Source organism: Clostridium puniceum (assembly GCF_002006345.1).
Taxonomy (GTDB): domain Bacteria; phylum Bacillota; class Clostridia; order Clostridiales; family Clostridiaceae; genus Clostridium; species Clostridium puniceum.
Window position 1 is genome coordinate 1 of record NZ_LZZM01000212.1, and the last position, 57,671, is coordinate 57,671.

Annotated in this window: 29 protein-coding genes and 1 riboswitch (1 of these 30 running past the window's edge); of the genes, 6 read left to right on the plus strand and 23 right to left on the minus strand. The window is 28.3% G+C overall.

Annotated elements, in window-relative coordinates; translation table 11 throughout:
* Positions 1-73 precede the first annotated feature (73 nt).
* A complete protein-coding gene (locus tag CLPUN_RS21725) occupies positions 74-832 on the minus strand; it encodes a hypothetical protein (protein ID WP_143329101.1) in 759 nt (252 codons plus the stop codon).
* Between the two features lie 18 nt (positions 833-850).
* Positions 851-1,600, minus strand: coding sequence for an alpha/beta fold hydrolase (locus CLPUN_RS21730; RefSeq protein ID WP_242954223.1), 750 nt, complete (start codon positions 1,598-1,600; stop codon positions 851-853).
* 695 nt (positions 1,601-2,295) lie between these two features.
* Positions 2,296-2,379: riboswitch (cyclic di-GMP riboswitch) on the plus strand.
* A 246-nt stretch (positions 2,380-2,625) separates the two neighbouring features.
* Between CLPUN_RS21730 and CLPUN_RS21735 the strand changes: the two genes are divergently transcribed.
* Both CLPUN_RS21735 and CLPUN_RS21740 read left to right on the plus strand, forming a co-directional pair.
* Positions 2,626-3,009 carry a response regulator gene (locus tag CLPUN_RS21735; RefSeq protein WP_077849318.1) on the plus strand — a complete coding sequence of 128 codons (384 nt, stop codon included), beginning with the start codon at positions 2,626-2,628 and terminating at the stop codon, positions 3,007-3,009.
* A 352-nt stretch (positions 3,010-3,361) separates the two neighbouring features.
* Positions 3,362-3,808, plus strand: a complete 447-nt coding sequence (locus CLPUN_RS21740) for a hypothetical protein (RefSeq protein WP_077849319.1) — start codon at positions 3,362-3,364, stop codon at positions 3,806-3,808.
* A gap of 173 nt (positions 3,809-3,981) precedes the next feature.
* On the opposite strand, the gene CLPUN_RS21745 is transcribed toward CLPUN_RS21740, so the two are convergent.
* Positions 3,982-6,723: a cellulase family glycosylhydrolase gene (locus CLPUN_RS21745; RefSeq protein WP_242954224.1), complete on the minus strand. Its 2,742-nt coding sequence runs from the start codon at positions 6,721-6,723 to the stop codon at positions 3,982-3,984.
* A gap of 430 nt (positions 6,724-7,153) precedes the next feature.
* Here CLPUN_RS21745 and CLPUN_RS28925 point away from each other — a divergent pair, with 430 nt between their 5' ends.
* Positions 7,154-8,107 (plus strand): hypothetical protein, encoded by a 954-nt coding sequence (locus CLPUN_RS28925; protein ID WP_077849321.1) that lies wholly within the window; start codon positions 7,154-7,156, stop codon positions 8,105-8,107.
* Positions 8,108-8,293: 186 nt separating this feature from the next.
* Here the strand turns inward: CLPUN_RS28925 and CLPUN_RS21755 are convergent, their stop codons facing one another.
* Positions 8,294-9,550: a hypothetical protein gene (locus CLPUN_RS21755; protein WP_077849322.1), complete on the minus strand. Its 1,257-nt coding sequence runs from the start codon at positions 9,548-9,550 to the stop codon at positions 8,294-8,296.
* A 47-nt stretch (positions 9,551-9,597) separates the two neighbouring features.
* The gene (locus CLPUN_RS21760; RefSeq protein WP_158078817.1) at positions 9,598-14,187 is read right to left on the minus strand and encodes a non-ribosomal peptide synthetase; all 4,590 of its coding nucleotides are present in this window, start codon (positions 14,185-14,187) and stop codon (positions 9,598-9,600) included.
* A 356-nt stretch (positions 14,188-14,543) separates the two neighbouring features.
* Here CLPUN_RS21760 and CLPUN_RS21765 point away from each other — a divergent pair, with 356 nt between their 5' ends.
* Together CLPUN_RS21765 and aroF are read left to right on the plus strand one after the other, a co-directional pair.
* Positions 14,544-15,518, plus strand: a complete 975-nt coding sequence (locus CLPUN_RS21765) for a 2-hydroxyacid dehydrogenase (RefSeq protein ID WP_077849324.1) — start codon at positions 14,544-14,546, stop codon at positions 15,516-15,518.
* A 751-nt stretch (positions 15,519-16,269) separates the two neighbouring features.
* Positions 16,270-17,343, plus strand: coding sequence for a 3-deoxy-7-phosphoheptulonate synthase (gene aroF / locus CLPUN_RS21770; RefSeq protein WP_077849325.1), 1,074 nt, complete (start codon positions 16,270-16,272; stop codon positions 17,341-17,343).
* A 310-nt stretch (positions 17,344-17,653) separates the two neighbouring features.
* On the opposite strand, the gene CLPUN_RS21775 is transcribed toward aroF, so the two are convergent.
* From CLPUN_RS21775 to CLPUN_RS21845, 16 genes are all read right to left on the minus strand, one after another.
* Positions 17,654-18,454 carry a DUF4097 family beta strand repeat-containing protein gene (locus CLPUN_RS21775; RefSeq protein WP_077849326.1) on the minus strand — a complete coding sequence of 267 codons (801 nt, stop codon included), beginning with the start codon at positions 18,452-18,454 and terminating at the stop codon, positions 17,654-17,656.
* 27 nt (positions 18,455-18,481) lie between these two features.
* A complete protein-coding gene (locus CLPUN_RS21780) occupies positions 18,482-19,174 on the minus strand; it encodes an ABC-2 transporter permease (RefSeq protein WP_077849399.1) in 693 nt (230 codons plus the stop codon).
* Positions 19,175-19,205: 31 nt separating this feature from the next.
* Positions 19,206-20,108 carry an ABC transporter ATP-binding protein gene (locus CLPUN_RS21785; protein ID WP_077849327.1) on the minus strand — a complete coding sequence of 301 codons (903 nt, stop codon included), beginning with the start codon at positions 20,106-20,108 and terminating at the stop codon, positions 19,206-19,208.
* Between the two features lie 370 nt (positions 20,109-20,478).
* On the minus strand, positions 20,479-20,646 hold the full coding sequence (locus CLPUN_RS27810; protein ID WP_158078818.1) for a hypothetical protein: 168 nt from the start codon (positions 20,644-20,646) through the stop codon (positions 20,479-20,481).
* Positions 20,634-21,230: a DUF1700 domain-containing protein gene (locus CLPUN_RS21790; protein ID WP_077849328.1), complete on the minus strand. Its 597-nt coding sequence runs from the start codon at positions 21,228-21,230 to the stop codon at positions 20,634-20,636. Before CLPUN_RS21790 ends, CLPUN_RS27810 begins: the two co-directional genes overlap by 13 nt.
* On the minus strand, positions 21,223-21,537 hold the full coding sequence (locus tag CLPUN_RS21795; RefSeq protein WP_077849329.1) for a PadR family transcriptional regulator: 315 nt from the start codon (positions 21,535-21,537) through the stop codon (positions 21,223-21,225). The genes CLPUN_RS21790 and CLPUN_RS21795 overlap by 8 nt, the downstream gene beginning before the upstream one ends.
* Positions 21,538-21,586: 49 nt before the next feature.
* Positions 21,587-21,925, minus strand: a complete 339-nt coding sequence (locus tag CLPUN_RS21800; RefSeq protein ID WP_077849330.1) for an acyl carrier protein — start codon at positions 21,923-21,925, stop codon at positions 21,587-21,589.
* Positions 21,926-22,292: 367 nt separating this feature from the next.
* The gene (locus CLPUN_RS21805; RefSeq protein ID WP_158078819.1) at positions 22,293-23,945 is read right to left on the minus strand and encodes an ABC transporter ATP-binding protein; all 1,653 of its coding nucleotides are present in this window, start codon (positions 23,943-23,945) and stop codon (positions 22,293-22,295) included.
* A 20-nt stretch (positions 23,946-23,965) separates the two neighbouring features.
* Positions 23,966-30,799, minus strand: coding sequence for a non-ribosomal peptide synthetase (locus CLPUN_RS21810; protein ID WP_077849332.1), 6,834 nt, complete (start codon positions 30,797-30,799; stop codon positions 23,966-23,968).
* A 39-nt stretch (positions 30,800-30,838) separates the two neighbouring features.
* Entirely contained in the window at positions 30,839-39,751 is an 8,913-nt protein-coding gene (locus tag CLPUN_RS21815) for a non-ribosomal peptide synthetase (RefSeq protein WP_158078820.1), read from the minus strand.
* A gap of 37 nt (positions 39,752-39,788) precedes the next feature.
* Complete coding sequence (locus tag CLPUN_RS21820; RefSeq protein ID WP_077849334.1) at positions 39,789-47,360, minus strand: non-ribosomal peptide synthetase; 7,572 nt, start codon at positions 47,358-47,360, stop codon at positions 39,789-39,791.
* Between the two features lie 103 nt (positions 47,361-47,463).
* The gene (locus CLPUN_RS21825; RefSeq protein WP_077849335.1) at positions 47,464-49,971 is read right to left on the minus strand and encodes a non-ribosomal peptide synthetase; all 2,508 of its coding nucleotides are present in this window, start codon (positions 49,969-49,971) and stop codon (positions 47,464-47,466) included.
* A 36-nt stretch (positions 49,972-50,007) separates the two neighbouring features.
* On the minus strand, positions 50,008-51,165 hold the full coding sequence (locus tag CLPUN_RS21830) for a U32 family peptidase (protein ID WP_077849336.1): 1,158 nt from the start codon (positions 51,163-51,165) through the stop codon (positions 50,008-50,010).
* Positions 51,166-51,946: 781 nt separating this feature from the next.
* Positions 51,947-52,678 carry a thioesterase II family protein gene (locus CLPUN_RS21835; RefSeq protein WP_077849337.1) on the minus strand — a complete coding sequence of 244 codons (732 nt, stop codon included), beginning with the start codon at positions 52,676-52,678 and terminating at the stop codon, positions 51,947-51,949.
* A 24-nt stretch (positions 52,679-52,702) separates the two neighbouring features.
* Positions 52,703-53,386, minus strand: coding sequence for a 4'-phosphopantetheinyl transferase family protein (locus tag CLPUN_RS21840; protein ID WP_242954225.1), 684 nt, complete (start codon positions 53,384-53,386; stop codon positions 52,703-52,705).
* 525 nt (positions 53,387-53,911) lie between these two features.
* Entirely contained in the window at positions 53,912-55,108 is a 1,197-nt protein-coding gene (locus CLPUN_RS21845) for an SAM-dependent methyltransferase (RefSeq protein WP_077849339.1), read from the minus strand.
* A gap of 414 nt (positions 55,109-55,522) precedes the next feature.
* Between CLPUN_RS21845 and CLPUN_RS21850 the strand changes: the two genes are divergently transcribed.
* Entirely contained in the window at positions 55,523-56,536 is a 1,014-nt protein-coding gene (locus CLPUN_RS21850; RefSeq protein WP_077849340.1) for a choloylglycine hydrolase family protein, read from the plus strand.
* A gap of 473 nt (positions 56,537-57,009) precedes the next feature.
* Here the strand turns inward: CLPUN_RS21850 and ribH are convergent, their stop codons facing one another.
* Together ribH and CLPUN_RS21860 are read right to left on the minus strand one after the other, a co-directional pair.
* Positions 57,010-57,474: a 6,7-dimethyl-8-ribityllumazine synthase gene (gene ribH / locus CLPUN_RS21855; protein ID WP_077849341.1), complete on the minus strand. Its 465-nt coding sequence runs from the start codon at positions 57,472-57,474 to the stop codon at positions 57,010-57,012.
* Positions 57,475-57,516: 42 nt separating this feature from the next.
* Positions 57,517-57,671, minus strand: partial view of a bifunctional 3,4-dihydroxy-2-butanone-4-phosphate synthase/GTP cyclohydrolase II gene (locus CLPUN_RS21860; RefSeq protein WP_077849342.1) — the end only. The gene runs 1,039 nt beyond the window's last position; only the last 155 of its 1,194 coding nucleotides appear in the window; its start codon lies off the right edge, out of view; the stop codon is at positions 57,517-57,519.

A 57,671-nucleotide genomic window follows, 5' to 3' on the forward strand; every position in this document is an offset into this window, starting at 1 on the left:
GCTAAAACTATAGAAATTAATATAATCCGCTTACGCGAAAGCGGCTATGATGTTAGCATAATAAATTAAACTGTTAGTGGGTCAATTTTAGTTGCAAAAGTGGGTCAAAAGTACTTGACAATCTACAAATATAGTCAATAATGTTTTCAAAAGCAAACTTATATTTATCAAATTTCATAGTATCACCAAATACTGCAAATTTATTTGCAAAGTAAATAAATATCACAAAATGTATTGGTATTAAAATAGAAAATAATTCCCACGAATTCTCCATTCCAAGAGCTCTTAGAATAAAATTGAATGGGGTTACGTAAATAAGACCTGATACTATAATAACTATATTAACGAACTTGTATTTTTTTATTAAATAATATTTTTCCTTTACAAAGGAATATATTAACAAAACAATAGCACTAAATAGATAAGGTACCTCAACAATACATAATATTCCTATATATTGCAAAAGTTCTGTTGTTGTTTTTAAATCGTTATTCTTTATTGGTAACAATATATAACATAAAATTTCAGGAATAAACAGTAGAAGGTATACTATTTTATTATTTATTAAATTTGAATAAAGCATTGCGTAAATCAGTATACAAACTGGCGCTAAATAATGAGCTGAAACTGATAGCCGTGCACTAATATAATATACTAAGTCCATATATTTAGGGTCTATTATATTATTAAATATACTTGCAGTCACTGATGAAAATGCACCTAAACCACATAAAAATAAAAATCCTGCTAACCACCATGTAGATTCTGTTTCATAATCTTTTATTAATATTATAGTTGCAGTTACAAATAATCCGAGAATAGTACCAACCATATACATATAGTATCACCTTTATAATTCTTTATTTATAAAATCTATAACTTTATTTCTAATTTCCTTCTTATTAATGACAATTCCTGAATGTCCACATTTTAACACTTCATTTCCTACTCCCCAATTTTGAGAAACCTTTTTAGTATCTTCATATAAAACATATTTATCATATCTACCATGAATCAATAATATTTTATTCAAATCAATTATAGGTTTGTTTAAACTTGGATTTATGATTGTCCAAATTTCATTTAATTTATTAAAATCAAACGATTTTTCTAAGAAATCCTTTTTTACATATTTACCTGCTTCTGTCTCAAAAGTTGTAAACGCTAAATTATTGGCTGGGAATATAGATATTAATAAATTAATATTTTCTTCATATTCTGCTATTAGATTTGATATAAGTCCACCCAAAGACAATCCAATAATAACAACCTTACCATTATTTTGCTTAAGATATGCAATCAAAGCTCTTATATCATTAACAGACTGCATAATTGATTTTAATGTTCTATTAATATTAGCACTATAAAAATATTCTCCACCGTAATTTGATTTATCGCATCGATCCATATGATAAGGTAAAATATATCTGTATATATTATATTGATTTTTTTTAAAGTCATTTAAGAATACAGGTTCTAATCTATTTAATTCTTCAGATCTCCAACCATGAATCATTATAACGCTCACATTTTCTTTAGTTTTGTTCGAATTTAAATTAGTATAAAATATAGCATCCTTATTACAATCTTCATTCTTCACTTGACTTTTAAAAATTAATTTACCATTCTTAACCTTGATTTTAGGTAAAACCGGTTTAAAATAAAATTTTTCATAATCGTCTATTAATTCAGAAACTTCATTTTCATCATAATAAAACTGATTAACTTTACTATGTATTTTATTTAAGTCGTATAATCCATAACTATCTGCTATGGATTATATAATTTTTTTCAATTAACATTCCCACATTTCATAACTATTTTATCACATTATAAGTAATTTTTTTATTATTTAAACAAATTTGTAAAATATAGATTTGTTTATAGCTTCTCTAATTGCTTGTTTTTTATATAAATAGATTTTATTATTTACCATATAATACTAATCAGTATATCATAAAACCATTTGTTTCCAAAGAGTTCGAAGTGATTTATATTCTTAAATATAAAGTTTTTAGGATAGCTTTTAGCAGTAATCTTTCTCAGTAATTGATTTAAATTTAGAAGTGGTTCTTAATCATATTTAATATCTTTAACTAAACTTTTCTATTCTTGCTGAAACTTTATTATATATGTAAATATACTGAACATTGTAAATAAATAAGAAATACAAGTTTAGTAACGAAATAACAGATTATTTGTTGATTTAATCATAATAATAATATAATATGTAAATTATAGTGAACGAATTTACTATATATATATGTAGTTTTACTTATAATATTAAAAATATAGGGAAAAAGTGGGAACAATGAAAAATTCTCTTTATTTGGGCACTTTGAGAATTTGGAGTTAATAGTGCAACCGACCAATAATTAGCGTGCAAGCTGACTATTGGTCTTTATTTTTTTAAATAGAAAGGAGTGATACTTTATTATAAATTATATTTCAAAAGATATTTAATGATATTACGAAAATATCTTCACTAATATGAATATTTGTATTCAATACGAAAAAGATGCTGAATTTATTAATAGTATTTGAAATTTTGATAAATTATTTTAATACAAATTTTACAATATATTATGTTTATATTATAAGCTGAAAAAGAAAGGTTGAAAAATAATGAATGATACACAAAAAAATATATTAGTAGTTGATGATTCTGCAAGTATTAGAACTTTTATAAGACTTATTTTAGAAGATGCAAATTATAATGTATGTGAAGCATCTAATGGCGAAGAAGGAATTGAGGTATATAAAAAATCAGGTAATATTGATTTGATAATTACGGATATATTTATGCCTAGAAAAAGTGGATTAGAACTTGTAGTAGAACTAAGAGAAGAATATAAAGACATAAATATAATTGTTTTTTCAGATGGTGGTAAGAATAATTTTTCTAATGAATTAGGTATTTGCGAGGCATTGGGTGCTACTTACTTTATAAAAAAAGAATTAATTAATGATGAACTGATTAAATTAGTAAATAAAGTATTTGTGAAATAAATTATAACTTTTAAATATAAATTTTATATTTGTATCATCATTATAAAATATTTAGTAAATATAATGATGTTAAGTATTTGAAAATATATGGAAATTTCAATATACGTATAACGAATTAATATTAAAAAACTTTGAACCCCCGCTGATGAAATTCAGAAAAAATTGTTCAACATAATTTAATACTTTCTTCCTAGAAATTCATAAACGAGCAATACACGAATATATATAATAAATATGAAGTATTTCATAAATGTTTCACATATTAATATAATGTAGTATTTATAAGGACTTGTGAACGATTTAAAGAACTTTGATATTTTTATATAATTGCTTGTATAAAAGGAGGAAGAGCATGATAGATTGGATAGAAAAATCCTGGCAACTATTATTTGTTGGTACAATAAGTTTTATAGGTGGGTTAGCTTCACCTATTATAGTTAAAATAATGGATGAAACTTTGACAAAAATTTTTAGAATAATATCTGAAAAAATTTTTAAGAGAATAGTAAGTTTTTTAAAAAAATTCAAGGTATGGATAAAATTTAAATTAAAAATAATAAAATATAATCTATCAAATAATCATAGCTTTACAGATGACGAATATTATATTTATAAAAAATTAAAGTATAAAAAAACTTTAACAAAAAAAGAAAAAAATATACTTAATTACATGGAATCTAATGATGAGATTTCTATTAACATAATTGTACGTGAAATTAATAATAAGCCAATAACGTATGATTATTTAAATTATGATATGTCTGTCAAATGTGACGAAAATGAAAGCTTCCATATATAAATAATAAATATGAGGCCCTATCAATAAGATCCCTTTTATGTAATAGACGTAAATTTTTTATCGGTTAGTAATTCCATTCTTAAGACCACAACGGACTTTCATCACCAATATGCTTGTACACGTAAAAAAATCCACTTAGATACTTTATCTAAGTGGATTTTTTATATTGTCCTTTACATAGGTATTATACTATTCAATTTATTTCTTAACAATATAAAGTCTTTAAAGTTAATTTTTCCATCACTATTCATATCTGCATTAGTTTTGTTTATTGCTATAGAATTATCTAAAAAATATTGTTTCATTAATGCTTCATCAAGTGAATTAACTAATCCATTACTATCTAAATCTCCTAAAAGAGGTTCACCAAAATTATATATTTTATAAACCTTTGTTACTGTCAGATTTGCACCTTGATCCCCCACTAAAATAGTCTGAAGTCCTGGTAAAACTTTGCCATAACTGTCATAGTTTGAAAGAGCCTTTTTGTATGCACTTACCATATCATTAAGAGTAAAATATGCAATATTTGTAGTTTCGTTTGATTTAGTTATTTCAGGATTTACTGTTACCCAATTTACACTAGCTAAGTTTCCTGACAAAATTAATTGAGGTGCTTTTTCACTTGTGTACTCTACAGCTATAGCTAATTTATTAGAAAAATCAGCATCCACAAAATCTGAACCATAATAAAGTGAAAGTGCTTGTCCCCAATTTGAAGAAGTTGCTGTGCCACTAAACATCATATTTTCATCATAATTAGTAACATCTTTTGGATCATTCCAGCCATCAAACATTGCTTTCACGATTTCTGGATATACAAATTTAAGAGTTTTTCTGTTGAACAGCGCCATAGCATTACTTTTACTAGTCATAGCAGAATTACTATTATCCCACCAGAAACATGGCATTTCATAGCTAGTTGCTAATTGTGCATAGTATCTTGTAAAGTTAATTCTATCTTGTAAATTATTTTTATCTGTAGCTGCAAATTCACCGATAACAACAGGAATTCCTTTTTGTTTAAAAGTTTTGTCTAATAATCTGAAAACTTTATCAAGCTGCAACTTATCAGCATCTCCAAAGGTAGATTGAGTACCAGGAGCTTCGTTCAAGGCAAAATTATATGGTAAATAAGCATGTATAGATACTGCTACATTATCATCCTTTGGCACTACCATAGCAGAAATCTTATCATAATCTGATGCTGCACAATAAGTAGGTATCATTACAAGTCTCTTATCGTTGTTCCCACCAGTTGAACGCATTACAGAAAGTACTTTTGCATTATATTCATTTACGACATTATAATACGATGCATTACCTATCCAGTCTTCCTCATTTCTTGGTTCGTTTATTGTTTCGAAGATTAATTTATCACTATAATCTTTAAAATGCTCTGAAATCTGCTTCCATACAGCACTTCCTTCATTAAGAACGCTAGCTTTGCTTGCTTCATTCATTTCACTCTGTATTTTATTATGGTGAATATTAACAATTGCATACATATCATTAGCAAGTGCATAGTTTACAACTGTTTCAACACGTGCCATATATGTTGGATCAATAGTATAGTTAGTATCAGTATAACGTTCATCCCATCTTACTGGAATACGAACAGTATTAAACCCAGCCTTCTTTATCTCATCAATCATCTTTCTTGTTGTTACAGGATTACCCCATCCAGTTTCCCCGCCAGCTGATTCTAAAGTATTTCCTAAGTTCCAGCCAACCTTCATATCTTTTACTAAATCCATAGCAGAAAGACCACGCATTGTAGTTGGATGAGTATAGTCATCAGGAAACTCTGGTTCTGGTGCTACTGCTTTAATGTACTGATATTCTGATAATGTAATATCTGCTGTAACAGTTGTAATCTTGTGTAAATAGTTTGCTTTCTCTGTTGCATCTTTTGGTAAATAATCGTTTAATAAAATTTGTGTATTGTTTCCAGTAATTCCCCAACTAACCTTTGATGCTAAATATGATTCTGAGTAATCTTTATTTAAATTAACTACAAGATCATTGTAACCATCAGCTTTAATTATAATGGTACCAACATGGAATTTTAATATGTTTGAATCTCCCTCCGCAAGGTTTCCGTCAACAATATTTATACCAAAGTTTGCAGTACTATTCGACTTTGCAAATGCATTAGCAGTATCGATAGCTTTGAAATTTGTCACATCTTGATATATCAAACTAGCAGTATCTCCCATACTCATCCAAGCCCAATCATCAGTATTTTGTGCAAAGGTACTAGCATAAATCTTTGTTGTTTGCCCTTTTGTTGTATATATAGCTTCACCTGTTGTTGGTGTTGTTGGTGTTGCTTTAGTATAGCTATATTCTGATAAAGTTATATCTGCTGTAATACTAGTAATCTTGTGTAGATAGTTTACTTTCTCAGTTGCATCTTTTGGAAGATAATCATTCAGTAAAATTTGAGTACTATTTCCAGTAAGACCCCAGGTAGCAGCTTCTGCTAAATAAACTTCCGAATAATCTTTATTTAGATTAATTATAACATCCTCATAACCTTCAGCTTTAATTTTAACTGTACCAACCTTGAATTTTAATGTGCTTGAATCCCCTGCTGCAAGGTTTCCATCAGCAATCTGTATACCAAAGTTTGCAGTATTATTTGCATTTACTAATGCATTGGTAGTGTTGTTCGCATTGAAATTTGTCACATCCTGATATACTAAACTAGCAGTATCTCCTATGCTCATCCAAGTCCAGTCATCAGTATTCTGTGCAAAGGCACTTGCATAAATCTTTGTTGATTCTCCTTTTGTTGTATTACCATTCTCTGCCGCAGCAAATACTTTAAACGAAGCATTTCCAATGGTACAAGTGAATAACATCCCTAAAAACATCAATAATGATATTATTCGTTTTTTCTTTCTCATCATAAATCATTCCTTTCATTTATTTTACGATAAATTTCCAAATATACATGCATAAATATGTTTATATTCTTAATAAGTCGACAATATAACCATATTACACTATACAATATATATACTAATCTACCATAACATTACTTTTATGTTAACCTATTCATCGTAATCGTTAACTTCTTCATCGTAAATGTTCATTATACTTACTTAATTCGATATTTAAGAAATTTCACGAATCAACAAAATTCATTTTCAATTGAATAAAATACCGATTGTTTAAAGCTATATTTTAATAACTACTTTACACTTAGCAACAATAACGATGATATTTCTTGATTTTAAGATAAAACACTTCTACGAATTATCAAATTATCGTAAGATAATAACAATAAGTATAAATTTATCCAAAAATCTAAATAATAAATTTGAATGGGGGATAAAAATGTTAAAAAGAAAAGGAATTATTACTGCTTTAGCAGCAATAGTCATGACTAGTTCTTTATTGATGACTGGAAATACTGCTTTTGCAGCAACAACTTTAAACTCAACAGAAGACACTTTTAATGTATCAACTTCAAGTACAACAAAAGCTTCTTCTAAAGCATCAAATAATACTTCCATTAATCCAGATGATTACATCAACAAAACTACTGTTAAAGTACTACCTGCTAGTAAGGTTAATATTAGCAAAAGAACTCAAGAATTCAAAGGCTTGGTTCAGAATTGCACCAAAGTTGCATATGCATATGCTGACCCAACAGAAAACGCTAACACTGCATACAATACCAACCCAAGTGGAGCAAAAAGCCTAGCAGTTTATATTTTTGGTTATGATAATTCTACAACAGCTGAATTTTTGAACACAAAAAAATACATACCATATGTATTAAATAAACTTTATTTTGACTCAAAGTTAAAGAATACATGGTACAAAACACTAACCAACAATGGTAATGGTATTTATATCATCTTGGAGAAACCAGGAGCTCTTGATGCCAATGAAAAATTTGGTAACCCAAATGATGGATTTGGAATGCGTATAATTGCTGGTACTATGGCAAATTCAGACGGAGCAATAGATATCATGTTTCATGAAATGGCACATTGCATCGAGGATTCAACCTCAACAACTAATGATTTTTACTTTGGAGTAGATCCTAGAACTAAGATCAATTATGGAACTGGCAACTTAGTCACACTATGGAATAAACTTTATGATGATTCTATTAAAAATAATGATTTCTACGCTGGTTCTTATGGTTGGGACTACTCACATGAAAACTTTGCTGAAACCTCTAGTAGATTCTTCAGAGCTGACTTCCGAAGTCAGCTAAAAGCAAAGGATCCAATAGTTTATAATATTATGAACCAAATCTATAACCAATTCAACTTTTAAGAGGTTTAAGATTAAATTCGTAAATCTATAAATAACTGTATCTAAATAGGTCTTTTAGCTAACTTAGATACAGTTGTGTTGTTTCAAAACAAATTTTCACACGACTAAGTGTTGGCTTGCAATGAAGTTTGATTAATTTATTAATCAAATCTGAAATATGTATATCTGTTCAGATAATTAAATTTATTATGCAGGAAGTTCCCTATCCATCAACTTAAAAAAATTTTCTATATTTTCTTTATCCTTTAAAGTTCCATATAAACTTACATTCAAATTTATAGTATTATTATAACTGCTCAATACTAATTGAAAATATGGAGGATATTTTATTGATCCAAATATAGATATATCATTTATTGATATGCCTTTAAATGAAAATTTTTCTGAATCAAGAACACCTGTATTACTCATGCAAATGAAAGGATTTTCAATTTTTTTCATTAATTTTTTGTTTTTTTCATAACTAAATAATTTGGAAATTAGCGACACTTTAAAAAATAATTCTATACCCATGAATTTATTTTTTCTCAAAGTCATATATTCATTAACTTTTTTAACCGTATCATCAAAACTATCACTAAGTTTATAATCAATTCTTGTAACAATTGAAGATGTACAATTACATATTGAGTCAATTTTTTCTTTTTTTAAATGTTTTCTCATATCTACCATTATAGGAATAGTAAGAGGCTTTTCAAGATTTATATCCAAAATTCCATAAAGTACTCTATAATATGCTGCAAGAAATATATCATTTATTGTAACATTATATTTTTTGCAGTAATCTTTGATTTTAAAATATCTTTCTTTACTTATTTTATGTTTTAGAACAAATGGACTAATTTCCTTTTCTTCAGTCATAGGAAATTTATAAAAATTATTATTTTTCATTCCCTTATTTAGTGATTTAATAATCTTTATTTTCTCTATTAAACTAAACTCTTGATTAATCTTTATTGTGCTTCTATTTGTATTTATTTTATAATTAGGTAAATACTCAGCATTATCTATAAGCTTTGAATACAAATCGCTTAGTAAATATAAACATTGTTTAAGTCCTCCGCCATCACATACCATATGATTAATAATTATAGCTAATGAATCTTCATCTGAATCTAGCAAACAAATTTTAATCTGAGGCCCCTTAAATTCATTTGTTTTCGATGTTATAAAATTATTGAATTCCTCCCTATTATCTACATATCTTATTACGTCCTTCCATTTAAAATTATCAACTCTTTCCCAATAAGCCGATTTTTTATTTTCTACATAAGCACATCCCAAAATAGGTACTATGTCTAGCATTAAAATAACTGATTTTTTTAAAATTTCTTTATTCATCTTATTATCAAAATCAATAATGCAGTGAGTCTGGTGATCATTGTACTTATAAACTCCAGATAAAAATTGAAATTGATCAGAAATCTCAGCCTTAAATCTCATACTTTCACCCCTTAATATCTTAATTTAACTATTATCATCTATAAAAATTAATAAAGATCTGTGGTTATACTTATAACTTCTTTTAGAATATCTATAGTTCTATTTGCTAAAGTTTCAATTGATTCTCTCTTTAATAATTTATTACTATACTTCCAAGAAAGGACCAAATGTTTACTAGACACCGCTCCATCTATCATAATAAGCATACGATTAGGTCTAAATATTTTACTTTCAGGATTAAATGAAAGATGTGGAAACTCATTTGTTATTTTGAATACACTTTTTTCATTAGATATCTCATTAAATTCTCCTCTGTAATTTAACATAATTCCAGACATTACAAAAGGAATCTTTTTAATTTTATCCTTATGGGCAAAAGTACTTAAAATATTATACCCATAACCATTATTAGGTACATTATTAATTTGTTCATTAAACAGTTTTAATTCATGCAATAAATCGTTATGGCTAGTTTGCTTTAAAACTAAACTTCTTGCATACGCAAAAAATCCTATAGTATTTGCTAAATTCAACTGTTGTTCACTTTGTACAATATCACGCCCATGACTTACAACATTTAGTTCCACCCACCTTTTTTTTGTAGCTTCTGAAATAGCTTTGGTTAAAGCAAAAATTAAAACATTTGTAGCTTCAATATTTAATTTTATTTGAATCTGTCTACTTAATATCTTTGTTTCTTCAATATCCAATCCCACAACTACCTCTTCCATTGACCGTATTGATCCTTCATTTTCATTTTCTGGATAATCAGCTGAAAGTTTAGCCACCTGATCCCATGGTAGTGATGACCAGTATTCAATTTCATTCAACTGTTTTTTAGAGGAACTATATTCATCTAATATTTCACACCATTCTCTTAGGGTTGTTCTTTCTTTAATTAGATTAATTTGTTTACCCTCAGCTAACTGTTTATACCCTCTCTCAAGATTTTTCATAAAAATAACCATTGAATATCCATCCGATATTAAGTGATGTAAAATAATCAAGACTCTACCAGGTCTATTGGATCCAAAATTTAAATAAGCAACAAGTCCTAAGGGTCCTTTTGAAATATCAAAACAATGCTGAAGTTTCTCATTGTATTCTTTGATTATGTCTCTTTCCTCATTTATAGAAATATTTTCAAACTTAAATTCTTTAAATGGTATCTGGTCATTTGGTTCATCAATAATTTGATGCCATACATCTGTCTGCTTTATAAATCTTGCCCTAAGTGAATCATGCATTTTCCATAAATATCTCAAAACCTGTTTAAGTTTATTTGAGTCAAAATCGCCTCCCACTTCACATACTCTAACAATATTAAAATATTCTGGCTCTACCATATGCTCTCCAAGGCTGAAGCATAAATATTGCCCTAAAGTTAAAGAGGTATCTCTTTGAATTATTTTTTTCTTGATATTTTCCTTATTTTCTAATGACTTGCCGCTTACCAACACTTCTAAATCCTTTGATAACATTGAAATTGTAGAATGTTCAAATATTTTAGATACAGAAATTTCCACATTAAATCTATTATATATTCCGGATGCAAGCTCCATTGCTATAAGAGAATGTCCACCTAATTCAAAAAAATCATCTTGAATTCCAACCTTTTGTCTTCCTAACAATTCACTCCAAATATTGGCCAGAAATTTCTCTATTACAGTATTGGGAGGAACAAAGTCATTATATACTGCTACTTCATCAATTATAGGTTCTTTTAAATTTTTTCTGTTAACTTTTCCTGTAGGAGTTAACGGCATTTTATCCAAAAAAACATACCCTACTGGAAGCATATAATCCGGTAAATACTTTAATAAGAATTGCCTTACCTTTGATACAGGTATAACATCTTTACTCTCAATATATGCAATCATGGATTTATCTCCATTCTCATTTTCAAATACTTTAACGGCACATCTACCTATTCCTTCATATCTTTGAAGTGTCAATTCGATATTTTCAATTTCTATCTTAAATCCTCTTATTTTTACCTGATTATCCTTCCTACCTATTAGTTCTACATTACCATCTTCCATATATCTAGCTAGATCTCCAGTTTTATAAAGTACTTCATTATCAATTCCTAAAGAAGGCTTTTTAATAAATTTTTCCCTGTTTAGTTCATCTAAATTTAAATATCCTTGTGCAACGCAATCTCCTGAAATACACAGCTCCCCAACAGCTCCATATGGCACTAATTTTTCATCCTTGTTAAGAATAAAAATCTTTGTATTAGATAATCCTCTTCCAATAGGTACCCTATTATGATCACTACTCATAAATCGTGTATCATATACTAAGGCGTTGGAAGAACACTCACTTGCTCCATATAAATTTAATAGTGGAACATTTGTAAAAACCTCATACCACTCTTCAATCAAATTAACAGATATAGGCTCTGCACTTGTTGTTGCAATTTTTAAGGAATTCCATTCGCCAGGATGTAATTTTCCTTGTTTCAAAATTCCTCGAATCAATGCAGGATTAGAAAGAAAATATGAAACCTTATTTTCTACTAGTTTTCTCCATAAGATTACAGGATTTAATACATCCTTTCGTTCTAACAGTAAAGTGGGAGTTCCTTTCAATAAGCCTCCAAAACATTCCCATATGGCAGCCACAAGACAATATGACTTATGAAAAGATACTACATCATTATGTGAAAAAGGATATTCTTGCCACATCCAATTTAATCTATTAAGCACAGCTCTGTTGCCTATTTTAACACCTTTAGCCTTTCCTGTTGAGGATGAAGTATAAATAATATTTATAGTATTATCTTTCTCAAATTTAAGATTAACATTATCTTCACTTTCATGACTAATTAAATTTTTTTCCTTATCAATAAGTACTTTAACTCCATTAAACGTCTCAAATTTATCAGTATCTGATTTTACCAAAAGATGTTTCACATTAGTGTCCTTTATTATTTCTTCTAACCTTGATATTGGATGTTCTGGGTCTAAAGGAACATATGCAGCTCCAAGCTTTATAATAGCTAAAATGCTAACAACCATTTCAAAAGATTTATCTACACAAATTGCTACATAATCATCCTGTTTAACATCTTTCTTTTTTAAATAATTGGCTAACTTATTAGCACGCGCATTTAGCTCTATGTAGTTAATTGTATTGTTTTTGTAGATATACGCAACTTTTTTTGGGAATTCTTCTACAATTTTTTCAAATAACTGAGATACACTCAAATCATAATTATAATTTCTATATGTATTATTTAAAGAATTTACTAACATGTCCTTTTCTTCAAAAGACAAATAATCAAGTTCTGAAATTTTCATATTTGAATCTTTTAAAATACTATTAATCAGTATCTCATAGTTTTTAATTAATCTTTGAATGAAGCTCTTATCAAACAAATCTACTAAATATGAAAGTTCTAAATATATTTGCTCATCCTCTTCTTTGGCATAAAGTGTCAATGGATATTTTGTAAATCCTGTTTTTAGTATTGTACACGATATATGTATATCATCGTCTTTATTAGTATCATATAACCTGTCTGCATGTTTGAAATCTGTTTTTAATATAACTTGAAAAATATTATCATTACAATTCTCTTTTATTCCTTTTTGTATATGAAAAAGTGGATAACTAGAATTTGAATAGCTTTCATCCCACACTTTTTTTGTATAATTCAAAAGCTCTGAAAATGTATAATCTTTTGAATTTCTTATCCTTAATGGCAAAATATTTGTTAAACATCCAATGAAATCTTTTGTTGTAGTTGTATTTTGATTTATATATGATAATCCTATAATAATATCTTCTTGCTCTGTATAATCGTATAATAAAATTCTAAATGCAGTTAAAAGAATCATAGATAAAGAAGTTTTATTCTCTATCGCCAGCTTTTTTAATTTATTTGATACTTCACAATCTAATAACACAGATTGAAAATCACCTTTATATGCGATGCTCATTTCCCTTTTCTTGTCAGTGCAAATATCAAAAACTGGCAAATCCTCCGAAAGCATATTTTCCCAATACTTTTTTTGTATATTTAAATTACCAGATGCTATACTATTATTTTGACATATAGAATGTTCTCGAAAACTATATTGACAGTTAAAGTTCATATTTTTATTTTTACTCAAAGTAAGATAATATTTCTTTAATTCATTGGCAATTACATATAAAGAATGTTCATCAATAATAATTTCATTTGCAGTAAAAATAAATTTATACTCTTTTTCTAATACCTTAAGTGCTTTAATTCTAAATAATAAATCTTCATCTAATTTAAATGATTTATTTATTTCTTGAGAAACCTCATTTTTTATATATTCTTCTTGCTGCAATTTTTCTAATTTTGTTAAATCAATTACTTCAAAATCAATACCCTCTATTTCAACAAATTCTTGATAAATTTTTCCGTTATTTTTAATAAAATTTATTCTAAAGCTATCATGAGTTTTTACTATATAAGTCCATGACTTTTTTATCAAATCTATATTTACATTTCCTTCTATAGAAATAATAGCTTGTACTATATGGCATGGATTATCAATTTCTCCTTTCCCTAAATTTAATAATTGATTCTGTTCAAATGACAATGGATATAACATATCTTCTTCCATTTGATCACCTGGTTTTTGATAACTATTTTTCATAATAATATTCCCCCCATATTTATTCTGAGCAATCTCGAAAACTCTACAACCGCCCATTTTGCTCATTTTTTATTTCTAATGCCCCTTTAATTTTGTTCTAAATCATGCCTACTTTTATCTTCATTTGTATTTTTACTTATTTTTATGTATTTTTTTCCTTTAATGTTATATAATATACATATTATTACACTTATTGTAAAATTGCAATTAAATTCTTACATTTTATTTATTTTTTTCCATATTTATATTTTTTTTTAATATTAGCTACAATTTTTGCATTGATATAGGTTTACACAAACCATAAATTTACACATTTCTATTTACTCATTAAATATATTAAAAATGGAGGTATAATAATGAATAGACCAAAAGTATATATTGCAAGAAAAATTCCTTATGAAGTGGAGGAATACATCGGCAAATTCTGCGACTACGAAAAATGGGGTAAAAACACAGAAATCCCTCAAGATGAATTATTTAATAGGATTAGCGACAAAGATGGTGTAATGTTATATGGAATAAAAATTGACGAAGCTTTATTAGATCATGCTCCTAAATTAAAAATTGTTAGCAACATTTCTGCTGGTTATAATAATTTTAATTTAGAAGTAATGAAAAGAAGAAATATTATGGGAACTAATACACCTGGTATATTAAACGATACCGTAGCAGATTTAGTATTTGGATTAATCTTATGTTCAGCACGTAAAATTGTTCAAGCAGATAGCTACGTCAAAAATTGTAACTGGACTCATGAATATAATCTAAATCTTTTGGGAAAAGATGTTCATCACTCTACCCTAGGAATAATAGGTATGGGCAATATAGGTACTGCTGTAGCTAAAAGAGCGAAATTAGGCTTTGATATGAATGTGATTTACTATAATAGAAACAGAAAACCTGAAGTTGAAAAAAATCTAGGTATACAATATTGTGAATTTGAGTCTCTTATAAAAACATCTGACTTTATTGTACTATTGACTCCACTCACCAAAGACACTTACCATCTTATAGATTTCAAAGAATTTGCTATGATGAAAAAAAGCGCCATCCTTATTAACGCTTCTCGCGGGCAAATTGTAAATGAAGAGGCCTTAGTTGATGCACTTCAAAATCAAAAAATTCTTGGAGCTGGTTTAGATGTTTACGAAACAGAGCCTATTGGCACGGATAATCCTCTTATTAAAATACCAAACGTAATTACCCTTCCCCATATAGGTTCTGGTACAAGTAGCACTCTTTATAATATGGTTAAGACAGCTGCTTTAAATCTTGTTAAAGGCTCTTATGGAGAAATTCCACCTAACCTTGTTCCTGAATTAATCAAATAAGTTATTCAAGTTAATCATAAATAAACCACCTTTTGTATGTAGATTGACTCCGCAAATCAATTTTACACTATAAATATGGTGGTTTTTTATTATTGTCAAATTAAATTTTCTCTTAAAATCTAATTATTAATTAGTTATTAACTTCCCGTAGGTCAGGTTTAAACATATATTAATAATTGTAAAAATTATAATCCATAAGCATTCTTACATTTTTTATAAAAATATTGTAATTTACAACAATATTTTTATAAACATTGAAAAAAATACATATAAGTGATAAAATAGTAAAAAATGAGAGTAATAGACTAATTACTTATTACTAACGAATTCATTATTGCTCCGCGTTAATCGTTCCCAGCAATATAAACTGTTGAAACTTGAGACATATTAGTACTGATTTCGGAGATGATAATAATTGGAAAGTGTCTGTTAACTCTAGAAATGGTGCAGAGAAGTTCAATTGTACTTTTATAGGACTTTGTCATTTTATCAGTACAAATTCTACTTTAGCAGTTAATTACATAATCAAGATGTGAACGGGTCACTACTATTCACTCTTTTTGTGTTTGAAAGATAATTTTTACATTAATTAAAATAATGCTTTAAACTGAGATGTAATCTATGACTCACCTACTTATGTTTCGTAGTATATCTTCCTCTCAGTTTTATTATTGCTAAGTGGTGAAACCGCAACGCCAAATTTTTCGTTACTATTTGTGTCGCTAGCGGTAGCAGCGAAATGGAGGTTAAAATGATAATTATAATGAACCCAAAAGCAAGTAAAGAAAATATAGAAAAAGTGAAAACAATTATTCGAGAAAAAGGATTGGATACTAATGTTTTTAAAGGGCATATATACTATATTATAGGTATTATAGGTGACACCTCTATAATAGATTCTAAGAAAATAGAAGTTCTTGAAGGTGTTGATAGAGTGATGAAAGTACGGGAACCTTTTAAAAAGGCAAATCGAATGTTTAAACCAGAAGATACAATAATTGAAGTTAATGGTTCAATTATAGGTGGAAAACATTTAGGGATAATAGCGGGATCATGTTCAATTGAAAGCGAAGAGCAAATAGTTAAAATTGCCAAAAGAGTGAAAACAGCAGGTGCAAACTTTTTAAGGGGAGGCGCATTTAAACCGAGAACTTCTCCATATAGTTTTCAAGGACTAGAACTTGAAGGTTTAAAATTTTTAAAGACTGCAAAGCACGAAACAGGGCTTCCGATAGTCACCGAACTTATGTCAACTGATTATATAGATACATTTGTTGAAGAAGTCGATATTATCCAAATCGGTGCCAGAAATATGCAAAACTTTGATCTTTTAAAACAAATTGGGAAAACTAATAAGCCTATTTTATTAAAGAGAGGTTTATCAGCAACTATAGAAGAATGGTTAATGTCAGCAGAATATATTATGGCAGGTGGAAATGAAAATGTAATTCTTTGTGAAAGAGGAGTTAGAACTTTTGAAACAATTACTAGAAACACTTTAGATTTACAAGCTATCCCAGTAATTAAAAAATTATCACATTTACCGATAATTATTGATCCAAGCCATGCAGGTGGATATGCTTACTTAGTAGAACCTATGGCAAAAGCAGCAATTACCGCTGGCAGTGACGGGCTTATGATAGAAGTTCATAATGATCCAGAAAATGCGCTTAGTGATGGACAACAATCACTTACTCCAGATGAGTTTGATGGATTAATGGATAAAATTAAAATTATAACAAGTTTGGAGTCTAAAGAAATTCAGATTTATAATAACACTAATAGAATGTCTTCAATAACTTCTTTAAAATATAATTTTGTATAATCCAATCCTTCCAATACATGCTTAGCAATCAGACAAAATCATTAATGAGCTGCTACAAAACTAACTATGCTAGTTTTGTAGCAGCTCATTATTATATAACTTTAATTTTAGTAATTATAACCATCAAATCTTTGATGCTTACGAAAGACTGCACTCTGCTATTAATTATATAACTCCAAAAGAAGCTGAGTTACTAGCTAGAAGTGCAACATTAAAAGTTATACTTTTTATGTCTACTATATTTACATAAATCTATCGTAAAATTAACGCAGTATTTATAGTAAAACTTATACGTCTAAAATTATTCTTTCTACCGGATACTAATAGTCCCAGTATCACTATTAGCCTTTAAGCTATTATTCCCGACACCAATCGTTCCTTCTTTTTTCCCTTTTGTATCTACCTCTAATTTTAAATCATCCAAACGTACTGAGATATCTTTAGAATTACTTGTAACTCCTAATTTTAATGATGTTGGTTTAATTTTATATGAAACACTAATATCACCCGAACCGGTTTTTATATCAGAAGTTTGACGTTCGGTAAAATCTTTGAAAACTATATCACCAGAGCCTGTACTTACGTATATCTCATTATCTAATACATTGGTAAAATATAGACCTCCAGATTTCGATTCAGCTTGCAATTTCTTTATTGAACTATCTTTTATTGTTATATCATCGGATGAATTGGTAAGTTTCAGATCACTAATCGACACATTTTCTATCATTATATCACCGTTTTTATTTTCTACATTTACAGGACTACTCAAATCCTTTGGCAAATATACTATAACCTTGTTTCGACTTCCAAAGGTAAATCCATCTTCAAAACTACTAGAATCATCATTTTGAGTAATATTTAGTACTCCACTTTCCAAATCGATATCAATTGGATTTTCTGACTTATCATCTTTACTACTTGTTTCCACATGAATTTCATCATCCTGAGAACTTTTAAATAATAAATCCCATGAATTATTGTTTATATTTATTTTTTTAACTTTTTCCAGTGAAAAGTCATGCGTAAGATTTTTTTCTTGTTTACTACAGCTTGTTAGCCCAAATAAAGCTATACTAATAACAAATATAAAAAAAATAAATTTCTTCATTGAGCACACCCTTTCTTTTAAAAATTTTCAACCCAAATCCTTATTATCTATATTCCAATAAGATAGATATCCGATTAACATTCCCACAATGCAAAGAATTAATGGCACAGCTGTTATCTGTCCTAAACTAACTGAAGAATTTCCATTTGAAACCATTGAATTTAAAAGAAAGCCTATAATTACAGAGGACGTAATAGTAGTAGATGTTGATTTACGTCTCATACCAAAATACATAGGAATTAAACTAAAACCTGCACACATTATAGAAAGTGAAATCACCGATGGTATCGTATTTAATATCTCTGATAGCTTAACAGGGGTTTCAAAAAAATGTAAGATAGGATTCAAATAAAATATAAGTACATTAATAATGAAAGTTGTAATCATAATATTACAAAAACAAAAAATCATTATAATGAGTAGTTTAGCCTTAATTATTTTTTTCTTTGAAATAGGATATGAGAAAGCAATAGATATTGTATTATATTTAAACTCATCTATCACAATACTGGCTATCATCGTTCCACTAAATATAAAAAAAGTAATTTTTATTAATATATTGGTTAACGACATAAATGACAGATAATCTTCAAACATAGGATCTCCCATATTGTTTGATGATAAAGACATAAATGCCATTGCAACAAATATGCAAATCATACAAATAATAGCGTAAAAAATATATCCATCAACTTTATTCTTTTTCCATTCTAATTTCATAAGATTAATCAATTTTATTACCTTCTTCCTATTATTTAATATTATTTATAAAATATTCTTCTAATGTAATGTGCTTTCTTGCAGTTCCTATTACATCCAGTCCATTATTAATTAATTCTTTATTCACTTCCTTTTGTGAAATATTCTTATCATATATTTTCAAAGTATTATTTTTAATCTCATATTTTTTTATTTTCAAAGCTTTTTCAAGGACTGAAATAGCTTTATTTCCATTATCAACTTCTAATTCTATATACTCCAAATTCCCTTTTATAATATCATCCATTTTTACTTCCTTAATTAAATTTCCGTTGTTTATAATTCCGATAGTATCTGCTATTGATTCTATCTCTGAAATGATATGACTGGATATTAATATTGTGATATTAAATTTTTTCTTTAGTTTTAATAATAATTCTCTAACATCTTTAATTCCCACAGGATCCATTCCATTGATTGGCTCATCTAATATAAGTAGTTTAGGTTTTGAGATTATAGCTCTTGCAATGCCAAGCCTTTGTTTCATCCCCAAAGAAAGATCACTGACTTTCTTTTGTTCAATTTCTTTTAACCCTACAGTATCTAACGCCCAATCAATTGATGAATAATTGGCGATTGCTAAATATTCGCAATGCAATTTTAGATTTTCCAAAACAGTTAACTTATTATAAAACACTGGATACTCAATTATGCTTCCTATTCTTGCCAGATAATCATACGAGGTCTCTTTTATCTTTTCACCAAAAATAAAAATATCACCAGATGTAGGTTTAACTAGATTAAGTAGCATTTTCATGATTGTAGTTTTTCCAGCCCCATTTGGGCCTAAAAAACCATATATTTCTCCTTCATTTACATTCATAGATACATTTTTTATTACTTTCTGTTTTCCTCTTGATTTACATAAATTTTGACTTTTTATAATTGCGTTCATTTTAATATACTCCCTTCATATATATTCACTATAGATTTTTGAAGAATGCTGTAATCTGTATTAAATGCAATATATTTACATTTGTCCAGAAAAGGAGTTCCTGCTTATCCATGTGTTTTCAGTGGAACTGATGACTGTCGTTGCTGATAAATTCATCATCGTGGGCCTATCAAAAGTTTAAAGCCTTTAATAGCTTAATACTTGCATATTTCATATTTTATTGAAACTATTAAAGTATACTTTCGTATTCTCTTTTACAAGAAATTTTGTATTGCGGAATTTCTTCTATATTTTGAATCAAGTTTGCGAACTAGTTTCGTAATTACCTAATAGTCTCTAGCCTTTAAACATTGGAAATTAGTATACACATTTATCCTATAAATGTGATGGTTCTATACCAATGGTCTTCACCAGATGTCTTATATGCATTTTTATCAAACCCTGAAATTGCAAATCCTATAAACGATATAATTAATCCCGTAAGTATTAAAATAAAACTTAATTTTAAGCAAAATTTCTTTATATTTATAATTTCCATTTTCTCACCATCTTCTTTCTAAATACAGAAGCGACTCCCTGTATAAATAATTTCATAATATTTAAAAATTTTACAATTGAAAATTGTGTTATCCACATACATAAAATACTTATACCTAATAATAAAATTCCAAATCCTATTTGCGTGACCACAATATGAAGTCCCTGCTTTAGACAAAATAAAGAGCCTACTATACTCCATAATCCTCCTCCAAAACCTGCAAGTGCTATTACGCCTGTAATCAAAGGTATACACAAAATTATTATAAATGCACATAATGCTAATATGATTATTACTGAAAGTATAGATCCCCATAATGGAAATCCAAGAATCAATAGTACTATTTGAAAGAGCTTCCTTCCTACAGATGATTCTGCTAATATGACACTTCCTTGTTCTTCTATAATATTTTTAGCAATACGCTTAGAATCACCAATCTTGTCTATGGCTTGACTTTCGGTGTATCCATCTTCTATATAATCATTAATCATCTCATCATAATATGTCAGAAACTTATCACACTCAGTTTCTCCTAGAGACGATAGCTGTTTCATCAAATCTCTTAGAAATTCTTCCTTATTCATAACTCTTACCTCCTATAAAAAAATATATATCCATAATTTTTTTCCAATCATATAAAAAATCTTCTATATGCTTTTTCCCACTAAGAGTTATCTGATAATATTTTCTTAATCGGCTATTATGCTCTACAGAATATGTCTCAACATACCCATTTGCTTCTAACCTTTTTAAAATTGGGTATAATGTAGATTCAGATATTTCTATACATTCGGAAATGTCTTTTATAATTTGATAGCCATATGAGTCACCTTTTTTTAATACAGCAAGAATACAGACTTCTAGCAACCCCTTTTTTAGTTGTATGTTCATTATCATCTCTCCTAACCCATTATTAAATTCTACATTATCTTTATAAGGATTATTCTAGAGGTATTGCAGGTGGAATTTCTTTAAATTTTTTGAAGTTGTTAGCCTTACTTATAATCAAGCTGAAGTTTTCTATTGTTTTGGCTTGCATTGCTTCTTGAATTTTGAGTCTTACTCCAAATTTTTTCTCTATATAATTTATCAACATCATTAACTTAAATGAGTGTCCTCCTAAGTCATAAAAAGAATCGCTTATACTCACTTTCTCTATTTCCAGTACCTTTTTAAATATGTCAATTAAAATTTCCTGAATCCTTTTTTCCGACCTTCTATTGTTAACTCCATCAGTTTTCTTTTCTAAGTCAGAAGGAACATAAATATCTATCTCCATTATAAAACCTCCTTATACACAATACTATACAATGCGATGTATTGTGTGTCAAGATGTTTTTTCTATTTTTATAAAATTCTTACAGAAATTAGTAATAAATAGAGTGAATGGCATATGCGACATAAGGAACTTATTGTTTTAATAATCTGTTCAATGCCGAATTTTAGGGAATGTTTACTATTATTTCTTTATCTTCTTTAATTTTATAATGTACAGCTTCCATAAAAATAAATTAGCAAATTTGACATAAAAACAACTTCTTATTGTAACAATTTATTAACTTAATTATTGCCAAGAAGAAGTTGTCTTCACTTAGAAAATACCTTATACAAATTATTTATAGCAATTGTATAAGTTCTGGATTTTGTTATTTTTCATCTATAACTGAAATAAATTCTGACAAAAAACTATTATTATCCATCAGTTCCTCATAAGTTCCCTGTTCAATAATCTTACCTTTATCCATACAAATAATCTGGTCATACTTCTTTAGAATATTTTTGTTTATTTTATGACTAATTACTATCATAGTTAAGTCATTTCTATTTAATAAATTTTCTTCTATTTGATTGCTGGTTTTTATATCAACTGCTGATGTGCCTTCATCCACAACAAGTACTGATTTATTTCTGATTAATGCTCTTGAAACAGAAATTCTCTGCTTTTGCCCTCCTGAAAAATTTAAACCTATATCATCGAGTGCTATATCCGTAAGACCACTTTCTTTTAGAACTTTTATTATTGCTTCATCTGGAAAATCTTTATACAATGAAATGTTTTCTCTCACTGATTTATTAAATATATATACATTTTGTTGTATATATGCAGATACATTTGAAACATCAATTTCTTTTATATCTTCATGATCCCACTCTATTTTACCTTTGTAATTCGTGTTTTGGCCTAGAATCAGTTTTACTAAAGTTGTCTTTCCACTTCCACTTTTACCCAATATTAATATTTTTTTATTTTTAAATATTTTTAAATTTATATTATTTAGTACATTTATCTTTTCATCATATCCAAAGGTTAGGTTCTTTACATCAATAACCTCACTAAAACATTCCAAATTTTTTAAATTTTTTTTACTCTCAGCAAATTTACCTATATTTTTCATTTTATTTAAAATTGGTTTAATACTTTGCATCTGTGGAATACTCATAGTTATTTCCATTACTGGATTTACAAAAGAATTACTAAGTTGAACTAAAGCAATTAATGTTCCTACCAATAAATCACCTGATAGCACCTTATAAGAACCAATAGATACTACTACAAACATTGTCAGCAACCCTAAAATATCCGATGTAGTTTGATTCATTACAAGTGTAGAATCCAAATTATATTTAATATTTGTTAAATTGCGGTTTTCAATTTTAAAATCTTTATTTGCATTATGTGCCTCATTGAAACTTTTAATTATTGTAAATCCACCCAATAAATCTTTTATTATAGCTGTATACTTTCCTAATGCATCTGAATAATATTCTTGCTTTTTTTGCAGAATTTTACTAAATATAGCGGATACAATAAAAATCAAACATAAACAGCTAAATAAAGCTATTAACACAATTGGACTAATTATAAATAACATATATACTGCAAGACAAAATGTAATGCTATTTTCAATTATTTTAAATAATGGAATAATATAATTCTCTTCTATTATTTTTATATCATTTGTGAGCATTGAAATATATTTTGCTGAATCTCCTTCCTCAAACGTTTCATATCCCTCTTCAAAAATATTTTTAAAAATGTCTTGTCGTATACTTAGATTAATTCTTTTTATCAAGATTTTATTACAAATAGCATGAACATATTTACATACACCAAGTATTAACAAATATCCCACTGAAATTTCAATCGTTGTAAAAAAATCGTCTATCGAACCTTCTGTAGCTACATTTACTATGTTTTGTAATATTGCGGCTAAAAATACAACACCTGCAGAAACAACCATACTTAAGAATAATGAAATCAAAAGAAGCCATTTATTTTTTTTTAAATAAGTTTTCATATTTCTCTCCCTTTTCCCATTCATTCTAAAGGTGTTGCCGCAATTATATTTTCATATATATTTTCGCTTTTAGTTTTTTCTAAAAGAAGACTAATTTTTTTAACCGTCTTAGCTTCCACTATATCGCGAATTTTCAGCCTTACACCAAACTCCCTCTCAATAAAATTCAACAGCCTTGTTAGTTTTAGAGAATGCCCTCCTAAATCATAAAAGGAATCATTAATACTTACCTTATCAACATTAAGAACTTTTTTAAACATATCTACTAGCATATGCTGCACATCATTTTTCGGCCCCTCATATTCTTTAAATAACTCAATTTTAGGCATTGGTAATTTATTCTTGTCAATCTTTCCATTCATCGTTACTGGCATTTTATCTATCTGCATAATATATTGTGGAATCATATATTCTGGAAGCTTTTTTAAAATTTTCTCTTTTAAACTACTAATATTAATAGCTTTACTTCCTAAAATATATGCACATAGTAACTTGTCATTTTCAATTTCCCTTAAAAAAACTACTGCATCTGAAATTTCATCAAATTCTTTTAAGATTGATACGATTTCCTGTATTTCAATTCTAAATCCTCTTAATTTTATTTGATCATCTTTTCTTCCTAAAAATTCAACTATTCCTTCTTCTGTCCAACGTACAATATCTCCAGTTCTATACATCAACTTTCCATTACATACTGAGTCATTTATAAATTTTTCTTTAGTTAGATCATCTCTATTAAAATAGCCCTTAGATACAGATTCTCCACTTATGCATAATTCACCTGGAATACCAACTCCACAAGGTTTTAAATGTTTGTTTAAAACATATAACTTAGTATTGGCAATCGGTTTTCCTATAGGCTCAACATTCCCTCTTGATAATTCAGATAAACAGTGATATACAGTTGTAATTGTTGCTTCACTTGGTCCATAAAAATGAAAGATATCATTTAATTTTTCGTTTTTATTGCCAACAATTTTTAACACTTCATTTTTTGTTATAGGTTCCGCAGGGATGAACATTTTATCAAATTTTCTTAATTTATCCATCTGATTTGTCTGCTCCGCATATGAAATCACTTCACGTAACAATGATGGAATAAATGTGACATATTTTCCTGATAACAACTGTAGTAATTCTTTTGGATCCTTCCTTTGGTCTTCTGTGGCTATCAGCAGTTTACCTCCAGATAACAAAACCGGATAAATTTCAGCTGCATGCCCATCGAAAGTAAATGCAATTGTTTGTAGCATTGTAGAATTCAAGTTAAAATTTCCATTTTCAATTTGCCAAAAAGTATGATTTAATAAATTTTTATGATTAATTACAACACCTTTGGGCTTGCCAGTTGTTCCAGAGGTAAAAATAATATATACCGAGTCAGTTGGTTCGATTAATTGCTTCAGATTATCAGCCTCTTCTTGCAGAAAATCAGAAACAGTAACATAATGACATCCCAGTGCCTTTTTATTAAAATTATAGGCAACACTTCCGCAAATCACTAAATTTGAGTTGCTTTCTTTAATCATAAACTTTATTCTCTCAATAGGTAGATCCGGATCAACAGGCAAATATGCAGCTCCTGCTTTTAATACTGCTATTACTGCTATTACTAATTCCAAAGAAGGTTTTGTTATGATTGGGATAATGCTATTCTTTGCTGTTCCTCGTTCTAACAATATTTTTGCTAAATAATTTGCCTTTTTGTTTAATTCTTCATAGGTTAATCTACTATTTTCATATTCCACAGCAATATTATTAGGTGTATTCAAAACTTGCTTTTCAAACACATCAATGACTGATTGATTTAATGAATAATTCTTTTCTGTTTTATTAAAATCAATTAAAACCTTTCGATGTTCATCTCCTACCAAATAATCTATATCAGAAATATTTTTTTCAGGATCTTCTAAAACTTGTTCCAATACATAAATAATTCTTTTTAAAATTCGAGAAATTTCGCTCTTGCCATAAATATTTTTATCATACATAATGCTCAAATTAAGTGTATCAGTATATTTTGCTCCTATTGATATTGGGAAGGTCGGCATCTCACGTATATAATCAATAGTATAATCTTTTAACCGTGTATCATTGCTATAATTTTCAAATGATATTGCTGTTTTAATTAGTTCACTTTTTAGTGGTGTATGCTGTTGTATCTCATCTAAAGGATATAATTCATTCCCATTAATTGCAATCGATTGATTGTGAATTATCTCCAATAAATCTTTAATTTTTTTACATGAACTCAATTGAACTCTAATTGGTAATGTATTAATAAACATACCTACTGATTTATTAATATTTTTTATATCCACATTTCTTCCAGAAACTACTTTCCCAAATACTAAATCTGAATTTCCAGAGTATTCACTTAAAATCAAACTCCATGTTGCTTCTAAAATAGTATTTAATGTGTATCCATATTTACTTGGATATAACTCTATTCTATCATTTAACTCTTTGGAAATACCCATTTTGATTAAACTTACTTCTTCAGTAACTCCTCCATCTGGCATTCCTTCCGCTTTAATAGAACTTTGTTCTTCAAATCCCTCCAATAAATTCATCCAAAAATCTTTGGCTTTTTTTAAATCATACTTTTTAATGTAATTTCCATATATGCCCTGAGTATTATCATCAACACTATTTTCTACATATTTATTTTTTCCAAGTTTTGAATATGTGGAAAATACCTCATTAATTACAACCTGGCTACTCCATCCATCTATGATAATGTGATGGAACGTAATAATAAGCTTGAAATTATTCTCTGAAAGTTTTATTAATTTCACTCTGAATAAACTATCCTTTTCAAAATTAAAACCTCTCTTAATATCCTCTCTTTTAAGTGAGTTGAAGCGCTCTATAGCATCTTCATATATACTAAAATCTATTTCTTCATGTTCAATTTCATTGTTACTAAATATCAATTGTTTCGGAGCTTCCAAGTTGTGATATGCAATGCGAGAACTAAGAACACCATATTTTTTGCAGACTACTTTGAAAGATTCTTTTAATATTCGAGGATCTATTTTTTTATTCACATCAATATCAATTTGTACTACATTAGCTGTTGATTCTGGATTCTCTAATTTTTGAAACAGCATCGCCTCTTGCAATGAAGTCAATGAATTAATCGCTTTAATATTCAAATTTTTCTTTTCATATTTCTTTTGTATCTCATGAAAATCATCGAAACTCCAATCCATTTCATTAAAATCCGAAGGTGTTTTATAATTTTTAGCTTGCTGCATACAAAATGAAATTATATTTTTCAGTTCGTATTCAAAATGCTTCATTAAATCAGAAATAAAGTTTTTATTAAATATATTTGATTCATATGTAACTTCATTTCTATATATTTTATTTACAATCTTAGAGTTAATAGTTATTGGAGTTCTAAATGCATTGTTTAAAGATTTATCCTTTGAATGTTGCATTTCACTAATTAAAAATCCATAATTTTCTTCTTGACCGAATTCTCCCAAATAATTGAATGTAATATCAGGATCAATATCAATAAATTTTTTAGAAAAAACATCTTGTAATACAATATATCCCATACCTCGATTGGGTATTTTTCTTATCGTTTCTTTTACATTTATTAAATCCTTGAATACTGAATCTCCAATATTCTCTAATACAATAGGGTATTCAGTGGTAAACCAACCTACTGTTCTATCATTATGAGCTGGCCTATGAATTGGTTCTCTTCCGTGTCCTTCCAGATTTATTGCTACAGTTTTATTCATAGTCTGTTTACTTACCGCTCTCGCCAGTGCAGATAAAAGTATATCATTAATTTCTGTGTTAAATGCTTTACTTACATGAAATAATAAATTGTTAGTATTTTCTGAATCCATTTCAAATGTCATAGCATCTAATGTAAAATTATTTGATATTTTCCTTTCAGAAAATTTACCACCTTGTATTTTACTATTAACATCAATCCAATATGGTATTTCTTTTTCCAACTCCTCACTTCTTCCATATTCCTGAAGATAATTTGACCAATCTTTAAATGAAATTGTTTTTCTTGGAAGAACTGTTGCTTTTCCCTTTAAATAATCAGTATAACATTGTAAAAAATCATCAATTAGAATTCTCCACGATACTCCATCTACACAAAGATGATGTAAACAAAAGAACAAGTAATTTTTCTTATAACAATTAAATATCCCCACTTTAAATAAGGGTCCATTTTCAATACAAATTCCTGATTGTATTTCTTCTGTTTTAGTAATAATTTCTTTTTCTAATTCACATAGTAAATTAACATTTTTTAAATTGTATACTTTTATTTCAAAATGTTTATTTTCTTCATATGGAAGTATAATTTGATCATTTTTCAAGTAAGCAGATCTCAAATGGTCGTGATGTTTAGTTATCATGTTCATTGAATATGCAACTGCTGTCATATCAATATTTTCTTCTGTTTCAAGCATATATGATTGATTGAAGTAATTTCGGTTATTAATTCTCATTTTTTCAAAGAACACTCGTTGTATAGGACTTAATATAAAATTCCCGGTTATTTCATTTTGCTCACACTTCACATTGTCATCATCATTTTTAATTTTTGAGATTATTAGACTTAATTTTTTATTTTCCATTATATCTCTTACTGTCAAAACAAATCCTGTTTGACGTAACTTTGATACTATCGTAATAGCTTTAATGGAATCTCCACCAAGTTCAAAAAAATCATTTTCAATATTTAAGTTATTCTTACCTAAAATACTTGAAAAGATATTTAAAATAGCATTTTTCGAATTAGAAGTATTTACTGCTCTGTAATCTACAATTAGTTTATTCTTATCTGTTTTTCCACCAATTGTTGTTGGAAACTCATTAACTCTGTGAAATTCATAAGGAATCATATAATTAGGCAAGCTGTTTTTCATTTGTTGTTTAAGATGCACTGCATCATACTCTTCTCCTGTATAAAAAGCTGCAAAGAATACTCCATTGCAATCATCTTTATACATTACTAATGAATCTCTTATTCCATTTATCTTTCTTAATTCTACTTCTATTTCACTTAATTCTACTCTATAGCCATTTATCTTCACTTGTTCGTCATTTCTACCCAATAACTTTATTGTTCCATCACTTCTCCAATAACCAATATCACCACTTCTATAGAGTATAGATTTTGAAAATTCTCGGCTCTGTATAAACAGTTCTTCGGTTAAGGAAGGATTGTTCATATATCCCCTTCCAACGCCATGTCCACCAATTACCAATTCACCTTTCATACCTATTCCGCATAAATGATTGTTTTTTACTATATAAATTTCTGAATTCTTTATTGGAGAACCAATAGTGACATCTGCAACATTGGAATCTTCATTATAAAAATATGCACTGCAGGCTACTGTACACTCAGTTGGTCCATAAAGATTAACAATCTCACTGATTTTTGAAGGGCATATCTCTTTTATTTTTATCATTAAATCCGCTGGTATAGCTTCCGCACCCAAATAAACTTTTTGAAATTTCTTCAATTTATCCAACTGATTTGTTGCTTCTGCATAGTCTACTACTGCTTTGAAAAAAGTAGGTATCATAAGAGTTTGTGCATCTTCTAAATAATTAAGAAGCTGTTGAGGATCTGTTTTTTCTACATCATTCAAAATTACGATTGTACCACCAGATATAAGACAAGGCATCATTTCAAAAATTGAGGCATCAAAAATGATAGAAAATATTTGAAGTACTTTTGTATTTACATTCATCTTTCCAATATCAGCTATCCACATGGAAAAGTTAATTAAATTTCCATGTTCAATTAAAACGCCTTTAGGGCTGCCTGTTGTTCCAGAAGTATAAATAACATAACTTAAATCATTAAATTTAGGTTTATGGATTAAATTATCTTTTAATGTTAATGCATCAATATCTAATTCATAAACTTTAACTTTATCTTCGTATTCTTTCCCACTATTCCCCTCATTTATGGATTTAATTAATAAACGAATCCCACTATCCTTTATAATATAATTTATTCTATCAGATGGTTGTTTGAGATCAAGAGGCAAAAAAGCTGAACCGGCTTTTAAAATGCCAATAATTGCAATCAGTGAATCAATAGAACGAGGAATCATTATTCCAACAATTGCATTACTACCTTTTGTTTCTTTTCTTATTATTTCCGCCACTGCATTTGCTTTGCAATTTAATTCTCCATAAGTAATTTCTTTATCTTGAAATTTTGCTGCAACTTTTTGTGGATTTTTTCCACTTATTTCTTCGAATACTTCAACTATTGTTCTATCTGATACATAATCCTTCTTCGTATCATTAAACTTTTCTTTAACTAAGTACTTTTCTTCATCTGATAAAAAGGAGCATTCTCCTACCATCACTCCAATATTGTTCAAGTATATTTGAAGCAAATGTGCTATTCTAGACATAATAAGTGAAATATTTTCATTATTTTCTGCAAAGTTATAAAAACATTTTATTTCTACTTTATCATTTTTATTTATTAATTCAACTTGGATGTCTTCTAAAAAAATCTTCGATTCTTTTTTTAAAGTAAACATTGTAATCATATTTAGCGACGTAAACTGCTTACATATTGTTTCAATGTTTTCATCCTGATTAACAACAATCTTTAAATTTTTTTCTTCATTATTATCATTGATTAGATATAAAGAAGCTGCGCTGGTGTCAAATATAAATGATTGATAATGCCCTAAGGCAATTAAAAACAAATCTGTCAAATTAATATTAATTCTTTTTAATAATAAGTCTACTTCTGTTTCATCTTGGTTAATCAATAATAGTTCACTCATGAATTCATACTCGTTATTTCTTGTTATCTCATTATATTCTGTAAACATATTCCTACCCCCTTGTATTTTAATCTTTTTAACTTACTATCAATTAAATATTTTCGTTATTGATTTTTCAAGTTTTACCAATTTCTTTGATATTTCTACACCAATGCCTTCTTCGCATGAATCAAAGATTGGATATGATATTGCCAATTTATCTCCAAAATTATTAATAAAAATTTCCGTTGAACAAAAATTATTATCTTGCTCTTGAATCCATTGTTGAGCTATTTCTTCTGTGATTTCATACATACCTTGGAAATTTACAATTAAATTACTGTTAAATAACTCATAAATGTCACTTGCATTATCAAACAACATTTCAGAATAGTTAATTCTCTTAAGCTTTTTTAAATTTTGAAGCTTCTCCACTGAAATTTTAAGATCATTTTCAACATCCTTATCTATATTAGCAGGTAATAAATCAAGACACTCGCCAATCATTTGTGACATATCATCTTTCATATAATTTCTGTCATCCTGCACAATAAATACTGGATATTTTTTATCATCTGTATAATTTAATCTGTTGCATTTCACCACTGTCTTAATGATATTTTCTATCACAATCCACGGATTACTCTTATATAGATTATAAACAATAGGAGATAGATTAATAATCTGGTTTCTAGAACCTATTAACTTGTTTTTCTTGTTATATTCCTTACTTTGGTAAACCATTTGTCTTAAAAATTGAACCATTTCCTCCTCGAATTTATTACTATAAATTTTACAATAATTTTTTACTTTATGAATATAATCAGTATATAAATTATTATCTATCTGATCATTTTTGTAAGAAAGCTTTTCTTCCAAACGCTCCTTAAATATAGATGAACTTGCCTTATCCCATATACAATGATCCGCAATTACAACAATTTCATAACTTTTCTCTGTTAGTTGAATTAATAATATATAAGATAACGGATTGTTTACCTCCCATGAATAATTTTTTATATTGCAAGCTTCACAATATAATGTTAAACCTTCACTCCCTTCAATCAACTGTGTTCTATCTATATATGGCACCACCCAGTTATTTGAATATTTATGTTCACAAATTATTATATTACCGTTTATTTTTGTACAACTGCTTCTTAATACACCTTGTTCATTAATAATTTCCGATACTGCCCTCTTTAAGATTTCACAACCACCCTCTATTGTTACATAAAACTTTTCCTTAATTATTCCCTCAGTGGTTAATAAATAAAAACTTTGAAATTTTGTAACAGTGTAGGATTTAATAATTTCAGAATTAAAATTATCTCTATTGTATTTTGCTAATAATTCAAAGTCAGCCCGAGTTTTAGATTCATCCTCTTCACCTAATAATAAGTCTATATTTTTTGCTTGTAAATTTTCTTTTTTAAAGTCCTCTTCTACCTGCTTCACCTTAGCTAAATTTAGTTTAAATAAATTATTAGCTATTAAACGAATTGTTCTGTATTTCATAATATTACGCACCGTTATCTCATAACCTATATTTTGTAAATAAGTAATTACGCCTATAGCTTTAATGGAGTTCCCTCCAATTTCAAAAAAATTGTCATCAATACTAAGTTCTTTTATTTCTAGAACTTTCAAGAACGCATTATAAATATCTTTTTCTTCTTTGGTATTAGGTAGAACAGTTATTGATTTTTTATTAATTTCAGGTATTGGCAATGCGCTTCTGTCTATTTTTCCATTTAAAGTTTTAGGAATAGAGACTATCTGAATGATGTTATCTGGAACCATATATTCATTAAGGTACATGTATAATTGATTTTTTAAATCATTTGTATCTATCTTACAATCGGCAACAATGTATCCAATAATTTGTTCGACACTTTCCGTCCTTTCAAAAATAACTGTTGCATCATTAATGCCCTTATATTGACGAATTGCAGTTTCTATTTCTCCAAGTTCTATTCTAAAACCGCGTATTTTTACCTGCTCTCCTATTCTTCCAAATAATTCTATATAACCCTCCTCATTCCATCTCCCTAAATCTCCTGTTTGATATAGGATTTCTTCAGGTCTAAATGGGTTATTAACAAATTTTTTAACTGTCAATTCTTTATTATTTAAATAACCTCTTGCTACCCCTAATCCTCCAATGAATAATTCTCCAATCATTCCTATACCAGCTAACTGACATCCATGCATAATATACACATTAGCATTTCTTATAGGCTTTCCAACGTATGATTTGTTAACTTGTCCTGGTCTAAATTCATAGAAAGTACTGCAAACTGTGGCTTCAGTTGGTCCATATGCATTAATTAAACGTGGAACATTATTTGATGTTTCCGAAGTAATAATTTCATCTATAAGATCTTTTGGTACCGATTCAGCTCCTAATGTCAACGATTTTAATGCATGTATTTGATTTAATAAATTATTTTTTTTCGCATAGTTTAACAGCTCTCTATACATTGTCGGAATAATAATTAAATGTGCATTTTTTAATAATGGCAAAATACTTTGCGGCTCAAGTCTCTGTTTATCAGATACTATCAACAATTTACTTCCTGATAAAGTGGCTGAAAAAATTTCCCATACTGATCCATCAAATATAAAGGAGAAGTTTTGCAACATTATACTATTCTCATCAAGTTTTAAATGTTGTTGTAGCCATATAACAAGATTTTTCAAATTTCCCTGTTCGATTAAAACACCTTTTGGTTTGCCTGTCGTTCCACTTGTATATATTACATAACATAAATCTGAATCCTTACTCCTTACTGATGGACTTTCTGTAAGAACTCCCTTATTTTCACTGATGTTATATATGTTAAAATCATCAAAATAAGATATAAATTTTTTAGCACTATTATCAATTAACATACATTTTACGTTCGAATCTTCTAACATATACTTAATACGTTCAATTGGCTGATTTGGATCTATAGGAACATATGCCCCTCCCGCTTTTAATATTCCATATATTCCAACTAACATATCACAAGATCTACTAACAACAAGAGCTATAATTTCATCAGATTTAACATCTTTTTGTATTAGTATACTCGCAATATAATTTGATCTATCATTTAATTCTTTATAGGTCATTTTATCTTCTTCGCATTCAACAGCTACATTATTTGGATATTCTCTTACTATTTTTTCGAAATGCTCAACTACACTATAAGAATCATTCACCGTTATATAACGATTAAAATCATGTAAAATAATATTTCTTTCCTTATCATCGATAACACTTAACTGATTTATTTCCTTTTCTGAATTTTCAATTAAATTATTTATTAAATTTTTGAAATGAATTAATATATTTTCAATTTCATTTTTATTATATTTATCCATACGGTACATTAAATTTAGCATAAGTGTATTTGTGCCACCAATCGATAATGCCAAATCAAAATTTGTTTGTTCACTAGACTCCTCTACGGTGTATTTTGAATTTTCAGACCTGTTATCCACAAAATAATTCTCAAAAGCAATAATTGTTTGTATCATATCTCTTCCTAGTTTTGTTTTATTTTGAATATCCATTAGGGATATATGATCACTTTCCCCACTTTTTAACGCTTGATCTTGCATTGCTTTAAGAAGACTGCTAGCCATTTGTTTTTTATCAATCTTGATTCTTACTGGAATTGTATTAATAAATAATCCTACCATTTTATCAATATTTGGTATATCAGCATTTCTTCCTGATACTACTTTTCCAAAAATAACATCGTGTGAATTGTTGTATCGAGATAACAACAATCCCCAAATTGTCTCTATTATCGTATTTGTTGTTACCTGATATTTCTTAGTCAATTCAGTTAACTTAAATGTAATATTTTCATCTAACTCTAACTGACAGCTTCCAATTTCATTATTTTTGCTCTCTGGATTTCCAGACCCTTTAATGGTTGTTTTTTCTTCTAAACCAGATAAAAGATTGTTCCAATAATTTAAATTCTCATCCTTTTTTAGAATCATAGAAACATATTCTGAGAATGTCCCCTGATTTTCTAAGACTGTTTCTGTAAATTTTCCATTCTTATTTAATTCATATAATTCCATGAAATCATCTACCACAATTGGTAAACTCCATCCATCCATTATAATATGATGTGAAGTCATGATGACTTTATAATTGTTTTCATCTATTTTTAGAATACTCAATCTAAATAAACAATCTTCTTCTATATTAAACCCTCTTTGTTTATCGCTCTCTGTAATTATCTGTGCTCTTTTTAATTTTTCCTTTTCAACAGATAAATCATAATAATTTAATTCCATCTCTCTTACTTTAGGTATAGCTTGTCTAGGGGATGTGACCTTTTTATAAAAAATTCTTGTTTTTAATATTTCATGCTTATTAGATAATTGTTTCAATGTTTTTTTAATAATCTGTAAACTCAAATCTTGTTTTATAGAAAGAACAGTTTGTAAAACATAATTTAATGATGTATTATCTTCAATTTTATGAAATAACATCCCCTGTTGCATTGAAGTTAGTGGATAAATTGATTTTACTTCCTCATGACGTTCACGAAATACATCTAACAAGTAATTCCAATCTGAATCTGTCCACTCATATTCTCCATAATCTGATAGTGTTAATTCTCTATTTCTCTTATTAAAACAATGGTTCACAACATCTTCAATTTCTCCTGAGTATCCTATTGACAACCTTTCAATTAATTCAATTGGTATGATAGCGTTGTTAAATGAAAGATTAATTTGTAGTTGTTCATTAATTACTTCACAATTTATAGCAATGGGTGTACCAAATAAATTATTTTTATCGACTGTTTCTCCAGAATTTAGTTCAGATGGACTAAGATATTTTTTATCAGTACTATCTTTCTGACGAACTCCAAAATAATTAAAGGTAATGATAGGCTCTGATACTTTGTCCCCTAGTAAATTAAATTTTCTGGCAACATCATATCCAATTCCATAATTAGGAGTCTTCCTTATATTCTCCTTTGTATTACGTAAATCCATATCTATGTCATTTCCAATACCTTCTATATAAATTGGATAAAAATCAGTAAACCACCCTATTGTTCGGTCAACAGAAAGTTTTTTTCTAAATTCCGCCCGTCCATGACTCTCCATATATACTGCTAAAGCTGTACTCCCGCTAATTGTGTGCATAATGCGCATTAATGCCGTCACTAATATTTCATTGGCATTCATATCATATGCATTTTTTGCACCAATTAGGAGCTTATGAGTTATATCTTTTCTAATAATTAATACTCTCTCTTTTAATATCTTATCTATACTCTTTTCCCCAGTTAAATTCATTTCTGGTATAGCCTCTATTTTTGATTGCATTTTCCTCCAGTACGAAAGTTCTTTAATATGAGAGTCAAAATTATAATAGCTGTTTAGAGCTTCACTCCATGCTTTAAATGATGATGATTTTCTAGGAAGTTCTATCTCCTGATCATTCAAGTATCCTTGATATAATTGATTTATATCCTCTATAATAATTCCCCATGAAATTCCATCAACAATAAGGTGATGTATACAAACAATAATTCCATGGAAATCATCTGAGTTCACTATACCGCAATTAACCAAAGGACCGTTTGTTATATTAATTGTGTTTTGAATTTTATTACCAATAGCAGTTATTTTTTCTTGAATACTTTGTCCTTTATCCGAAGTTGACTCAAAATTTATGATTGAAAAGTATTTATTTTCTTCTTTTTTTCCGATTATTTGTTTATTACCTTCAAATATTGCACGCAACTGATCATGATGATTTACAAGCTTATTAAAAACATATTTCATCCCTTCTTCACTAATTGCATCCTTACAAACCAAAACAATACTTTGGTTAAAATGATTAGGATTATACAAATTAGCATAAAAAAATCTTTCTTGTATCGGTGTGAAAAGAACTTTACCTTCAATTTCACTAATTTCTTCGTATTTCTCATTTATTTTTTCAATATCTTGCGCAATTAGTTTCACTGTATTTATCTGCATTATTTTTTTTACAGTAATGTAATAGCCTAATTCTCTTAAGCCTGATACAACCCTAATTGCCTTAATAGAATCACCACCAAGTTCAAAAAAACCATCATTGACACTTATTTTTTCATATCCTAATACCTTTGAAAATATATTGCATACATCTTCTTCTATTTTATTATTCGGATTTTCAAAAATTACATCATGTTTAATTTCCAGGCCTTCTAAATATTTTTTATCTGCCTTACCATTTGGTAATAGTGGCATTTCATCTAATTGAATAATAAATTCTGGAATCATATAAGATGGCAAATACTTTGCTAATTGTTTCTTAATAAACCCTTCTTCAATTTGTGAATGAGAAAAATAATACGCTGCCAAGAAATCTTTACCACTATGATTTTTCCTTACAACCTTTGCTTCAAGAATCTCTTCTATGTTAGTTATCTGTCTCTCTATTTCCTGTAATTCAACTCTATATCCTCTGATTTTTACTTGATCATCTAATCTTCCTACAATTACAATTTCTTCATTGTAATTTATATATCCGGTATCTCCTGTTCGATATATTGTCTCGTCTAGACAGAAAGGATTTTGAACAAATACCTTACTTGTAAGTTCTTTATTATTAACATACCCTAGTGAAACTCCTTTCCCACCTATACAGATTTCTCCTTTTACTCCTTTTGCGCATAACTCACTGCCATTCAAAATATATATCTTATAATTAGATACAGGCTTACCAATTGGTACATTTTTCATGTCCATATATTTATTTAATCGATATGAGGTAGCAGTAACCGTTGTTTCTGTTGGACCGTAAAAATTCCAAATGCTTGATAATTTGCTTCCTTTTGTTTCAATATAAGTCAGTATTAAATCCTCTGGAATTTTCTCTGCAGCAAGATTTAATCTGGTAAAAGAATTCAATTCAGATTCCTGTCTGTTTACTACTGCATAATCAACGATTGCCCTAAACATTGAAGGAAGAAGACTAATATGAGCATGATTTAGACATTTTAATAATTTTTCTGGTTCCTTTTTATCATCACTGTTTATCAAAAGTAGCTTAGCTCCAGATAACAGTGTTGAAAAAATCTCTAACACTGAACCATCAAATATAAATGCAGTAGTCTGAACATATACTGATTCATTATTTAAACATGCATCATTAATATGCCACATTACTTCATTTACGATATTTTTATTAGAAACCATAACCCCTTTAGGATTGCCAGATGAGCCCGAAGTATAAATTACATATGCAGGGGTTTCATCTGATCCGTCATGTATTGGTCCCTTGCTGCTTTCTCCAGTTAGTGTAGATAGAGGAATCCTAACAATATTATCCTTGAATTCATAATCCACCGTATCATCTATGATAATATGATCTAAGCAACTATTATTTACTATATAGTTTAATCTTTCCTTAGGAACAAAAACATCAATTGGCAAATATGCTGCACCTGTTTTTAAAACACCAAATATAGAACAAATCCTCTCAATGGATGTGTCTGCAATAATTCCCACAATTGAATTGGTAGTTATTCCCAATTCAATTAATTTATTTGCTATATAATTTGCTTTCCGATTCAAATCAGTATATTTAATTTTCTCATTTTTATATTGAACAGCTGCATTATCAGGAAACTGTTCAACACATTCCTCAAATATATCAATTATTTTTTTATCCTCTGTTTCAAGATAAGCTCCTACTGCTATTTTATTTAAAAGAACATTTTTCTCTGATTCCGAAATATAATTAATCTCATTTAGTTGCTGATTAATATCTACTAATGTATTTATTAATAATTCAGTATAATGATCTGCCATTTCCCGGATTGTCTCCTCAACAAAAAGTTGTGTATCATATTCCCAATATAATGTATACCCATTATCATTTGAATCTACCATTAACGTAATATCAAATTTGGATGAGGTATTTTTTAACTTCACCGGAATTAAAGAAACTCCGTTTAGTTTTATTTCAGATGAACTTCCTTCCTGTAAACCAAACATTACATTAAAAATTGGATTTCTTGCATAGTCTCTTTGTATATTTAAATCCTGAACCATTTCGTCAAACGGATAATCCTGATTGTCATAAGCTTGTAAACATTTATTTCTTATAGAATAAAAAAATTCACTAAAAGTAGTTTTACATGCAAACTCACCTTTTATTGCTACAGTATTTACAAACATACCGATTAAACGTTGAGTATCGGAATGTGTTCTTCCAGACATTGGTGTCCCAACTATTATTTCATTTTGATTAGTATATTTTTTTAACAAGAACATAAATATGGAGAGTAAGAACATATACTCAGTAGTCTTAGTATTTGCACATATTACCTCTATCTTTTCCCTTGTTTCTTTATTAATCATTATTTCAAAATTGTCACCTGTATTACTTCTCCACCCAGGACGAATATAATCTGTACGTAATTCCAGAGGCGAAATATTTCCTGAAAATTCATTTATCCAATACTGTTTTTGATCATCAATATTTCTTTTATATTCCCATGCACTATAGTTTTTGTATTGAACTCTTAAGGATCCTAAACTTTCCTCATTGTATAATTTTCTTAATTCATCCCATATTATTTCCATTGATTCTCCATCACAAATAATATGATGTATATCCATAAATAAATATAAGTCTTTGTTATTTTGATCTTCTATAATTTTCATTTTCATCAATGGAGCAGTATCTAATTTAAAAGGTTTTATGTGCTTTTGAACTTCACCTTCAATATTCTTTTCCGATATTTTGCAATAAGAGATATGGGCAATGACTTCCTCTTCCACAACCTGAACAAAAGTATCATTTGTATGCATAAAATATGTACGCAATATCTCATGACGATTGCATAATTTCTGAAACGCTTCTTTTAGTCTTTCCAAATCTATAGTACCCTTTATATAAAATAAGGATGGAATATTATATAATATATTTTCTCCCACTGTTTCATCAATCGTAAATAATCTTTTTTGAGCTGAACTCATTCTATATTTTTTGGCCATTAGTTCATTCCCCCTCATAAGATGTAGAAGAGATATATTAAAATATCTCTTCTACATCTGCCTCTAAAAGTTCTTTTACATTAGAGCAAATACCATTCTCTTTATATTCTTCTATCAACTTACAAATTTCTTTTGCTATTCTTTTTTCAAAGATATCTGCGACCTTAATACGTACGCCAAACTCTTCTTCTATATAATTTATCAGTTTGCTAACTGTTAGCGAATGACCACCTAACTCAAAAAAATCATCATCTATATTAACCTGAACTCCATTTAAAACTTTTGAAAAAAGCTCCAATAACTTTCCCTCTAATGGTGTTAAATTACAATTATTATCTTCATGTGAAATAAGCTTAGGTATACATAATTTCTCATCGTCAATTTTCCCATTTGATTTCATAGGTAATGAATCAACAATTTCAATATATGAAGACACCATATAAATCGGTAAGTTTGTCTTCATAACCTCATATACTTCTTTCTTAGTAATACAGTTACTTAGTACATATATACAGATAATCTTTTCATTATTTTTCTCCTTTAAAAGAACGATAACATCATTAACATTTAGATTTTTTCGAATAACCTCTTCAATTTCGCTTAATTCTATCCGATAACCTCGTATTTTGATTTGATTATCAATTCTTCCCATAAAACTAATCGTTCCATCTATATTCCATTTACCTAAATCACCTGAATGATATAATTTTCCTTCTCCAAACGGATTAATATCAAACTTCTGATTCGTTAGGCTTTTATCATTTAAATATCCTGCTGCAACACCATCACCAGCTATACATATTTCACCCAACGAGTTAATTCCACACAATTTATTATTGGATATGATATATACTTGTACATTTGCTATTGGTTTACCAATTGGTATATTTTCTATACTATTTCTATCTATTTTAAAATACATTGCACAAACTGTGGTTTCGGTAGGTCCATAAGTGTTATATACATCTGCATGTTTTATTAAATTATTAAAATAGTTTACTTTTAGTTCATCGCCTCCGCTTATAAATGTTTTTACTGATTTTACCTTATCCAATTTGTTTATTTCATTAAGTACAAGTGGTGAACAACTCAACATATTTACATTCCACTTGTTAATATAATCACATAATTCATTAAAATCTATTCCCTGTTTCTTAGGATATATTATTAATGAACCGCCAAACGCCAATGTAGGAAACACTTCTTCAATAAACGTATCAAAAGTGTATGTAGCCTGTTGCAGCATGTTTGTTGTCCTATCTATATGAAATTCTTTTTGAAACGAATGTACATAAGATAACATATTCCGATTTCGCACCATAACACCTTTTGGTACACCAGTAGTTCCCGAAGTATACAATATATAGGCCAAGTCTTCCGGATGATATATTAATGAAGTTTTTAAACAAATGTCACTATATTCTTTTAATATGTCTTCTACACAATATAGGTTTTCTTTGTTCAAATCATTACAAGACAAACTTGTTAATATAAGCGTTGCTGCAGAAGCTGATAATATTGTATCAATTCTATATTTCGGATAACTTGGGTCTATAGGCACATATGCCGCACCTATTTTTAAAACTCCTAAAATACCTATAATCATTTGTGGAGAATTTTCCATTTTCAAAGCTACTACATTCTTTTGATAAATGTTTTTTTGTGTCAAAAAGTTAGCAATAATGTTAGACTGCTCACTTAATTGTTTGTAGGTTATTTTTATATCATTATATATAACAGCTATATCATTCGGATTATTTACTGCATTATCCTCAATTAAATGAATAACAGATTTATGGTCATCATATGAAAATACTGTATCATTAAATTCCTGTATTATTAAATTTCTTTCTTTTGGTGTAATGAACTCAAATTCTGAAACTTTCATCAACGGACATGTACAAACTTGTTCTAATATATTTTCTATTTTTTCAAAAATGGTTGTAATATCAAACTCTGAATAATTTTCTCTATTAAATAATATGTCTAAAATTAATGTATCACTGATTTCCGCTGAAAGTGTTAAATCATAATTTGTTTCTTCCCTAACCGATGTTAGCATCTCCATAAATTTGATGCCTGAATCTTGTTTATTATCTGAAATATAGAAATTTTCAAATACTAACAATGTTTTAAGCAAATTTGATCCGTACACGGTTTGTCTTTGAATATCAGCTAAAGAACATAAGCAATGCTCCATAGAACTTATTGACTGTTCTTGAATTTTGGATAAAACACCAATTGCTGTATCTTCTACATTATACTGAACTCTCACAGGTATAGTATTCATATATAATCCAACTGCATTATCTAGGTTTTTTTTCAAATTCTCACGTCCAGATATTACCTTCCCAAATACAGCGTCAGTGGTACCACAGTAACTTTGTAGTAATATTCCCCATGCGAACTCAACTAATGTATTAATAGTCACATGATATTTCAGCGCAGTACTTTTCATCTTGCTGAATAAATTTTTTGAAATATTGAATTTTGACTTTCTTACCTCTTTTTCTTTATTTAAACTAATATCATTTGAATTTATTGAATTTGCCCCATCAAAATTTTCTAAAAGTTTTGCCCAATATTTATAATCTTCGCTATGTGAAACTTTTTTATATAAATTTACATATTGTTCATAAAAACCATCTTCTTTATTAATAAATTCATTTGATTCTTGCTCTACATTATAAAATGACGTTAAATCATTTACTAAAATTCCTGTACTCCATCCATCAATAATTACATGATGATATGTCATTATAAAAGTAAACTTATCTTCTGAAATTTTTATTATTTTAAATCGGATTAAATTCTCATTTTCAAAATCAAAACCGTGAATCAAATCTTCTTTTAAAATATTGCCTTGTAAATCTAATTTGTTCCTTACATTGGCTATATCTTCAAAGGAATATTCTATTTTACTTTTTTGCATAATAACTTGATATGGACATTCCAGTTCAGAATAAAAAATTCTTGTTCTTAAAACTTCATGTTTTTCGATTAAATTATTTAATGCATGATAGAATCTCTCTAAATTAATATTTTGTTTGATATCAAAAATAGCTTGTATTATATAACCGTCATTTCCTTTTGTATTCAATGAATGGAATAATATTCCTTCTTGTAATGGAGTAAGTTGATACATTCTTTCAATTACGCTACGACTGCTTTCTAATCTCCTTATTATTTTGTTAAAGTCTTTCATCGACATAGTCGTCTGACCATAATCAGAAGGTGTTTTGTATACTTTGTCGGATGAAACACAGAAATCTACTATCCTATAAACTTCATTTTTATATGTTTCTGCAAATTTATTGATAAAATTTTTATCAAAACAATAAGAATCATATGAAATAAGTATACTAAGTATACCTGACTCAATCTTGCCATCCAGAGATACTGGCGATCCAAATTTATTCTTATCAGAAATAGCACTGCCCTGATTGATTTTACTGATTTTAAAATAATCGTTTGATATATTGGAAGCTCCTTCTCCAAGATAATTAAAATTAAAATCAGGACTATTATAGGATTTGTTATTTAATTCATTGCATTTTTTTAAAATACTATATCCAATTCCTTTATTGGGAACTTTTCTGAGCATTTCTTTCACATTAATTAGATCATTATGGATTGATTGTCCAACATTCTCCACAAAAGCCGGATATATTGATGTAAACCAACCTATTGTTCTTTCAATTGACAACTTTGAATACGCATTCTCTCTTCCATGAGATTCCACATTAATTACCACATTTTTATTTTTTGTCTCAGTTGCAATACTTCGAAAAAGTGAGGTAATCAGAATATCCTTAACTTCTAAACCATATGGTTTAACTGATTTATAGACCAATTTTTCAGTCAAGCTTTTTTCAAAATTTATTTCATTATAATTTAAAAATGACTCTTGAATATTCTGATTTTCTTTTTTATATATAATAATGTTTTTCTCAATATTCTCCCAATATGAAATTTCTTTTTTTAACAAATCCGTTTGTGCTAAAATTTCTTGTTCAATAACCCAATCTTTATAGGAATTTGTCTTTAATGGCAGATTAATTCTTTCATTCTTCTTCATTTTTTTATAGCAAGAATTTAAATCTTCAATTAATATTTCCCAAGATACACTGTCAATAATTAAATGATGGGCAACAATAAAAATGTATGTAACACCATTAGCCCTAAGTAACATTACCTTTAGTAATGGTCCTTTTTCTATGTCTATAGAAGCACTTACCTTTTCTGTTTGTAACCGTATTATTTCTTCACGCTCATCATCTGAAACATTCGATAAATCTTTTTCATGTAATTCAAATAGGTTCTCTTCAACAAATGATTTTATGATTTGCTTATATTGGCTAAAATGTGCACGTAACATATCATGATGTATTACAATTTCTTTTAATACAGATGATATAATTGAAAGTTCAAGATACTCACTAGACTCTAATAAAACAGATTGATTAAAATACCCTGGTAAAGCTAAAGAACTATCAAAAAACTGTTTTTGAATAGGTGCAAGATGTATCTCTCCAACTACTTCTGATTGATCTATTTTATTTGATTCCAATGTTTCTATATCTTGAATAATGTTAATCACTGTCTTTTTTATCATTATTTCCCTAAAAGAAATAACCATATTTTTCTCTCGTAGTTTAGCAACAATCCTAATTCCTTTAATAGAATCTCCTCCCAAATCAAAGAAATTATCTTCAACACCAACCTTGGTTCCTAGTACTTCTGAAAAAATATCAACAACAATTCTCTCCCTTTCATTTCTTGGTTCTACATATTTGTGGGTTGACAAAACACTTGGAATCGGTAGTTTTTTTGTATCGACCTTTCCATTATATGTTAACGGAATTAAATCTACATTATAGAAAAATGTTGGAATCATATAATCCGGTATATATTTCCTCATTCCTTCTCTTAATAATTCTTCTGATTCTTTATTCCCAACCATATAAGCACAAAGATAATCACTATCTCCTATAGATCTAATTAATAGTGAAACATTAGAAGCATTAGATACCTCCATTAATATTTTTTCAACTTCCTCCAACTCTATTCTAAATCCTTTTAATTTCGTCTGTGTATCTTTTCTTCCGCAATATATAAAATTATTATTCGGTAATTTATAAACTAAGTCACCAGTGATATACATCTTTTCTTTAGGAACAAACGGGTTGGGTACAAATTTTTCTTCTGTTAAGTGAGTATTGTTCCAATAGGCAACAGCTAATCCTTTTCCCGCTATATATAATTCTCCTACTACTCCATAAGGCTGATGATTTAAATTTTTATCCAAAACATATAATTCTGTATTATTAATAGGACGTCCTATTGGTACATACATAGTATCTGACAGTATGTCATACTCATGCCAACAACAACCGATAGTCGCTTCTGTTGGTCCATATTCATTAATAATTGAAATTGGATATTTAATTTTTTTTGTAGTTTCTTTTGCTGTTTTAACTGTAAGTTCTTCACCACCTACAATTAATGTGTGTATAATCGTATGTTCCAAATTCAATTGATTCATAATCTTCATATGAGATGGAGTAAGCTTTAGTATTGTTACTTTATTCTCATTAATCAAATCAACAAGAGAAGAAACATAATCATTTGAATAATATATTCGCATTGTTAGTCCAGCCAATAGTGGTAAAAATATAGAGGTTATTGTAAGATCAAATGATAATGGTGAATAAAAACCAAAACTATCATTTTCGTCATGAATATATTTGCCACAGCCCCAATCCAAATAATTCATCAAGCTACTTTCTCCAATGGCAACTCCTTTTGGCTTGCCAGTTGAACCAGATGTATAAATAATATATACTAATTGATTCTCCTCTCTATCTGTCATTAATTTCTCATTAGATTGAAATTTACTTTCTTCCACTAAATCCTTATATAAACATACTGAGCAATTAAACTTCTGAAGATTTGAATCGTTTATATTTGTAACTAACAGTTTAGAATTACTATCTTTAAGTATAAAATTAATCCTTTCAAAAGGTAACGAAGGTTCTATTGGAAGAAAAGCTCCTCCTGCTTTTAAAACTGCTAATATAGTAACAATAGTATCTAGTGATCTGGTAAACAATAAGCATACCACTGAATTTTTTATTATTCCTTTTTGAATGAGAGTGTAAGCAATTTTATCGGAGAGAATATCTAATTCTCCAAATGACATTGAGTTATCGCCTGCAATCAATGCTATTTTAGAAGAAGAGTTTTCCACATTTATCTTAAAAGTATCTAATAAAGATTTACGGAAATGTTCTCTTTCTATGTTAATCATAGGTTCGATTATTTTTTCATATTCTGAATTATCTAACATACTACATGATTCAATAGACTGAGAAGCACACTTTAATAAATTCCTAAAAAATATTTTAAAAATTTTGTGCATATATAAAATTGTTTCCTCTTTGAATAAGTCTGTACAGTATTCCCAGCTAAAATCATAACCATCTTGCGATGCATCAATCGTAAGAGTTAAATCAAACTTTGCTTTCGCATATCCTATATCCTTTATTTCTTTTAACTCACGATTTTCTAGAACGAATTTCTTATTATCGCCCCCATTTTGATAAACAAACATAATATCAAACAGTGGATTTCTCGATGAATCTCTTGGAATATTTAACTTTTCTATTAATTTTTCAAATGGATAATCCTGATATTCAAATACCGAATATAATTTATTTTGTAAGCCTTCAATATAATCTAAAAATGAAATATCAGTATCAATATTCTCCTTTATAGCTACTGTGTTCACAAACATTCCTGTCATATTATGTGCATCAATATGAGATCGACTAGCCATCGGTACTCCTACTGTTATACAATTTTGATTACAATACCTACTCAAAAATGCCATGAACGAAGCTAATAAAGAAGTAAATTCTGAAAAACCATTAGTGGAACAAAAATGTAAAACTTCTTCTCTTATTTTTTTGTTTTTAAATTCATATATAGTTTTCCCATTATAACTTTTTGAATTAGGTCGAATATAATCTGTTTTTAAATCCACAGTAGAAGATGTTCCTTGAAACTCGGTTACCCAAAAAGCCTCTGCTTCTGACATATCTTTCAAGTTTTGCCAGGCTGAATAATCTTTATATTGAATTCTATTATCTTCTAACTCTTGGTCATTGTAAAATTTTATCAATTCATTTACATATATATTCCCTGAGATAGCATCACTGATAATATGATGAAAATCAAACATAAGTAACATGTTTTCATTTGTTTCTGCTACTCTAATTCTCATTAAAGGTGCTTTTGATAGATTAAATGGTCCAATAAATTCAGAAATTGCTTCGGAATTGTTTCGGGTTTTATCATTCACAACTTCTATGTTCCCTTCAAATTCCTCATGAACTTCTTGATAAAAATGATCTCCTTTATTAGAAAATGTTGTTCTCAGAAGCTCATGCCTTTGGCATAGTCTCTTGAATGCCTGACCTAATTTATCTATATCAACTTCTTCTTCAATTATAAAAATTTTAGGAATATTATAAGAACAATCCTCCTGTAATTGATTAATAATATATATTCTTTTTTGATTTGAACTCATATAGTATTTTTTAACCATAATTCTTCTCCCCACATCGTATTACTAACATTCCTTTTCTATTATTCTTATATAATTTTTATATAGTAAAAATCTTTTCTGAAAACATTCTACTTGACAATTTCTATACTCTAATCCCCTTTGAAATTTCCTTAATGGTTAGTTTTTTGAATATATCTTTAATACCAATTTTTATATTATGATCTTTTAAGCGTGAGACAATATTCATAGCTTTTATTGAGTCTCCACCTAGTACAAAGAATTCCTCATTAACACCTATATTGCCATGACCAAGTATTTCTCGCCATACTTCTACCAGTATCTTTTCAACCTCATTTTCTGCCTCGTCGCTTTTATCAATGTCTTTTACTACAATATTCATTTCCATTAATGCATTCCGGTTAACCTTTCCGTTAGGAAGTAGCGGTACCTTATTAAGCTTTATGAAATAATGAGGAATCATATATTTCGGCAATTTTTCTTCAAGAAATCCTCTAAGGCTTGAACTATCTATTTCCTGTTCTGAAACTATGTAGCCACATATGCACTTACCTCCATTAACGTCATCTCTAATCAATGCCAGTGCTGTGGTAATAAACTCATGTTCCATAAGCCTGCTTTCAATTTCACCAAGTTCTATTCTAAAACCTCTAATTTTTACTTGATTATCTATTCTTCCAACTAATTCTATATTCCCATCCTCAAGCCATTTTCCCATATCACCTGTTGCATAAGTTATTTCTTCCTTATTTAAAGGGTTTAACACAAACCTTTCCTCTGTCAGATCTCTTCTATTAATGTAGCCTCTTGCGAGACCGGCTCCAGATACATATATTTCACCAGGTATACCAACAGGCAGAAGATTTTTATCCTTATTAAGAATGTACACTTTATGATTTATGATTGGCTTTCCAATAATTGAAGTGCACTGAATACTCATTCCAATAAATGCAGTTGTAGTAATACTGTTCTCTGTTGGTCCATATTCATTTATCAACTCTATTCTACTATTCAAACGATTACTACGCTCAATTAATTTCTTATCCGTCCGTTCCGCTGCGAGTACAACAAATTTCATACTATCCAGATCTCCATTCCTGCAGTTGTCCAGCAAGGCTTTATACATAGAAGGTACAAGGCTTAAGTTAGTAACTCCTTTTTTTACAACTAGATTCTTTATATACTGGTAGTCATTGTACCGTTCTTTTTCTGGAATAATCAATTTTCCCCCTGACAAAATTGTTGAATATAGACTTGCTCCAAAACCATCAAATGAAAAAGAAATCATTTGAATCGTTATATCATAAGGAGTAATATTATATGCTTTAATTCTCCATTTTATATAATTAACTAAAGCAGCATGCTCTATCATAACACCTTTAGGCATACCAGTTGAACCAGAAGTATATATAACATTTAATAAGTCCTTGGGTTTATTTATATTGATTAAGTTAGTGTTGTCATAACGCTTGCTATTATTATCATCAATATATATTATTTCCTTTAAAAAATTTCCACTGTAAGGCCAATTGGATTTTGTCAATAAAATATTACATTCACTATTCTCAAGCATATAATCTATCCTCTCAGGGGGATACTCTGTATCAATAGGCATATATGCACCTCCTGCCTTTAAGACAGCTAGTACTGCAACAATCATATCTATTGAACGTTCAAGTTTCACTGCAACTACAGTATCTGACTTTACTCCTACTTCCCTTAGCCTTCTACCAAGTTGATTTGCTTCGCTATTTAATTGTCTATAAGTCAGTGTTTCATTTTCATACTCGACAGCTATAGCATCTGAATTCAACTCAACCTGTTCTTCAAACAATACATGTATAGGTTTAATATTCACATCACAAAATCCAGACTGGGTGCTGAAAGATAATATTTTGTTTTTATAATCATCCATGATAAGCTCTATATTTTCTACATTTTTATTTATATTTTCTGAAATTTGTTTAAGAATATTTATGTAGGAACTCCCAAGTTGTTCTATTCGTTCCTTTTTATAAGCTCTGGAATTATATAAAACAGTTATTGCAAGGTTCCCTTCTTCCTTATTTACCATAAAAGTCATATCATTTTCATATTCAGTTTTTATTTTTTCTATTACTGAGCTATTATGGACATTATTCATCAAAAAAATAAATTTGTACAAAAGTGCTTCATCGTCAATACCAAGCGAGCTAAGCAGCTTTATTATAGGATAGTCCTGATACTTATAACCATCTATTACAGTATTCCTTACATTTAGTAAAAACTCTTTAAAAGAGATGTTACTGCTGATACTGTCCTTAAATACAATATATTCATTGGCAAAATGATTTCCATTTAACAATATAGGAGAAGCCACGGAAACCTCTTCCTGATTAGTATACTTGTAAAGAAGGAGTTTAAATGAAGCCAATAGTACAGTGAATACCGCCAAGTCATGGTTTTGACCTATTTCACATATCTTTCGAGATATTTCTCTTGAAATCTCCAGTTTATAAGAATCCCGTATATACCCCCCGATATAACCGTTTTCAGCAAAAGCTCTTCCTGTTATTATTTCCCCCTCCAGTTTTTTCATCCAATATATTTTAGATTTTTCAAGTAAATCAGTATAACTATTATCTTCTTGCATAATCTTCCTCCTAAATACTTACTTATGTAAAGCAATCTAAAAACTAAATTTACAATCTAGCATAGCTCCATCCTGTACTGTATCTAATTCAGATTTATTTTGAATCAATTCAGTAAAGCTGTCATATTCTTTATAGAATTTTTTCGTCAATTCTGCTACCTCCTTAGCTCTCTGATAATCAATAGCCTTTTGAGCATACTTTTCACAATAGTTACAGCTTGTACAACTATTTTTACAAAACTTTTCGGTTTCAAAAAATGGTTTCAAAAATCCATCAAGCTTTTTGTTATCAACGTATACGTTAAATGAATTTGTTGGACAAAAAAACTCTAGCAATTCCATAAGGTTTCCATCAAAATTTTCTTTAAAATAGCATTCCACAGTTTTAATAGGATTCCCGCCTAATACATTGTGTCTGCCCTGCAACTTAAAATGATTAATTCCGATTTTACTGTAATATCTTATGTCTTCAGGCCTTACCCATGATAATTTCATTATATTGCTGATATCCTCAAATCTTTTTGCCACACACCTATGATTGTAATACTGTGTACTTGTAGCACTTGTTACCTTCACTGAATCAACAGCCAGCTGATTATAATGAAACATTCTGTAAATACAATCCTTATAGCATATAGCATTTACAATAATCTCTACCTTATCGCCAAAAACCTCTCTTATTTGCTTCAAGGTATAAAAATCCCTGTTTATTGACTCGTCAGTAACAATTCTCTCTGCCCCCATTTTTTTATAGGATGATGCTTTATTAGCATTGGTAATCTGACAAATTGCTGAGGTCTTTATCTTAAAGTCAAGCTCCATGGATTTTATCATTTCAAATAGTGATGGCAATGCTATTGTTAGTGAACGAACACCTATAGTGTGCAGCTTTTTCAAAAAGCTTTTGATTTCTTTTACCCCGTCTTCTGTAAATTCCTTATTGCACATATGAGATGCATTTAAGGTATAATTAAAGTTTATACCTTTCGCTTTGGAATATTGTATATAATTTGACAAATCGATAAAGTCGATGCTAGGAAGCAAATCAAGTGACCTTCCTGAACCATATGAATTTCCTATAGTGACCTGTCCATAAGTTTCTATTACCTTTGAATCCTCATATTCGTTGTTTAATTGTTCATATCCGTCTATAGTCTCATGTTTGAAATCAGACGGTACACTAAAATATTTCATCCATAACTCCCCTTTGTTTTTTATTATTTATTTTCTAGCAAGCCATAATAATCAGGCTGCAAAAAATTTCTTTAAAATCCCTTTCTTCAATCTTCTAAGTTCCATATTATTATTTTGCATCCTTACACCCATTCTGAATTTTTCATATTGATTATAGAAAATCACATCCTATAGCTTTTACTATTTTGTAATCTTTACTTATTTATGTTAATTTAATCCATGCAAAAAGCAAAATTATTTAATAATCGATTATAATATAAACTTCGATTATTATCATAATTTAGATTATTCTCTTTCGATTTCTTCGCTATTATTTCAATATGCTATAATCTACAACGATATTCACAATAAATAAAAATATGTACATATTTTTACATATATTTTACGTTATTATATTTACAGTATATATTTACAATAAATGTTTTGTCAACCTCTTAATGGATAATGTTTGTGAATAAATTTGGATTCTATTAAAATAATTTTAAATGCGTCTTTTAATCTAAATTTACTTGTGCATAGAACACCAAATTAGACTATAATATTTTCATGATGCCCTAATTTTATAGAAAGACAAAACTATAATGAATATTTAACAATATGTGAAATTCTCTTTCTTTTTTATTTTGTAATATAAATATGTATTGTTTCCTTAAGCTCTTATATGTCAACATTCTTATTTATCTTTAAACATCCACCACTACTATAAATTAGAGAATTTAAATTCACCTTATCTATGTACCATATTCTTTTCTGAAGATGAGTTAAATTATAGTAACGTCTCTCATTGCACTACATCAGATTCCCATCTTTCAATATACTTTTTATTAACTAATGTGGTATTAATAATATTAATTATATTTTCAATATTAGTATTTATAAAAAAGTGATTTCCCTCAAAGTTATAAAACTTAAATTCCTTACACACATGATTTTTCCATGATAATATTTCTTCTAATTTTATATCATCTTGCTTACCATTTAAAATTGAAACATTGCATTCAATCTTATTTTTTCTTTCCCTATATTTATACTTCTCTAAAATCTTAAAATCATTTCGAATTATAGGAATAAATATTTCTAATAACTCCTGGCTTTTCATTAACTCTTCTGGAGTTCCGCCAAGATCCATTACCTTTTTCATAAAGTCATAATCAGGTAAAGTATGTATATTTTCTTTTTGTCTCATAATATTTGGTGCTCTATATCCTGAGAAAAAAATATGCCTTGGTTTTTTCATGCCCATTTGTTCAATTTTATAATAAAGTTCGTAAGATAAAAGACTTCCCATACTATGTCCATATATAGCATAATCATTGCTAATTATTTTATCTTTAATATTAAAAAATATATCCTCAATTGCTTCTTCTAAACTTTCATAATAAATTTCGCCAATCCTTTTACCTCTGCCTTTTAATTCAATGGGAATTAATTCAATAGAAGTATGTAAATATTTTTTCCATTCATAATACGCTGCGCTTGATCCACCTGCATATGGTAAACAAAATAATATCATTGTATATTCCCCCCTCTTTATTTTTTATGTGATTCTAAAATAGTTATTAACCAGATTAGTTTGTTCTATTATATTTATGCCACTTGAAATAGTTTCATTTATTGAACAAACAGCCATTTTATAATCTGAATCTATATCTATTAATCTTAATTTATGGTTAGTACATTCATTATTTGTAACTACTCTAATATTGTTATGTCTATCAAAATCAATCAAAAATTCTTTTAGTGGCATTGATAAGCCTGTTCCACAACACTTTATATAGCTTTCTTTCAACGTCCATATTTCATAAAATTTCTTTAATTGACTATCTAAATCAGCCTTCATAATATATTCAATTTCATTGTTCAAAAAAAATCCTTCAGCTATTTCTTTATATTCAATAGGCTTTATTTGTTCGACATCTATACCAACAGGCTTATCATCAATTGCACATACAACGAACTCTCCCGAATGTGATATATTAAAATTAAAATTTTCGTAATCTTTCAAATATGGTTTGCCAAATTCATTTTTATTAAACATTATTTTTTCATTTCTAATCCCAAATGTCTCAATAATTATAGTTCTTATTAGTATCTCACCAATTAATGCCCTAATCTTATCTTTCCTATTAATAAATCTTTCAATTTTAGATTTCTTCTCTGAATTAACAAATAAACATAGTTCATCTATTCTTTCATTGGTGACCTCTAAAATTTTCGTCACATAAATTTTCATAAGTTTTTCCTTTACATATTTTCACTCAATTTTTATATAAAATATTTTCACAATACTTACCTTAATATATATTGATCAACATTTTTAATCTGCTTAATTTTAAAAAATAAGATCAATTCACTTTTTTGTAATATAATATATAATAGGTTGAAATTCTTAAAAATAAACAAAATATATTACCAAAAAGCAACTTGAATTTAAACACTTATATGAATAAATTACTTATATGAGAATGAAGTTTATTTTTTCTTTCAAATCCCAATTATGTTTTATATTACACCCATATCTTTACATTTGCAATAATAACTCTTCAAAAATTCTTGCATTTCATATTCTCTAATTATTTAATGTTGACAACGCTAATGATTAAGCATAAAAAGCTTTATTTAGTTATAAATGAAATAAGAACCAAGCATTTTTAAACTTCAAAAATTTTTTAAATACCTAGTTCTTATTATTAAATTCTATTAATTATTAGAATAGTATTCTAAATGTCATAAAATACCACAAATATTAATTATCTTCATATATATATTCTCTAGTCCATGGTAATTCATTATTCACTCCTTTAGTAAATAAGAATTGATGAATATAAATGTTACCACATTTAAAAGATGCTGCACATGCATTTAAATATAATCTCCACATTCTTATAAAGGTTTCATCCTTAGTTTTACTTATTTCAGGTAATGCATTTTCAAAATTTTCTGTCCAAATTTCTAAAGTTTTCCCATAATGTCTTCTAAGATCTTCTACATCAATTAAGTAAAGTTTTTCAGATGCTATGTGACAAATTAATTCTCTAACTGATGGTACGTAGCCACCTGGGAAAATATATTTATTAATCCACGAATTTGTTCCGCCTTCTTCATTATCTTCTTGAGCTGTTATACAATGAAGCATTGATAATCCACCATCAGTCAACAGCTCATTAACTTTAGCAAAATATTCATTTAGATGATCTTTTCCAACATGTTCTACCATACCAACACTTACTACCCTGTCAAATTTTATGTCTTTTATTTCTCTATAGTCCATAAGTTGAACTTCAACAAGATTGCTTAAACCTTCTTCTTTTATTCTTTCTTGAACTCTAACAAATTGTTCAGTACTTAGAGTTACACCTATAGCTTTAACCTTATATTTTTTAGCTGCATTAAGAATTAATTCGCCCCAGCCACACCCTATATCAAGTAATGTTTGACCTTCTTTTAATGATAATTTTTTTAAAATATGATTTACTTTATTTTCTTGAGCTTGATGCAAGGTATCATTAGGAGTCTTAAAATATGCACACGAGTAAGTCATGCTCTCATCCAACCATAACTTATAGAACTCATTTCCAATATCATAATGACTGTGAATATTTTCCTTACTACTTTTAAGATTATTTGAAGTTTTCTTAATTATATGTGCATATTTACTACTATTGCCTAGGAAGCTTTCCTTATTGTTATATATAGATGCTATAACATCTTCAATACTACCTACTATATCTATTTTTTTAGTCATATAAGCTTCACCAAAGGCTAGGGAAGGGTCACTAAGGATATCAGCTTTAGGAATAGGTTCATTAAAAATTATTTCGAATTTAGCTTCTCCTTCTCCTTCCTTATAACTTATAATTTCTCCATCCCAAAACTTAATTTTACAGGAATCAGAAAATAAATTTTTAAATATTGATTTATAAAATACTTTACCAATAATCATAATAATTCTCCTTATTTTTATTATAGATTTCGCTATTATATAAATTATATGTATCTACTTTAGAATTGTATTTCTTTTTGAGAATATTTTTTATGTTGATTTTAAATAAAATTGTGTCAAAGTAAAGCTTATAAATGTTATAAAACTAGCAATTTAATATGAATTTTTAACACACTAGTTTTGCTATCTATAAATTTGCTATCACAGGACTAAAAAAATTGAATTTTTCACACTATGGAAGCATATTGATAAATGTATAGCTCTTTTATTTAAAAAATAAATTCTTTTCACAGTATAAATTCCTACACACACTTACATGTGGAATATCACATACAATTATCTCAAAATCTTAGTATATGATATGTTTTTTTGCAAAAACCAAATTTTTAAAGTATAAGGAGGAAGGAAATTAACATGTGCACAGCAATAACGTTACAATCCGAACAGCGGGAAAACTTTTTGGGCAGAACCATGGATTTTTCTTATAATATTGAACCACAGCTTTATGTGATCCCACAATATTATGTATGGAATAATGTTTTAAACATGAATAATTTTTGTAACTACTATAGTTTTATAGGCATTGGACAGAAAAGTAATGGAATACTTGGCTTTTTTGATGGAGTAAATGAAAAAGGGTTTGCAGCAGCAACATTATATTTTGCAGGCTATGCCAAATACAAAACGTGGACAAAATGTATGAAGAAGGAACCCGTTTCATCTTTAGATTTTCTCCATTATATTTTAGGAAGATGTGAATCAGTAAAAGAACTGAAAGAAATACTTCAAGATGTATGTATCATAGGTCTACCGGATCCTATAACACAAACAATCGCACCTTTGCATTGGATTGCCACCGATAAAAGTGGAGAATGTGTTGTCATTGAACAAACAGAAAGAGGTTTGGAGATATTCCAAAATCCAATGGGAGTTATGGCCAACAGTCCTGATTTCCAATGGCATATGACTAATTTAAGAAATTACATGGATGTATCTCCAACACAGACTAGTGAGACCTACTGGGGAAAAGTTCAGTTAAAACCATTTGGTCAGGCCGGAGGAACTATACAGTTGCCAGGAGGTTACACCTCCCCAGAACGATTTGTAAGAACATCATATCAAAAAACACATATTCCAATACCTAAAGACGCGATAGATACAGTAATTACAGGTTTTCATATTATGGAAAGTGTTTCTATTCCAAAGGGGATTGTCGTAACAGATAGAGGAACTTATGATTATACAAAATACATTGCCTTCATGAATACAAACACTTGTCAATATTTCTTTAAAACTTATGATAATAATCAGATTGCAAGTGTAAGTCTTGACAATAGCTATAAAAATAACACACATCCAATCTTGCTTGGAAAATTAATGCGTCCAGTTATATTTGAAAAAATGCAGAAATATTGTGTTAACAAATAATAAAGTTGTGAATTTCTTTTTAATTGCTTTTACTTAGGTTGTAATACCATCCACACTAATTTTGTTCTTAAGATCCTTGAGATACATTTAATAAATAGGATACATTTGTTAAACTTCTATGTAATATTTGAAATAAAAAATATTATATTACATTATGCCTATCCAATGTCAATCCGTAACTAGCAAACAGGGACAATTCATTTGCCGATTACGTCAAATGACTTTGTTATTAATTGCCTTTCTTTTTTATACTAAGCAAAAAAAGTCAGGCATCTCCAATCATTTTCTGATTAAAAACTCCTGACTTTTAACTGTAGATTTTGAATAAAGTTATATCAAAATTACATTTACAGATAGCTTAATATTGTATAATTAACATAATAGCCATGCATTTATTATAAAATACTTAGAAATGTCTATCCAATTCTTCAGCCTTCTATAAAAGCATGACTTTTATTGTAAATTATTAGCATTTATTTTATATTATTCAATAAATTAGCCATTTCTATAGCTGAAACTGCGCATTCATAGCCCTTGTTTCCAGCTTTAGTTCCTGCTCTTTCAATAGCTTGTTCTATAGTATTTGTTGTAAGCACACCAAATATTACCGGTTTTTCACTTTCAAGGGAAACATGCGCAATTCCTTTAGATACTTCTGAACAAACATAATCATAATGTGAAGTTGCTCCTTTTATTACAGCTCCTAAACAAATAACTGCATCATACTTAGAATTTTTCGCCATTTTTTTAGCTACTAGTGGGATCTCAAAAGCACCTGGAACCCATGTAATATCAATCTCTTCTTCACTAGCACCATGTCTTTTTAGTCCATCTAATGCACCTTCTAAAAGCTTACTACCAATAAATTCATTAAATCTTCCTACTACAATTCCAAACTTTAATCCTTTTGATACTAAATTTCCTTCAAATATGTTCATTATATTTCCTCCATGTATTCAAATTATTTTATATTGAAATTTTTAGATATTTAATAAATGATTCATTCTCTCTTTCTTTGTTATTAAATAAAATTTATCATTTTTATTTGCAGGTATTTGAATTGAAACTCTTTCAACCACTTTAATATTATTTTTTTCAAGACCTTCTATTTTAGCTGGATTATTTGTAATTAATC

What these genes read in the sequence shown, in the direction of transcription:
- CLPUN_RS21725 (WP_143329101.1), bottom strand. Translation starts at nt 832, where the DNA reads ATGGTTGGTACTATTCTCGGATTATTTGTAACTGCAACTATAATATTA.
- CLPUN_RS21735 (WP_077849318.1), top strand. Translation starts at nt 2,626, where the DNA reads ATGAATGATACACAAAAAAATATATTAGTAGTTGATGATTCTGCAAGT.
- CLPUN_RS21740 (WP_077849319.1), top strand. Translation starts at nt 3,362, where the DNA reads ATGATAGATTGGATAGAAAAATCCTGGCAACTATTATTTGTTGGTACA.
- CLPUN_RS21745 (WP_242954224.1), bottom strand. Translation starts at nt 6,723, where the DNA reads ATGATGAGAAAGAAAAAACGAATAATATCATTATTGATGTTTTTAGGG.
- CLPUN_RS28925 (WP_077849321.1), top strand. Translation starts at nt 7,154, where the DNA reads ATGTTAAAAAGAAAAGGAATTATTACTGCTTTAGCAGCAATAGTCATG.
- CLPUN_RS21755 (WP_077849322.1), bottom strand. Translation starts at nt 9,550, where the DNA reads ATGAGATTTAAGGCTGAGATTTCTGATCAATTTCAATTTTTATCTGGA.
- CLPUN_RS21760 (WP_158078817.1), bottom strand. Translation starts at nt 14,187, where the DNA reads ATGAAAAATAGTTATCAAAAACCAGGTGATCAAATGGAAGAAGATATG.
- CLPUN_RS21765 (WP_077849324.1), top strand. Translation starts at nt 14,544, where the DNA reads ATGAATAGACCAAAAGTATATATTGCAAGAAAAATTCCTTATGAAGTG.
- aroF (WP_077849325.1), top strand. Translation starts at nt 16,270, where the DNA reads ATGATAATTATAATGAACCCAAAAGCAAGTAAAGAAAATATAGAAAAA.
- CLPUN_RS21775 (WP_077849326.1), bottom strand. Translation starts at nt 18,454, where the DNA reads ATGAAGAAATTTATTTTTTTTATATTTGTTATTAGTATAGCTTTATTT.
- CLPUN_RS21780 (WP_077849399.1), bottom strand. Translation starts at nt 19,174, where the DNA reads ATGAAATTAGAATGGAAAAAGAATAAAGTTGATGGATATATTTTTTAC.
- CLPUN_RS21785 (WP_077849327.1), bottom strand. Translation starts at nt 20,108, where the DNA reads ATGAACGCAATTATAAAAAGTCAAAATTTATGTAAATCAAGAGGAAAA.
- CLPUN_RS27810 (WP_158078818.1), bottom strand. Translation starts at nt 20,646, where the DNA reads ATGGAAATTATAAATATAAAGAAATTTTGCTTAAAATTAAGTTTTATT.
- CLPUN_RS21790 (WP_077849328.1), bottom strand. Translation starts at nt 21,230, where the DNA reads ATGAATAAGGAAGAATTTCTAAGAGATTTGATGAAACAGCTATCGTCT.
- CLPUN_RS21795 (WP_077849329.1), bottom strand. Translation starts at nt 21,537, where the DNA reads ATGAACATACAACTAAAAAAGGGGTTGCTAGAAGTCTGTATTCTTGCT.
- CLPUN_RS21800 (WP_077849330.1), bottom strand. Translation starts at nt 21,925, where the DNA reads ATGGAGATAGATATTTATGTTCCTTCTGACTTAGAAAAGAAAACTGAT.
- CLPUN_RS21805 (WP_158078819.1), bottom strand. Translation starts at nt 23,945, where the DNA reads ATGAAAACTTATTTAAAAAAAAATAAATGGCTTCTTTTGATTTCATTA.
- CLPUN_RS21810 (WP_077849332.1), bottom strand. Translation starts at nt 30,799, where the DNA reads ATGTTTACAGAATATAATGAGATAACAAGAAATAACGAGTATGAATTC.
- CLPUN_RS21815 (WP_158078820.1), bottom strand. Translation starts at nt 39,751, where the DNA reads ATGGCCAAAAAATATAGAATGAGTTCAGCTCAAAAAAGATTATTTACG.
- CLPUN_RS21820 (WP_077849334.1), bottom strand. Translation starts at nt 47,360, where the DNA reads ATGGTTAAAAAATACTATATGAGTTCAAATCAAAAAAGAATATATATT.
- CLPUN_RS21825 (WP_077849335.1), bottom strand. Translation starts at nt 49,971, where the DNA reads ATGCAAGAAGATAATAGTTATACTGATTTACTTGAAAAATCTAAAATA.
- CLPUN_RS21830 (WP_077849336.1), bottom strand. Translation starts at nt 51,165, where the DNA reads ATGAAATATTTTAGTGTACCGTCTGATTTCAAACATGAGACTATAGAC.
- CLPUN_RS21835 (WP_077849337.1), bottom strand. Translation starts at nt 52,678, where the DNA reads ATGATATTATTTTGTTTACCATATGCAGGTGGATCAAGCGCAGCGTAT.
- CLPUN_RS21845 (WP_077849339.1), bottom strand. Translation starts at nt 55,108, where the DNA reads ATGATTATTGGTAAAGTATTTTATAAATCAATATTTAAAAATTTATTT.
- CLPUN_RS21850 (WP_077849340.1), top strand. Translation starts at nt 55,523, where the DNA reads ATGTGCACAGCAATAACGTTACAATCCGAACAGCGGGAAAACTTTTTG.
- ribH (WP_077849341.1), bottom strand. Translation starts at nt 57,474, where the DNA reads ATGAACATATTTGAAGGAAATTTAGTATCAAAAGGATTAAAGTTTGGA.